Genomic DNA, 48,007 nt, shown 5'->3' with positions numbered 1-48,007 from the left:
CACTCACGCCGCCGGCCACGACACCGGCACGGTCCGTCTCTGGGACCTGTCCACGCGCACGGTCCGCGGCACTCTCGTCGGACGTCAGTCAGGGCGCCCCTCCCTCATGTCCTCTACTGGTTGCCGGGGTCGAGCGGGTCGTCGGGCGTGACGGGGTCCGTCGGCGGCGGGGTCGTCGGCGGCTCGGTCGTGGGCTTCGTGGGCGGCGGGCTCGTCGGCGGCACGGTCGGCTTGTGCGTGTGCTTCGGGTGCGGCGAGTGCGACGGCTTGGGCGCCTTGCTGGTCGGCGTGTGCGACGGCGTGCCGGAGGGCGTCTGGGAGTGCGTCGGCGGCACGGTCGGCTGGATCGCCGCGCCCTGGGTGGTGTTCAGGTCGAACTTGGTGACGCCGTCCATCGCCTCGAAGGTGTAGGCGGCCCAGATCTTCGCCGGAATGCTGCCGCCGTTGATGCGGGCGGGGCTGCCGGAGAGGTCGAGCAGGCCGGTCGCGCCCGTCAGCGGCACCTGCGCGTGGGTCTTGGAGTCCTCGCCGAACAGGCCGACGGAGGTGACGAGGCCGGGCGTGTAGCCGGTGAACCAGGCCGACTTGTTCTTGTCGGACGTACCGGTCTTGCCGGCGACCTGCTGGCCGTCGCGCGCCGGGTTGGCCGCCACCGACGTACTGGCCGTACCGTCGTCGACCACGCCGGTGAGCACGGAGGTGACCGTGTCGGCGGCCTCTTCGGGGATCACCTGGTCGCCGATCGGGTCCGGGATGTCGACGGTGCGGTCCTTGTGGTCGGCCGACTTGATGATCGCCGGGGTGACCTTCTTGCCGTGGTTGTCGAGGGTGGCGTAGATGCCGGCCATCTCCAGGGGGCTCGCGCCCATGGAGCCCAGCGTCTGCGCGGGCACCGCCTCCATGCCCTTGGTGTCCATACCGAGCTTGCCGGCGACGTCCATCACCTTCTGCATGCCCACGTCGACGCCCATCTGCGCGAAGACGGAGTTGACGGACTGGTTCATGGCCGTCTGGACGGTGATGGGGCCGTAGTCCTTGTGGTCCTCGTTCGGCGGGCCGAAGCCGACGTTGCGGCCGTGGTCCACGGCCTGGCGGCCGCTGGTGCCGTCGTAGATCGTGCTCGCCGTGATGGGCTGGCCGTCCTGCGTCGTGGCGCCCTCGGCCAGCGCGGCGGCCAGAATCACCGGCTTGAAGGTGGAGGCGGGCTGGTAGTCGGTGCGCGTCGCGTTGTTGCGGTAGTGCTTGAAGTAGTCCGCGCCGCCGTACATGGCGAGGACCCTGCCCGTCTTCGGGTCGACGGACACGGCACCGGGCTGGACGTTGCCGTCGACCGGGCGCTTCTTGGCGTTCAGCCGGCTGGTCAGCTGGTCCTTGACGGCCTGTTCCAGCTGGTGCTGCTTCTTCCTGTCGACGTTGAGCGTGATGGTCCAGCCGCCCTTTCTCACCAGCGCCTCGGCGTCACCGAGGGTGGCGGCCTGGCCCTGGGCGACCAGCTGCTTCTCCAGTGCCGCGTTGGCCGCGTCCACCAGGTAGCCGGTCTGTCCCTTCATTCCGGGCGCCGCCTTGGGTGCCTTCGGCGTCGGGAACCGCATGCCCTGGCGCTTGCCCGCGTCCAGCCAGTCCTGCTTGACCATGTTGTCCAGGACGTAGTTCCAGCGGGCCTTCGCCAGCTTCTTGCCGGTGTCGGTGGCGAGCGCCCAGTCGTACTGGTTCGGCGCCTGGAGCAGCGCGGCGAGGTAGGCGCCCTCCTCCACCTTGAGGTCCTTGGCGTCCTTGCCGTAGTACGCCTGCGCCGCGGCCTGGATGCCGTAGGCGCCGCGGCCGTAGTAGCTGGTGTTGATGTACCCGGCGAGGATGTAGTCCTTGGACTTCTGGCGGTCCAGCTTCAGCGAGATGACCAGTTCCTTCAGCTTGCGCGAGACGGTCTGGTTCTGGTCCAGGTAGTAGTTCTTGACGTACTGCTGGGTGATCGTCGAACCGCCCTGGGTGCCGCGCCCCATGACGGTGTTGAGCACACCGCGGGCGGTGCCCCTCAGATCGACGCCGGAGTCGTGGTAGAAGCTCTTGTTCTCGGCCGCGACGAAGGTGTGCTGGACGTCCTTGGGGACTTCGGAGAGGTCGACGCTCTCACGGTTGAGGTAGCCGGTGCGGGCGAGCATCGAGCCGTCGCTGTACTTGTAGATGTTGCTCTGCAGCTGGGCGTCGGCGTTGCCCTTCGGGATGTCCACGTACATGTACAGACCGATGAAGGCCGCGATCACCAGCAGGCTGAGTGTGAAGAACGTGCCGAGCACCTTCTTCCAGGTGAACAGCCGGCGTATTCGGCCCTTGGGCGGTTTGCCGCCTGCCGGAGCGGCCGCCGTGGGCGCGGAGGGGCGGCGCTGGGGCGCCGCGCGGCGGCCACCGCGCTGTCGCGCTCGTCTCTCTTCCGCTCGTCCCATGGGTCCCTACGCTCGCTTCCGTCTCGGGGTCAGCTCCGAAAGCTAACACTCGCCTATATGACAAAGGGCGTCCGATCCGTTCTTTTACGGACGTGAGAATCAGCACCTGCCCCGAGGGAACCGACGGTTCTGGCGGCCCCAGGGTTGCTTCGACCGCGAAAAGTGATATCACTTAGCTAGAAGCAAGCTAGACCTGCCGCGGCAGGCCTCATGAGAAACGGGGACCACCATGTCCGCACACGACCCGGCCGCCACCGCTGACGTACCCGAGATGCCCGCGCCCCACGTGCGGGAGTTCGCGGCCCACAGCATCGGCGGCGGGCTCGCCCTGCTGTTCGGCCTGCTCGGGCTCGGCGCCGCCTTCGCCCTGATCGGCAGCGGCTCGGCGGCCCACGGCTCCGCCCTCCAGGGCGGGCTGATCGTCGGCGGTGTCCTCGTCTTCCTCTCCGCCGTCATCGCGCTGCGCGGCCTCAACACGGTCGCGCCCGGAGAGGCCCGGGTCGTCCAGCTCTTCGGGCGGTACCGGGGCACGATCCGGCAGGACGGCCTGCGCTGGGTGAACCCCTTCACCTCGCGGACCCGGATCTCCACCCGGGTGCGCAACCACGAGACGGCTGTGCTGAAGGTCAACGACGCCTACGGCAACCCGATCGAGCTGGCCGCGGTCGTGGTCTGGAAGGTCCAGGACACCGCGCAGGCCACCTTCGAGGTGGACGACTTCACCGAGTTCGTGGCCACGCAGACCGAGACGGCCGTACGGCACATCGCGATCGAGTACCCCTACGACGCCCACGACGAGGACGGCCTGTCGCTGCGCGGCAACGCCGAGGAGATCACCGAGAAGCTCGCCGTCGAGCTGCAGGTTCGCGTGGAGGCGGCCGGAGTTGAGATCATCGAGTCCCGCTTCACGCATCTCGCATACGCTCCCGAGATCGCCTCGGCGATGCTCCAGCGGCAGCAGGCGGGCGCGGTCGTGGCCGCACGGCGTCAGATCGTCGACGGGGCGGTCGGCATGGTCGAGGCGGCACTCGGCCGGATCGCCGAGGCGGACATCGTGGAACTGGACGAGGAACGGAAGGCGGCGATGGTGTCCAACCTGATGGTCGTGCTGTGCGGGGACCGGGCCCCGCAACCGGTCCTCAACACCGGGACCCTCTACCAGTGACGGACCCTTCCCAGGCTCCGAAGCGACGGCCGCAGCAGCGCAAGCAGGTGCTGCTGCGGCTGGACCCGTCGGTCTACGAGGCGCTGGCCCGCTGGGCCGGCGACGAGCTGCGGTCGGCCAACGCGCAGATCGAGTTCCTCCTCAGGAAGGCACTGGCGGAGGCGGGACGGCTGCCGAAGGACACCGGCCCGCTGCCGCGCAGGGGCAGGCCGCCTGTGTCATAACCGTGACAATAGGCCCCCACCTGCACCGCCGTACTGCCCGCCATGGTCTCCCCACTCCGCGTATACATGCGGCGTATACACCATGTGTAGAGTGCTCTGCATGTCCATCGGTCACACCCTCCTAGGGCTCCTGGAGTCCGGTCCGCGACACGGTTACGACCTCAAGCGGGCCTTCGACGAGAAGTTCGGTCACGACCGGCCGCTGCACTACGGCCAGGTCTACTCCACGATGTCCCGGCTGCTGAAGCACGGCCTCGTGGAAGTCGACGGGATCGAGGCGGGCGGCGGGCCCGAACGGAAGCGGTACGCCATCACCGACGCGGGCATCACCGACGTCGACCGGTGGCTCGGCACCCCGGAGAAGCCCGAGGAGTACCTGCAGTCGACCCTGTACACCAAGGTCGTCCTCGCCCTCCTCACCCACCGCGACGCCTCCCTCATCCTCGACAGCCAGCGCGCCGAGCACCTGCGCAGCATGCGGATCCTGACCGACCGCAAGCGCAAGGGCGACCTCGCGGACCAGCTGATCTGCGACCACGCGCTGTTCCACCTGGAGGCCGACCTGCGCTGGCTGGAACTGACCGCGGCCCGCCTGGACAAGCTGCGTGCGGCGGTGGCCGCATGACCCCTCCCCCCGGCTCCCTGCTCGCCGCCGAGAACCTGCGCAAGGCCTACGGCCCGACGGTCGCGCTCGACGGCGCCGAGTTCTCCATCCACCCCGGCGAGGTCGTCGCCGTGATGGGCCCCTCCGGCTCCGGCAAGTCGACCCTGCTGCACTGCCTCGCCGGCATCGTGCCGCCCGACTCCGGGTCCATCACCTACGACGGCCGGGAACTGTCCGGCATGAGCGACACCGAACGCAGCGCGCTGCGGCGCAGCGAGTTCGGGTTCGTCTTCCAGTTCGGCCAGCTCGTCCCGGAGCTGACCTGCGTGGAGAACGTGGCGCTGCCGCTGCGGCTGAACGGCATCTCCCGCAAGCAGGCCGAGAAGACGGCGCTCACCTGGATGGATCGGCTGGAGGTGGACGACCTCAAGGCCAAGCGGCCCGGCGAGGTCTCCGGCGGCCAGGGGCAGCGCGTCGCGGTGGCGCGGGCGCTGGTCACCGGGCCCCGGGTGCTGTTCGCCGACGAGCCGACCGGTGCCCTCGACTCCCTCAACGGCGAACGCGTGATGGAACTGCTGACCGACGCGGCCCGCACCACCAACGCGGCCGTCGTCCTGGTCACGCACGAGGCTCGGGTGGCCGCCTACTCCGACCGCGAGATCGTCGTGCGCGACGGCAAGTCCCGGGACATGGAGCGCGCGATATGAATGCCCGCCAGTGGTCCAGGGACCTCGGCATGGGGGTGAGGTTCGCGTTCACCGGCGGGCGCGAGGGCTGGGTCCGGGTGCTGCTGACGGCGGTCGGTGTCGGCCTCGGCGTGGCGCTGCTGCTGCTGACGACCGCGATCCCCAACGCGCTCGCGGTCCGGGACCAGCGCAACGACGCCCGCCAGGACTACACCTACGGCCCGTACCGGCCGAAGGCCGCGAACACCTTGGTGATCACCGACACCGACACGACCTACCGCGGCAGCGACGTCCGTGGCCGGCTGGTGGAACCGGAGGGGCCGCGGGCACCGCTCGCACCGGGCCTGGCGAAGTACCCGGCGCCGGGCGAGATGATCGTCTCCCCCGCGCTGAAGGACCTCCTCGACTCGGATGCCGGCAGGCTGCTGCGCGAGCGGCTGCCGTACCGGATCGTCGGGACGATCGGCGAGTCCGGGCTCATCGGTTCGCACGATCTCGCCTACTACGCCGGGGGGAAGGACCTGGCCCTGCACATCAACGGCTGGCGGACGGCCCGGATCACCCACTTCGGGCCGCCGGAGGTGACCCCGCCCGACAAGACGGACCCGGTCCTGCTGCTGCTCGTCCTGGTCGTCTTCGTGGTGCTGCTGACGCCGGTCGCCGTGTTCATCGCCACGGCCGTACGGTTCGGTGGCGAGCGGCGCGACCGCAGGCTGGCCGCGCTGCGGCTGGTGGGCTCCGACAGCCGGATGACCCGGCGGATCGCGGCGGGCGAGGCGCTCGCCGGCTCCCTGGTCGGACTGGTCTTCGGCACCGTCTTCTTCCTGCTCGGCCGGCAGCTCGCGGGCTCGGTCGAGGTCGTGGGCATCAGCGTGTTCCCCAGCTATCTCGACCCCTCCCCGGCACTGGCCGCCCTGGTCGCGGTCGCCGTGCCGGCGGCGGCGGTGCTGGTCACGCTGTTCGCGCTGCGCGGGGTGGTCATCGAACCGCTGGGCGTGGTCCGTACGGCCAGGCCCAGGCGCCGCCGGCTGTGGTGGCGGCTGCTGCTGCCGCTGGGCGGACTGGCGTGCCTCGCGCCGATGATCGGACAGGGTCGCCAAGGCGACTTCAACCGCTACCTGGTGATCGGCGGCGTCCTGCTGCTGCTCCTCGGCCTGACCGCGCTGCTGCCGTGGGCCGTCGAGGCGGCGGTGGCCCGGCTCGGGCGCGGCGGGGTGGCCTGGCAACTGGCGGTACGGCGGCTGCAGTTGAGCAGCGGTTCGGCGGCCCGCATGGTGAACGGCATCGCGGTCGCGGTGGCCGGGGCGATCGCGCTGCAGATGCTGTTCGCGGGCGTCCAGGACGACTTCACCAAGTCCACCGGGCAGGACACCGACCGGGTGCAGATGCAGGTCAACCTTTCGCGGGGCCTCCCCTTCCTCCCGGCCGTCGAGAAGTTCGCCACGACCAAGGGCGTGCGGAAGGCCACCGCGCTGGGCAGCACCGAACTCGGCGACCGGCGCTTCCGCTCCGACGAGGGGCCGGAGAACTCCGTCGGCCTCATCGTCGGCACCTGCACCGCGCTGCGCGAGGTGGCCGACCTGCCGAGCTGCCACGACGGGGACGTCTTCGCGGCGACCGGCGGGGACCGCGACGCCGCCCTGGCGAAGCTCGCCCGTCCGGGCCGCGCCCTCCACGCCAACACGAGCGACGGCCTGCACGACGGCCACGACATCGTGTGGACCGTGCCGAGCGGACTGAAGCAGGCCCGCGCGATCACCAGCCCGAACGGGATCAAGGAGAGCGGTGTGCTGATGACACCGGCCGCCGTACCCGGCCGGTTGAGCAGCGCGCTGACCGGAGCCATGTACCTCTCGCTCGACGAGTCGGTGCCGGACGTGCACGACTACGTCCGCAACACGGCGGCGCGGCTCGATCCAATGGCGGACGCGATGGTGTACTCCAGCATCGACCGGTCGGCTCAGTTCACCTCCATCCGCACCGGAACGTTCGCCGGCGCCGTCTGTGTGCTCGCCCTGATCGGTGTCAGCCTGCTGGTCTCCCAGCTGGAGCAGCTGCGCGAGCGCAGGAAGCTGCTGTCGGCGCTGGTCGCCTTCGGCACCCGCCGGCGCACCCTGGGCATGTCGGTGCTCTGGCAGACGGCGATCCCGATCGCCCTCGGCCTGCTGCTCGCCATGGCCATGGGGCTGACGCTGGGCGCGGTGCTGCTGCAGATGGTGGGCACGGCGGTGGGCGTGGACTGGCCGAGCGTGCTGTCGATGACCGGCGCGGGTGCGGGCATCATCCTGGCCGTGACCTTGCTGAGTCTGCCGCCGCTGCTGCGGTTGATGCGGCCGGAGGGGCTGCGGACGGAGTAGCGGCGCGCGGCAGGAGCGCGGTGCGCCGTGGGCCCCTCCCGCCCGGGGGCCCACGGCGGCATCCTCACAGGCTGTGTTCCCGCACCACCCTCCGCGCCTGCGCGAACAGCATGCCGACGTTCACCGACTTACGGCAGACGACGACGGCGACGACGTCCTGCTGCTCGTTCATCCGCAGGAACAGGTGGGTGAGGTTGTCGCTGTTGACGAGGATCTCCTGGAAGAAGTGGGTGTCGTCGCTGACGCCGCGGCGCTCCTTGAAGACGTCCTCGATCATCACGACCGTACGCCCCTGGAACAGGTCGAGGGTCGCGCCCGCCAGCAGGTCCAGGACCTCCGGCGGGTGGTTGTCGATGGTCTCGTACGACAGCAGCATCCCGGTGGACATGTCGACCACACCGGCCGCGACACAGTCGGGCGTCTCGCCCCGCAGTGACTTGACCAGACTCATCACCTGGTCGGAGAAACCCGTCATACGCTTCGTGGCCATCCGTCACACCCCCTCAGGTGTCTTCTCGGTGAGGATCGATCCGATGCGGTCGAGGGCCGGGTGGGTCGCCCGGTGCAGGCGGTTCACGTCCATCCCCTCGTCCCCGAGGACCACCATCAGCGCGGTGTCGCCGACGGCGTAGAAGGCGACGCAGCCATGGCTGCCGTACGTCACCGTCTGGCGCAGCGCTCCGCGCGACGTGGCGGTGGCGGTGCGGCGCGCCAGGCCCAGGCCGGCCGCCGCGAGCGCGGCGAGCCCCTCCGGGTCGATCGACTCCGCGGTGTCGGCCGCGATGAGCATGCCGTCGGCCGCCGCGAGGGCCGTGTCGGTGATCCCGGTCACCTGCTCACGCAGTCCGCGCATCTCCCGCGCGAGGGCTTCGTGGTCCATGTACTCAACTCCCTTGTTCTGTTGCCGGATCCGACCGCTGCGGCGGTCAACGGGCCTGTGTCATTCGGCGGTTCCGTGCCGCAGCCGGAAGAACCCTTTCCAGCCCGCCCCGCTCGTCGGCGGGACGAGGACTTCGGTGATGCCGCTGGCACCGGGTGCGCGGCGCGGCAGTTCGCAAGGCGCCTCCGGCTCCGGCGCGGACGGCCCGGGGTGCCGGGCGACCGGCGCCTCGGGCGCCATCAGGAGCGGGGGCTCGGCGAGCGGGCCGGCGCATTCCAGCAGCCCCTCGCCGAGCATCCGCGCGACCTCCACGGTGACCGTGTAGACCCCGCGGCCGGTGCAAAAGGCGAGGTCACGGGCGGTGCGACGGCCGTCGGCGTGCGCGAGCAGCTCCCGTTGCAGCGGGGTGCGCGCGTGTTCCGGCGCGGCCATGGGCAGGGGTCGTTCGCGGTCGGGGCGTACGGGGTACGGCAGCGTGGCCACGGCGACCGCCTTGCGCACCGCGTCCTCGAGCAGCCGGGCGGGCCGCTCGCCGACGGCGACCGGGGCGTGCGGCTCGGTGCCGGTGACCCGTTCGAAGGCGTCCACCCGGCCGGCGACGACGGCGAAGGCCGCGTCCTGCAGCGCCAGCAGGCACACCACCCGGAGCTGGGCGGCCCCCGCGTAGCCGTGCGCGATCAGTCCGGCGACCGGCCAGCGCTCCCCGGTCGCGCGCACCAGGTCCGCCCACTGCTCCCCGTCGATGCGCTCGGAGCGCAGGAGCAGGGTCTCGGCACCGGGGGCGCCGGGGCTCTCGGCCGCCACGACGAGTCCGTTCCGCAGATGGAAGGCACCGCCGGGGCTGCCCGGCACCCGCAGCTCCCCCGTGAATCCGTCACGCCCGCACGCGGTCAGCGCGTGCGCGAGCCCGCCGTGATCCATCAGTCCCCTTGCATTTCGCACAGACGCCTGACGCGTCGCACCGAGGGGGTATGTGTATCAGCGGAGCGGCCTGTTTCGGCCGGAGATTTCCCACCTGATCCGGACTGACGGAAGTTGGAGTTTCCAGCCGTTGCACATCGCTTTGTTCGACACTCATTTGATCGATTGACGGGCTCAGGCGTCCGAGTCGAGCACCCGCACCGGCAGCGACCGCAGCGCCCCGCGCAGGGCCGCCGCCAGTTCCTCGTACTCGGCGGACCGGGCCGCTCCCGCCCGCATGGCGAAGGCGACCCGGCGGCTCGGGGCCGGGTCGGCGAAGTAGCCGGTGAGGAGCTGGCTGCTGCGGGTGGTCTCCAGCTTCAGCGCGGTACGCGGCAGCAGCGTGCAGCCGAGGCCGCCCGCGACCAGCTGGACCAGGGTCGACAGCCCGGCGGCCGTGGTCGTCACCGGCGCGTCCTCACGCCCTGCCTCCCGGCAGATGTCCAGGGCCTGGTCGCGCAGGCAGTGACCCTCGTCCAGGAGCAGCAGGTTCAGTTCCTTCAGTGCCTCGCGCGGAATGCCCTCGCGGCCTCCGAGCCAGTGGTCGAGCGGGGTGACCAGGACGAAGTCCTCGTCGAACAGGGGGAGTTCGACGACTCCGGGGACGCCGAGCGGGACCGCCAGCAACAGCAGGTCGAGACGGCCGGAGCCCAGGCCGTCGATCAGGCTGGCCGTCTGCTCCTCGTGGACCTGGAGGTCGAGGTGCGGATAGCGGTCGTGGACGAGCCGCAGCACCGCCGGCAGCAGATACGGCGCGACCGTGGGGATCACGCCGAGGCGCAGGACCCCGGTGAAGGGCGCCCGGACCGCCTCGGCCTCCTCCAGCAGCACCCCGACCGCGTCCAGCACCGCCTTCGCCCGTACGGCGAGCCGCTCGCCGGCGGGCGAGAGCAGCACCTTGCGCGTCGTACGCTCGAGGAGGGTCACGCCCAGGGTCTCCTCCAGCGCCGCGACCGCGCCCGACAGGGCGGGCTGGCTCATCCCGATGGCGGCCGCCGCGTCCCGGAAGTGCAGATGCTCGGCCACGGCGGCGAAGGCACGCAGCTGTGCGAGGCTCGGCTGTCTCCGTTTGCCGTTACCCATGGTCACTGATAACTACCTCCGATCAACCTGACCGAGTGTAGCTATTTCCCTAATCAATGCAGCCTATGTCAACATCGACACAGTCCAACCCATGGGAAACATCCTCAAAAGGGGTGTTTCCTCGCTGCAAGGAGAGCATGTGCTCACTGTCGGTGACAAGTTCCCCGAGTTCGAACTGACCGCCTGCGTCTCGCTGGAGAAGGGCAAGGAGTTCGAGCAGATCCACCACAAGTCCTACGAGGGCAAGTGGCTGGTCGTGTTCGCGTGGCCGAAGGACTTCACCTTCGTCTGCCCGACCGAGATCGCCGCGTTCGGGAAGCTGAACGACGAGTTCGCCGACCGCGACGCCCAGATCCTCGGCTTCTCCGGTGACTCCGAGTTCGTCCACCACGCCTGGCGCAAGGACCACCCGGACCTGACCGACCTGCCGTTCCCGATGATGGCCGACTCCAAGCACGAGCTGATGCGCGACCTGGGCATCGAGGGCGAGGACGGCTTCGCCCAGCGCGCCGTCTTCGTCGTCGACCCGAACCGCGAGATCCAGTTCACCATGGTCACCGCCGGTTCCGTGGGCCGTAACCCCAAGGAGGTCCTGCGGGTCCTGGACGCCCTGCAGACCGACGAGCTGTGCCCGTGCAACTGGAGCAAGGGCGACGACACCCTGGACCCGGTCGCGCTGCTGGCTGGTGAGTGACCCATGTCGCTCGACTCGCTGAAGTCCCGCGTCCCGGACTACGCCAAGGACCTCAAGCTCAACCTGGGCTCGGTCATCGGCAACTCCGACCTGCCGGCGCAGCAGCTGTGGGGCACGGTGCTGGCGACCGCCATCGCCTCACGCTCCCCGATCGTGCTGCGTGAGCTGGAGCCGGAGGCCAAGGCGAACCTCTCGCCGGAGGCGTACACGGCCGCCAAGTCGGCCGCCGCGATCATGGCGATGAACAACGTCTTCTACCGGACGCGTCATCTGCTGTCCGACCACGAGTACGGCACCCTGCGCGCCGGTCTGCGGATGAACGTCATCGGCAACCCGGGCGTGGAGAAGGTCGACTTCGAGCTGTGGTCGTTCGCGGTCTCCGCGATCAACGGCTGCGGCCTGTGCCTGGACTCGCACGAGCAGGTGCTGCGCAAGGCCGGCGTGGAGCGCGAGGTCGTGCAAGAGGCGTTCAAGATCGCCTCGGTGATCCAGGCGGTCGGCGTCACCCTCGACGCGGAAGCGGTGCTGGCCGAGTAGGGCCCGCGGCTTCACAGGCCCCGCTCACCGCACGTGAGCGGGGCCTTCCGCGTTCTCCCCGGCGGTCTCGCCCGCGAGCTCCGCGGCGGCCTTGCGCTCCTGCAACTCCTCCGAGTACTGCCGCAGATACCCCACCACCGTGTTCGCCACCGCCACCAGCGGCACGGCCACCACCGCGCCGCCGATGCCGGCCACCATGCCGCCGGCCGCGACCGTGAGGACGACCGCCAGCGGGTGGACGCGGACCGCGCGGCCGAGGATGAACGGCTGCAGGACGTGCCCCTCGATCTGCTGTACCGCGAGGACGACCACCAGGGTCATGACGGCCGTGAAGACGCCCTGGGTCACCAGCGCCACGATCACCGCGAGCGCACCGGAGGCGACCGCGCCGACCAGCGGGATGAAGGAGAACAGGAAGATGAAGACGGCCAGCGGGACGGCCATCGGCACGTCCAGGAAGTAGATGCCGATGCCGATGAAGATGGCGTCGATCAGGGCGACCAGGACCGTGCCGCGGACGTAGGCGGTCAGGGTGCGCCAGGCGCGCGGGCCGGCGCCCGCCACGCCCGGGCGGGCCGCGGCGGGCACCAGCTTCAGGAACCACTCCCAGATGCGCTTGCCGTCGTAGAGCAGGAACAGCGTCGAGAAGAACACCAGCAGGATGCTGGTGAGGGTCTCGATGATGACCTGAACGCCCTCCAGGCCCGCGGACGTTATCTGGTCGGCGTTGGCGCCGATCGCCTCGCGGAGGTTCTTGGCGATCTGGTTGATCTGCTTGTCGGTGACGTGGAAGGGGCTCTTCAGCAGCCAGTCGCGCAGGTCGTCGATGCCGGACTGGATCTGGGTGGAGAGCGTGTCGATGTTCTCCATGACCTGCCAGGTCACGAACCAGCCCATCAGCCCGATGACGACGAACCCGCTGATCGCGGTGAGCGCGGTGGCGAGGCCGCGCGGGACCCCCCGGCGGGTGAGCCGGGCGACCGTCGGCTGCAGCAGCGCGGTGACGAGCAGGGCGATGACGAAGGCGAACACCACCAGCTGGACGGCGCTGATGACGCGCATCAGGACCCAGACGGTGCCGGCGAGGACCAGCAGCCGCCAGCCTGCCTCGGCCGCCACCCGTACCCCCCAGGGCACGGCCTCGGCGGGGTCGGGGCGGGCGCCGCCGGCCGGGGGTGCGGGCCGGCGCGCGGGGGGCGGTGTCTCGGCGACGGCCGGGGCGGGAGGCGGGGACTCGGCGAGCGGATCGCTGTCCTGCTCCACCTCCGCGCGGCGCTCGTCCAGGCGCTCGCTCATCTCGGTGAGACCGGCGCCCAGCCGGCCGAGCCACCCTGGCACTCGCGACATGATCCGTCCTCTTCCCCCGCGTCCCCGCGTGTTCGCCACCTCTCCTCCCCCTGGAGGTATGCCGGGTACGACCGTACAGTGCGAAAGCCCCTCCCCTGGGGACGGGGAGGGGCTGCGCGAGGTTGAGCGGGGCCGACCGGGCCTAGTACCAGTGGTTGGCCGACCAGAACGACCAGGCCTGGCAGGGGCTGCCGTACCGGCTGTTCATGTAGTTGAGGCCCCACTTGATCTGGGTGGCCGGGTTGGTCTGCCAGTCGGCACCGGCGGAGGAGTACTTACCGGCGGGCAGGGCCTGGAAGAGACCGTAGGCACCGGAGGAGGCGTTGACCGCCTGGTAGTTCCAGCTGGACTCGTGGTCCACGATGTTGCTGAAGCACTGGAACTGGTCGCCCGCGACCATCTGACGCGCCATCGCCTGGATCTGCGCGACGGTGTAGCTGCTCTGGACCGGGAAGCTGGAGGAGTCGCGTGCGGCGGAGCGGCTGGCCGCTTCCTTCTTGGCCTCGGCGCGTTCCTTGGCCTCCTTGGCCGCCTGCTCGGCCGCCGCCTTCTTGGCGACCGCGGTCTCGGCGGCTGCCTTGCGGGCCGCCTCCTCGGCGTCCTTCTTGGCGCTCGAGTCCGCGGCGATGGCCTGGGCGTCGGCCTGCTGCGTCAGGGACGCGGACTGCACCTGGGCCTGCTGGCCCGCGGGTATGTCCGCGAGGAGCGTGGTGTCGGCTGCCGTCGCCTCGGCGTCGTTGTTGTTCTGCTGCGCGACGCTGCCCGAGGCAACTCCGACGACGCTTCCGACGGCGGTGACCGCGGTGGCCGAGGCCACTGCGAATCCCCGGACCGAAATCCGGCTCACACGGTTTCCTTCCAGCATCGCCCGCTTCGGTGACCCTGGCGGACGCAATCGTGCCCCTGACACTGGCCTCCCAACTGCGGGGTCACGGGAGGCACGGGCCCGGTGGGCAACTCCCGCTCGGGGAGCGCCGCGTGGTGCTCGGGCGGCATACGACGAACTCTATGGAGTTGGTGGTGCTTCTGTGGTGCTGTACCGCTGGGGGTACAGGTGTGTCGTATGCGGGGCCTGACAGGACTGAGACTCTGCCGCAACCGGACGCCGGGTGGCAATTCTGCGTTGAGTGTGAAAGGTCACATCCCGTTTGCCCCTCGGGATTTTCGGAAAGCTCCACACGCCGAGGCGCCGCCCGACTAGGCTCTGTTGCCTTTGCCGGACGGCGCCAACTGCTGTGTGGAACGGGTCAGATGTGGCCGTCCTCCAGCATTTCGGTCACAAGCGCCGCAATCTGGGACCTCTCGGACCGGGTCAGTGTGACGTGCGCGAAGAGCGGGTGTCCCTTCAGCTTCTCCACGACGGCGACCACACCGTCGTAGCGGCCGACGCGCAGATTGTCCCGCTGCGCCACGTCATGGGTGAGAACCACCCGTGAGTTCGCGCCGATTCGGGACAGAACGGTGAGAAGGACGTTCCGTTCGAGCGACTGCGCCTCGTCCACGATCACGAACGCGTCATGCAGCGAGCGGCCGCGGATGTGGGTGAGCGGGAGCACCTCCAGCATCCCGCGCGCGGTGACCTCCTCGATGACCTCGCGGCTGGTGACCGCGGACAGCGTGTCGAAGACGGCCTGCGCCCACGGGCTCATCTTCTCCGCCTCGCTGCCCGGCAGATAGCCCAGTTCCTGCCCGCCGACCGCGTACAGCGGCCGGAAGACCATCACCTTCTGGTGCTGGCGGCGCTCCAGGACCGCCTCCAGCCCGGCGCACAGCGCCAGCGCCGACTTGCCGGTGCCGGCCCGGCCGCCCATCGAGACGATCCCGACGTCCGGGTCGAGCAGCAGATCGAGCGCGATGCGCTGCTCGGCGCTGCGGCCCTTGATGCCGAACGCCTCCCGGTCGCCGCGCACCAGACGGACGTTGCCCTCGGCGGTGATGCGGCCGAGCGCCTTGCCGCGCTCGGACTGGATGGTCAGGCCGGTGTGCACGGGGAGGCCGGAGGCCTCCGGGACATACACATGGCCTTCCTCGAAGAGGATGTCCACCTGTTCGCCGGGCAGCGTCAGTTCGGACATTCCGGTCCAGCCGGAGTTCTCCGTGATGGCGAGTTCGGCCCGGTACTCCTCGGCGAGCAGTCCGACGGAGGACGCCTTGATCCTCAGGGGCAGGTCCTTCGACACGACCGTGACGTCGTACCCCTCGGCCTGCAGGTTGCGGGCCACCGCGAGGATGCGGGAGTCGTTGTCCCCCAGGCGGTAGCCGGTGGGCAACACGCTGGGGTCCGAGTGGTTGAGCTCGACACGGACGGTCCCGCCCAGCTCCCCGATCGGGATGGGGGCGTCGAGGCGACCGTTCTTCACCCGGTAGTCGTCCAGCAGGCGCAGGGCCTGGCGGGCGAAGTAGCCGAGTTCCGGATGGTGCCGCTTGGCCTCCAGTTCCGTGACCACCACGATGGGGAGCACGACCTCGTGCTCGTCGAAGCGGGTCAGGGCGTTCGGGTCGGCCAGCAGGACGCTGGTGTCGAGAACATAGGTGCGCCGATCTGGCTTGTGGCGCTTTGTGCTGGTCACCACGGAAGGACGTACCCCCTCGGATGAGGTCGGGGAGCGACGAGGCTGAGCTGGACCGGTGTCTGGCCCCCGCGTACGGCGGGCCGTGAACCGGCCCTCCGCGGCTGCTTCCGTGCAGTGACCGCACGATCGGGCTGGTGCAAAGGGCCTCCCGGGCGGACGGCCCCGAGCCGCCCGCTGAGATCCGACACCCGTGGTTCGGGTGTCGACCTGTCTGCCTTATGCCCTCGAACATGCGCCGCCATGCAAAAGCGGCCATCGGCGTGCCGGTGAACTCCTTGTTAAGTCCACCGGAACCGGGGTGAACGGAACGCCCCGCTGCCGTGGCGGTCAGCGGGGCGTCCGGTGCGTCTCAGCCGCCGTAACGGCGGTGACGTGCGGCGTAGTCGCGCAGGGCACGCAGGAAGTCGACCTTGCGGAAGGCGGGCCAGAAGACCTCGCAGAAGTAGTACTCGGAGTGCGCGGTCTGCCACAGCATGAATCCGGACAGCCGCTGTTCGCCGCTGGTGCGGATGACGAGGTCCGGGTCGGGCTGGTCGCCGGTGTAGAGGTGACGGCCGATCATGTCGATGTCGACGGACTCGGCGAGGTCCTCCATCGCGACGCCCTTGTCCCGGGCGTCGAGGAGCATGGAGCGCACGGCGTCGGCGATCTCCTGCCGGCCGCCGTAGCCGATGGCCACGTTGACGACTATGCCGTCGACGGGGGCGGTGGCCTCCTCGGCCTCCTTGAGGGTGCGCTGCATCCCGGCCGGCAGCAGGTCCTTCGTGCCGACGTGGTGGACGCGCCAGCGGCCGTCGGCGGCGAGGGTGCGGACGACGTCCTCGATGATGCCGAGCAGCGGGACGAGTTCCTCCTGGGGCCGGTCGAAGTTGTCCGTGGACAGCAGCCACAGGGTGACGACCTCGACGTCGGTCTCGGTGCACCAGCCGAGGAACTCCTCGATCTTCTCGGCCCCGGCCCGGTGGCCGTGGACGGCGGTGGAGCCGGACGCCTTCGCCCAGCGGCGGTTGCCGTCCATGATGACGCCGATGTGCTTGGGCACCTGGTCGTGGTCCAGGTGGCCCTCCACCCGGCGCGCGTAGAGCCTGACGAGCAGGCTGCGCAGGTTGTCGCGCAGGTTCACGTGGCCCTCCGGGGTCTGGCGTGGGGGTTCGGTGCGGACGGTTGCCCGAGCAGTTGAGCCTACCCCCGCCGGGGGCCTGGTCCCGGCCCGGGGTTTGGGGATCGGGGTCCGGTGTGCCGCGACCTCGCCGTCATCTGCGGGCCCGCTGCGGCCGGTCGCGGTGGAGTCGTGTACCGGGAACAGTCACGCGCTCCTGTGATGGGGACGCTCGTCGCACGCCGAGGGGTTCCCGGAGCTCCCGGCGAAGGACCCGCCGTCCGCCGGGGAAGAAAAAACGGGCCGGTCCGTGGGGGGGAGACGGACCGGCCCGAGGGGGGGTTTCCACCATAACCCTTCGTAAGGGATGGTGGGTGCATCGGCGAGCGACAACTACTCTCCGAAGTCATCCGGCAACGCCCCGATGGGCGCGGAAGGGTGGATTCAGGGGCGTTTCCTGGCCGGTTCACAGCGGAATCACAGGGAAAACCGGCTGGATGCAGCATGATCCATAGGGATTCCGGAAGGTTTGCGCCATCTTGAGGAGGATCGGCGGGTTGCGGGCGGGGTCCCCCCGACGGGCTACCCGGTCGGCGAATGCCGACTTGACGGTTCCGCTACGGGGCGCGGGGAGGATCACCCGGCTTCACGGCACCGCGCAGCCCCCTCCACTGCGCGGTGCCGCCCGCGCAGCTTTGCTGGCGCGAATAACCTTGGTCTGAACTTACGTGACGGGCGGGGCGGATGTGAACCGAGGCCGATAACAATGTGGAAACCTCAGGGGGCCTCCAGATGAACGGCGACGGTTTTCAGCTGTTTCCTCCGGATCGCCCGGTGCCTCAGCGGACCGGCTTGCGGGCGTCGAAGAGGTGCCGGGAGCTGTGCGCCACGAAGGGGCCCTCCCGCTCGATCCGCTCGTGCAGTGCGCGCAGTTGAGGCTCGTACGCCTCCACCGTGAAGCCCGGGACCATCCACACCACCTTGCGCAGGAAATGGACAACGGCGGCGATGTCGTGGAACTCCATCCGCAGCCGCTCCGCGCGCAGCCCCGCCACCTCCAGCCCGGCCGCCTCGGCGTCGGCCCGCTCCCGCTCGGGGTCCCGGCCGGCCCGCACCTCCTGCGGCTGCGGCCCGAGGAAGTACTCGACCAGCTCGAAGACGCTGGCCGGTCCGACATGCTGGGCGAAGTACGAGCCGCCGGGCCGCAGCACCCGGGCGATCTCGTCCCAGTGCGGGCGCACCGGATGCCGGCTGAGCACCAGGTCGAACGCCTCGTCGGCGAACGGCAGCGGGGCCTCGTCCGGGGCGGCGACGACCACCACACCCCGTGGCCGCAGCAGAGCGGTGGCCTTGGCCACGTTCGGCGGCCAGCCCTCCGTAGCGGCGGCCAGCAGCGGCCGGGCCGGGGCCGCGGCGGCGAGGGCGAAGTCCAGCACCTCGCCGCCGCCGGTCTGGATGTCCAGCACGGCTTCGGCCCCGGACAGCCGCTCCCCCGCCGACACGGCGTACCCCCACGAGGGCCGCTCCTCGCTGGCCCGCCCCTCGAACCAGGAGAAGTCCCACCCCTCGGTCGGAACGGCGACGCCCTCGGCGACGAGATCTTCGAAGGAACGCGGCACTGCCATGCCCTCCATGATCGCCGGACACCGTCGGTGCGGCCTGCTGATTTTCCGCCGCCCTGACGACGTGCACCGCCGCGGAGAAGCAGACGCCGCGCGCGAGCCTCGACCGGCGACCGTCCTCCGGCCGCCGGTTCCGGCTCCGGCGCCGGCGCCGGCTGACCGCGTCATGAGCGGGGCGCCGCAGCGGGCGGGCGGGTGGAGCGGGCCGTTCAGCGCTCCTTCGCGGCGGGGTGCAGGACCAGCAGGATGTGCTCGTCCTCCCCGTGCCGGACGGTGCCCGCCCGCTCGAAGCCGTGTCTCTCCAGCAGGCGCACGGAGGCGGTGTTGCCGCCGAACGGATCGGCGTACAACGGCCGGACCGGCTCCAGCCGCAGGAAGAGGCCGAGCGCGCGGCTGCCGACGCCCCGCGCCCAGTACGGCCGCCCCAGCCAGTACCCCACGTACCGCCGACCGTCCTCGTGCGTCCAGGAGACGACGCTCCCGGCGACCTCACCGCCCACGGTGACCGTCCGCACGAGGCAGTCGGGATCTCCCAGCACGCGTTCCCGCCAGTGCCGCAGGAAAGCGTCCCGGGGCCGGGGTGTGAACCTCGACCTCCGGACGGCTTCCGGGTCGTGCTCATAGGCGAGGAAGAGGAACAGGTCGTCGTCCGTGACGCCCCGCAGGCCCACCTCGCCGTACTGCTCGTCGCGCTCGTCGGTCATGCCGGGCAGTGTGGCAGCCGCCCCTGACAACGCCTGGCGACCTGCGGTTACGGCACCGGCGGCTACGGCACCAGCGGCCGGACCTCCTCGGCGGCGAACCGCACGAAGCCCTCCGGGTCGGGTTCGTCCCCGGTCGGCTGCAGGACGACCGTGTCGGCACCGGCCTCGGCGAGCCGCCGTACAGCCGCGGCGACGGCGACCGCGTCCCCCGCGACACCCACGCCCGGCTCCGACTCCAGCCCCTCCGCGGCGAGTTCGGCCCGCAGCCGGGCTTCGGCGTCGGGCCCTGTGGCGGCCAGCAGATAGACGACGACCTTGTGCGGCTCGCCGCGCCCCACCTCCCGCTGCCCCTCCTCGATGAGCCGCCGGGCCCGTCGTACGCCGTCCGGGGAGGTGGAGGCGGTGAGGAGCGTACCGTCGGCCTTGGCACCGCAGAGGCGGAGCGTGCGTGGCCCGGTGGCGCCGGCGAAGACCGGCACGGCGCGCTCCGGCGGCCAGTCGAGGCCGACGTCGTCGAGGGAGACGTACCGTCCCCGCACGGTGAGCCGTTTCCCCGTCAACAGGGCGCGCAGGGCGTCGAGGTGCTCGCCGAGGAGGGTGAGCGGCGAGGCGGCCCGTGCCCCCACCTGCCCCATCCAGTCCTGCACACCGTGCCCGACGACGACGGTCGCGCGACCGGGGAACATCCGGTGCAGCGACGCGGTCTCCATCGCGGTCACGGCGACGTTCCTGAGGGGCACGGGCAGCAGCCCGACGCCCACGCGCACGCGCTCCGTCCACGCGAGCGCCGCGGCGGCCGTCGAGATCCCGCCCTCGAGGAAACAGTCCTCCCACAACCACAGTTCCTCGAGCCCCACGTCGTCCGCGGCACGGGCGACGGCCCGCAGGCGCTCGGGCGGAAGCTGGGGGCGGAACACGACACCGAGTGCAGTCATGTGCCTCTTCCTAGTGGGGAGGAAAGGGGAGGGCAACTGGGTTTCAGGGAACGCACATCGGCAGCGCCGAGGGACCACGGAGGGAAGACATCATGGGCAGACGCTGGCCGGACGGCCGGGGAGAACTGATCGTGCCGGGGAGTGAGGGAGAGCGGGACCCGGTGGTCCTTCCGCTGGAGATCGCGACCTCTTACCGGGCGCGGACGCGGGGACTCCTCGGCCGGGACTCGATCGTCGGGGCGATGCTGCTGTCCCCGGCGAGCGGGGTGCACACCTTCGGCATGCGCATCCCGATCGACGTCGCCTACCTGGACCGTCACCTGACCATCCGCTCCGTGCGCACCATGCCCCCGGGCCGTCTGGGCCTGCCCCGCATGCGGGCCCGGCACGTGCTGGAGGCGGAGGCGGGGGCGATGGCGGGATGGGGTGTGCGGGCGGGGGTGCGGGTCCGGGTGCAGGTGGGGGCGGACGCGGCGTAGGTCCGGTCCGCGACGGTGGCCAAGGGCCTGGAGCAGCCCCTGGGCGAAGAAAACCGGCGTGGGCCGGAGAGCCTTGACCCGCGCTTCGGTCATGGGCACGTAAACTGATTGCCAAGATCACCAACGGGGGTTCGTGACTGATGGCCTGGGACGAATGGGAGCAGCTCAAGAGCCGGGCTGCCGACAAGCGATCGACGCGTCTGCAACTGAACAGCGCAGCCGACACCGCCGGCGGAACGGGGGGTGCGGACCTCGTCGTCCACACGGACGACCTCGGCGCCGTCGGCCACGAGGCCTTCCAGCTTCACTCGCGTCTGCACGATCAGGTCGACATCGCGGGAGCGGGGGCGGACGAGCACGGTGCCGGCACGACGATGCAGGCCGCCGCCGCGCTGAAGAACCACCACTTCGCGATGGGATCGGGGCTCGAGACGACCGTTTCCGTCTGGACCTCCCAGGTCAAGGCGGTGCTGCAGGCGTTCGCCCACATCTCGAACCATCTGGACTACTCGAAGAAACTGCACGCCCAGGATGACGAGACGATCGCTGCCGAGCTGCGCGGCAGAAACGGATCCGCGGTCTCCGTGTCCGTTCTGAACAGCTACTTCAAGTAACCGGGGGGCACCGTGGACTACCGCGATCTGCTGGACGTGGACCTGGGCCTGCTCGGTGCCGCCGTGGGCACGTGGAAACAGGCGGTCGAACACCTTGAGGCGCTGGCCAAGGACGCGAGTGACGGGCTGAAGGCGAAGGCCGACAAAGCCCGTTGGGCCGGTGTCAACGCGACCGTGACCCGTGAGTTCGTGGACAAGACGGCTAAAGAGTGTGCCGATCTGCACAGCGAGGCCAAGAGCATCTGGAGCGTCCTGGACGACGCCCACCAGGAACTCGTAGGTCTGCAACGCAGGGCGAAGAGCCTGGAGGGGGAGGCGCGGGAACACGGCTATCTGATCGTCGCCGGCGAGAACGGTTCGGTGAAGGTCATGCCCGCCATGTGCACGGTAGACGGCAAGGAAGAGGGGGAGAAGTCCAAGGAACTGATGCAGTGGTACGCCAACACCCTGGCCGACCTCGTGCGTCATGCCACAGAGATCGACGCCGCTGTCGTGCGCGCACTCGCCCGCACCCACGGCAACGACCCCTACAACGCGGGCCACGCCACGTACACCTCCCTCGACGAGGACATGCTCCCGCGAGCCCGGAAGCTCGCGGAGCTCGGTGATGACGCCGACCCGCGGCAGAGAGCGGAACTGCGACGGCTGTGGGAGTCCCTGAGCCCCGCAGCGCGCGCCGAACTGTGGTCCCAGCACAAGGACGACCTGAGGTCCGCCGGCATCCTCGGCGTCACGGTCAAGCAGATATCCCCCGACGACGGGTCCGGTCCGTACGACGTCGAAGACCCGAGTGCGCACGACTACTGGATCCTGGCGCAGGCCAAGGGCATGTCGAACATGGGCGACTTCATCAGCTACACCGACGCCGCCCGGAACATGGACCACTACCTCCGGGGCACCGGGACGACTCTCGACCTCGACGTGGACAGGATGATGCAGGACGACGCCGCGCTGCGTACCGCGGCCAAGGCCTCCGTCACCGACAACCAGGACCACTGGCGGCAAGAGGCCCTGGACGCCTACCGGAAGGCCGGCGGCAAGCCCGTGGCGATCCCGGTGGAGAGCTCCGGCACCGGATACACGCACACCGATCGCAACTGGTATCTGGCGATCGGCAGCGCCCGGACGAACACCACCGGTGTGGTCACCGTGGTACCGGGAGCCGACGGAAAGCCGAAGATCGGCCTCGACTACCAGGTCAACGTCTGGGACCGCTACAACTGGGATCCCGGAAAATCGACCCCGATCGGCCCGACGACCGTGACCGACGCGGACATGGCCCGTCTGCACAGGACGGGCCTGGCCAAGGAGTACGACATGAGAGGCAGTGGGTCGGTGCAGCACTACGACCTGGGAAGCGGTTCGGGCTCCCTGCCCGCCCCGGTCGACCCGGGACGGGACGGGACGCGCACGGACATCGGACGCAACGGAGACGCCCGGTGAGGAACGCGTCCACGTCCCCTCGCCCGAGGCGCTCCGCGCGCCGACGCCGGGCACTCCTCGGCGTGCTGTGTGCCGTCCTGGCCTGTTCACTGGCCGCCTGTTCCTCGTCCCCTGCGCCAAGGACATCGGTGCGCGAGGGGGCCGAAGACGGACGGCGCATCCCGTACTGGGTCGAAGGCACGACCCCCGCGCAGGTCGCGAAGCGCATGCACGTGACGGTCCCGGCGCGGGCCACCGATCTCAGAGCCGCTTACCAGAGAGGGTTCCAGGACGACGGCGTACTGCTCGCCTTCAAGCTGCCCGAGGCCGACACCAAGGCGTTCGTCCGGAAGCTGGGTCCCGACAGCCCCCTGTTGCATCGTGACGCCCCTCTCACCTCGGGGAAGGGGAAGTCACCGACCACTCCCTTCGCCCACCTCGGCTTGAAGGAGCCGGAGACACTCGCCGACGTCACCGAGGGGCCGGTGTGCACCGTCTGTGAGGGGGACTTGAACTGGCTGAACATCGCCGTGCACCCCGTCGACGCCCAGCACGACCAGGTGTATCTGAGCGGGGCCGTCTAGCCCGGACACGAGAGGGGCGCCGGCCGGGCTCCGGGTACGGGTCAGCCGGCCGAACGGGGGAAGGACACCTCGACCCGCCGGTTCTTCCTCCGCCCCTCCTCCGTGGAGTTGTCGGCGATCGGGTACTGCTCGCCGTAGCCGCGGACCTCGAAGGTGATGTTCGGGTCGTTCAGGTCCTGGTCCAGGACGGCCTGTACGGCGTTGGCGCGCTGCCTGGACAGGATGTCGCCGTGGGCGGATGAACCGAGGTTGTCGGTGAAGCCGAAGACGCGGACCTGGATCGCGTTCTGCTTTTTGATCTCCTCGGCGATCGTGGCGATCCGGGCCCTCGCCTCGTCGCCGAGCTTGGCACTGTCCTTGCCGAAGAGGACTTCGGCCTGGAGGGCGAAGGTGACGTCGGCGTTGGTGTCCTCGCGGCGCTCGTCCCCGCTCTGGTCCTCGACGACCGACTTGATGTCCAGCACCTTGGGCGCGGCGAGGGTGGCCCCCTCGGGCAGCTTGAGATCGGGATCGGTGGGGTCGATTCTGACGGGGGCGGTGGCGGAGGGTGCGGTGCCGGGGGGCTGACTCGGGCCCGTGCCGGCGGCGTGGGCGGGGGTGGCGGTGAGGAGGAGGGTGGCGGCGAGGGCGAAGGTGACGGGGAGGCGGGTGGTGGTCACTTTGGCCTCACCCGGAGATCTTGATGGTGGAACTGGAGAGGGTAGGTAGTTGAAGGGTCACTTCAGTGGTGTCCCCGGGTGGTGAAGGGAACTGCATGAAGACCGGCAGCGACTGGCCCCCTTTGAGCGTGCCCAGACCCGTGGTGGTGAGCGGACGGCCTTCTGTGTCGCGCAGGACGTAGTAGCGCTTTTTCCCCTTCGAGTCGACGAGGGTGGCTCCGCCCAGGGACGGGCCGTTCTTGGTGATCTCGGTTTCGTTGCCGCTGAGAGCAGCGGGGATGAGGAGATCCTTTGCGCCGTCGTTCTTCAGGGTGCCGTTCACCGTGACGAAGCCACCGGAGTCCCGTTGCGCGGAGCTGACCTGGAGGAGCAGGCCGCCCGAGCCCTTCAGTTCGGCGAGCGGCTGGTCCGACTGACCCTCCTGGGTGCTCGGGTCGGAGCCAGATGTCCGGGAGGCGGACGCTGAGCTCTCCGGCTTCTTGTCGTCGCCACCACCTCCACCGCAACCGGCCACACCCGCGGCCAGACCAGCCGCAACGGTCAATGCGACCATCCCCCTGCGGGCTTTCGCAGTGAACCGAATGCTCATCGCTCCGCTTCCTTCGTCATTGATCGTTCGCTGGTGAGTCGGCCAGGTGGACGTCGAAGAGGTCTTCGGGCTTCGGGAGCCCTGTGCTGTCGTCCGGCTTCAGGTGCCAGACCTTGTCGTCCTTGCAGGTGAGATCGGGCAGCTCATCACCCTTGGCGCCTTCATCGGGGAGCGTGAACTTGCAGAGGGGTTGGACCTCGGCGATGGCGAAAGCTGTGGACTTGTAGTTCTCACTGCCGGGTACGACAGATCGGCCGACGCTCTCGTTCGCCTGCACGTCGACCCGGTACTTCAGCAAGCCCGACGGAGAGCAGTTGTTCAGCGAGGCGTCATTCTGTACAGCGAGTTGGCCGGCCCGTAGGCACGGACTGTCGATCGGCACCCTGCCGTGGAAGACGTTCCACCACTTCGCAGGGTCGCGCAGTACCTTGACCCACTGGTCCGTGAGTTGGTCACGCTCGTCCTGGGCCGCCGCGAGCGCTGCCGCATCCGCCGCCGTCTGAGCCCCGCTCCGGTTCACCGCCGCCTGTCCGACGGCGAGGTAGGCCAATGCAAGAAGGAGCAGGCCTGCCACCACCGTGATGTAGATGGGGAAGGCCTGCCCCGCGTCGCGATGTGGAGAAATCAGCCGCCGGTGACCTCGCTGATCTTGTTCCTGATCGCGTCGAAGATCGTCTGCCCGATGCTCGTCCCCGTGATCGCCAACACGATCGCCACCACCACAGCGATGATGCCGAGGTACTCCACCGCGGTCTGGCCCCTGTCGCTGCGAGCAACACGGGCCTGCAGGTATGCGACGGTGGTGTTGAACCAGTTGCTCATGGTGGTCCCCTCCGGGTTCGCCTCCGATCCGGAAAACGTATGTCTGGCGCCGGTGCCCGTCAGAGGGCCCCAGGGCCCAACCCCGGACCCATTCACGGCCCTTGCCGCTCGCTCGCGCCCCCACCTCAGACCACCCCCAGCCACTTCGCTGCCGCCTGTGACCGGGTGGCGGTCTGGAGTTTGGCGAAGATGCGGTTGATGTGGTTCTTGACCGTCTTCTCGGAGATGAAGCAGGCGGCGGCGATCTGCTGGTTGGTCATGCCGGACGCGATGAGGTCCATGATCTCCGCCTCCCTCGCACTCAGCCGGAAACGTGAACGGAACGACTCTCCCACAGCGGATTGCAATTGCGAAAGAGATTGGCTCCAGTTTTCCCCTAAAACGTCCGGTACTTGAGGTTCGGCGTGTGCAGGTGCACTCACCCGCAGGTCGGCCAGCAACGCCTTCGCCGCCCCCGGTGTCACATGGGGCCGGCCCTCCCTGACATCCCGCACCGCCCGCGCCAACTGCTCCGTCGTGAACTCGCCGTGCACCAGGTATCCCCCCGCCCCCAGCCGCAACGCCTCCCGCACGGTCTCCGTCTCGTGGCTGTAGGTGAGCATCATGACCGGCGCCAGCCGTACCAGGTGCGGCAATGCCGAGATTCCGTCGACTCCGGGCATCCGGACGTCGAGGAGGATCACGTCGGGGCGGTGCCGCAGCGCCGCCTCGTAGGCCTCGCGGCCGTCCGCGGCCTCCGCCACCACCGTGGTGTCCTCGCGACCCGACAGCAGGGCCGTCAGGCCCGCCCGGACCACGGGGTTGTCGTCGGCCACCAGCAGCCGCAACGGCGGGGGCGGCGGCGCGGGGGGCTCCGGCCAGGGGTGACCGTGCTGCATGGTCCGCCTCCTCTCAGGGGTTTCGGGGGGATGGGCCGGGGTTGCGCGGGGCCGGCAGCGGGAGTTCCACACGGACCTCCGTGCCCCGTTCGTGGCCGCCTCGGCCGATACGGATCCGGGCACCCGCCTGCGCGGCGCGTTCCACCATGCCGAGCAGGCCGAAGTGGCCGCGGTCGCGGAGCCGTTCGAGTGTCGTGCCGGGCGGGAGGCCCCGGCCGTCGTCGCGGATCGTGAGGCGCAGCACGTCGTCGTACACCCCCGCGTGGACGTCGACGCGGGTCGCGCCCGCGTGACGCTGGGCGTTCTCCAGCGCTTCCGTGGCGATGGAGAGGAGGTCGCGGGCCACGGGCGCGGGCAACGAGGCCAGCGTGGAATCCGGGACGTCCGGAGTCCGTGGCCGGGAACAGGTGACCCGCAGGCCCGTACGCTGGGCGAAGTCGCTGACGGATGTGGTCAGTTCGGACCAGAAGGACGTCTCCCCCGGTGCGTCCGGACGCTCTCGGCGCAGGTCCGTCAGCAGTGCCCTCGACTCCGCCGCCGCCCTGCGGGCCGAGCGGGAGACCAGTTCCGCCTGTTCCCTGATGCGGGCCGGGTCGGGGGCCTCGGCGGAGGCCGTCGTCGCCAGGCCGTCCGCCGCGAGGGCCACGCCGTAGAGGGTCTTGGCGACGGAGTCGTGCATCTCGCGGGCCAGCCGGGCGCGTTCCGCGCTCACCGCCTCCGCCGCCGCCAGACGCGCCTGGACCGTCGTCAGGGCCTGGGTCGCCGCACCGAAGCGGAGCATCAGGTTGCGCAGGGTCGAACCCATGGCACCGGCGATGACGCACAGGCCTGGCAGGAGCAACGCCTCGGCGACCGGCGCGTGGCGGTCGGCCTTCAGGGTGGCGTGGACCAGGAGCAGGATCAGGGACTGCAGGGAGGCGAAGCAGGCCGCGCCGCGCCAGCTGTAGACCAGGCCTGCCAGGAGCGGGGTGCAGACGCTGACGTAGGCCAGGGTGGTGTCCGGGCCCGCCGAGATCAGGAGGAGCGAGCCGAAGAGGGTGTCGGCGGCCAGGAGGCCGGGGTGGCGCAGGAGGAGGGGGCCGAAGCGTTCCCAGTCGCGGAAGAGGACGTAGGACACCATGAAGGTGACGACCACGGCCGCGCCGACCAGGCGGACGCCCAGGCCGGGGGCCGCGTTGAGCAGGGCGGCGGGGGCGGCCACGGCGATCATGGCCAGGCGGAAGCCGAAGACCTGCCGGCACATCGCCTGCAGTGCGCTGACCTGGATCTTCTCCGAGGGTTCAGGGGTGGCGGTGGCGGGATGCGCGGTACCGGCGGTCGGCCTCCGACGCCGTGGGAACCAGGTCCCGACCCCCTTCAGCCGGCTCAGGCGGCCCTCGAGGACCGAGGTTCGCCCACGCCCCGTCCACCCCGTCACCGTCATGTCCGCCTCACTTCCCCGTGAGGGAGCCGAAGTCCACTCCGGAGCCGAGGATCAGGCCCGCGCCCAGCAGGAGCATGGTGGCCGGGACCATGAACGTGGTGATCATCAGCGTTGCCTTGGGCACCGCGCGGGCGGCCTTACGGCGGGCGTTCTGCGCGTCGGTGCGGCGCATGTCCTTCGCCAGGGAGACCAGCGTGTCCACGATGGGCGCGCCCAGCTCCTCCCCCTGCTGCAGTGCCGTCACGAACATCGCCACCTGTTCCGAGTCGTTGCGCCGCCTCAGTTCCGCGAAGGCCTGGCGGCGGCTCATGCCGAGGTCCATCTGGCGGAGGGTGATGCGCAGTTCGTCCGCCCAGGGGCCCTCGTAGCGGGAGGCCACCCGGTCCAGGGCCTGGCGGAAGCCGAGCCCCGCGCTGACCACCACCGCCAGCACGTCCAGGAAGTCCGGCAGGGTGCGCTCGATGACGTCCTTGCGGACCCGGATCGCCGACCAGATGCCGACCTCCGTCCAGAACGCCCCGAACAGGAGCAGGAGGACGGCCACGAACCACTGGCCGCGCAGCAGGAAGACGAGGAAGCCCACGGCCCCCAGCGCGCCGTAGACCGCGCGGCGGGCCGCGTAGCGGTCGATGGTCAGGCCTCCGGGGTTGCCGGCGAGGTCGATCCTGCGGCGGTACTTCGCGACCAGGCGCGGACCCATCAGGCGCAGCACGGCGGGGGCGTAGCGCATGCCCATCCGGTCGATGACCGAGCCCACCGCGCCGGTGCGGGTGGCGCCGACCTCGAGGGCCACCGCCAGGTCACCGGGGAGTTTCGCGTCCGCGCGGTACATGCGGATGCCCGCGAAGGCGCCCCAGACGCCGAGGCCCGTCAGCAGGGCGAGCAGGAATGCGAGCACCGGGCCACCTCCCTCACACGTCGATCCGGCTCAGGCGGCGGATGAGGACGAATCCGACCGCGTACATCGCGAAGGCGATGAGCACGCAGGCCTGGCCGGCCGGTGAGCCGGTCATGCGGGCCAGCGCGCCGTCCTTCACGCCGTTCATCAGGAACAGCGCGCCCACCCCCAGGACGGGGACGGCGTACGACGTCATCGTCACCTGACTCAGCTGGGTGCGGATCTCGCGCCGGGTCTCCTTGCGTTCCTCCAGGGTCTCGGTCAGGTTCCGCAGGGCGGACACGACCTGGCCGCCGGCGCGGTTCGAGAGGACCAAGGTGGTGACCAGGACGACCAGCTCGCGGGACGGCAGGCGGTCGGCTAGTTCGCCGAGCGCGTCGTCGAGGGAGTGGCCGATGGCCAGCTGGTCGGCCACCTTGCCCAGTTCCTCGCCCGCCGGGGCCTCCAGTTCCTCCGCCGCCATGCCGATCGCGGTGCGCAGGGCCAGGCCGGCCTGGGTGGCGTTGGCCAGGATGCGGGCCAGTTCGGGGAGCTGGTTGATGAAGCGCTCGATACGTTTCTGGCGCTGCCAGTTGAGGAACTGGACCGCCGCCCAGATGCCGAGCAGGCCGGCGATCGGGCCGAAGAAGGGGGCCAGGGTGGCCTGGCCGATCAGCCAGAGCGCGGTGACCGTGGCGAGCATGCCGACGAAGAACTCGCCGGGGGTGACGTCCAGACCGGTCGCCGCCAGGCGCAGTTCCAGCCGGCGGCCGGCGCGGGTACGGCGCAGCCGCCGGTCGAGGTCGCGGAAGCGGCGCCGGCGGCCGGCCGCCGGGACCGGGCCGGTGTGGGTGAGCCGGTCCACGAGGGCGGCGCGCTGGGCGCGGCCCGAGGTGTAGGCGTGCGCGCCGGCCACCGCCAGGACGCAGGCCAGCAGCGTCACGCCGGTGGTGAGCTGGACGAGGGTGTGGAGTTCCATGGGGGCCTACCTGGCTTCTCGGGTGGCGAGCTGGTCCGCGGTGTGGGCGACTCCGAAGGCCTGCGGGACGGGCTGGCTCGCCATGTAGAGGCGGTCGGCGGTACGGCGGGGCAGCGGGAAGTACTGGAAGGCGCCGTACACGCGGCCGTCGGGGGTCATGGGCCGGGCGTCGAACCGGGCCGCGGTCGCGAGCCGGTACGGCTCCCCGCCGTGGCTGTCGAGGAGCGCGATCTCGGTGATCCGGCGGGCGCCGTCGGCGAACCGGGTGAGCTGGACGATGACGTCGACCGCGCTGTTGATCTGGTCGTGCAGCGCGACGAAGGGGACCTCGACGTCGGACATGGAGGCGAGGGTCTGGAGCCGGGTGAGCGCGTCCTCCGCGCTGTTCGCGTGGACCGTCGCGAGCGATCCGTCGTGGCCCGTCGACATCGCCTGGAGCATGTCGAGGGACTCGCCGCCGCGGACCTCGCCGACCACGATCCGGTCGGGGCGCATCCGCAGCGAGTTGCGGACCAGGTCGCGGATGGTGACCTGCCCCTTGCCCTCGACGTTCGGCGGCCGGGACTCCAGACGGACCACGTGCGTCTGCTGGAGCTGGAGTTCGGCGGAGTCCTCGATGGTGATGATGCGCTCGTGGGACGGGATGAGCCCGGAGAGGGCGTTGAGCAGGGTCGTCTTCCCGGTGCCCGTGGCCCCCGACACGATGACGTTGAACTTCGCCTGCACCAGCCCCGCCAGCAGGTACACCATGTGCTCGTCCAGCGAGCCGAAGGCGACCAGCTCCTGCAGGGTGAAGGAGCGCGGGAAGCGGCGGATGGTCAGGATCGGGCCGGTCAGCGACAGCGGCGGGATGATGACGTTGACGCGTTCGCCTGAGGGCAGGCGGGCGTCCACCATCGGGTTCGACTCGTCGACCCTGCGGTTCACCGTGGAGACGATCCGCTCGATGGTCTGCATCAGCTGGTCGGCGGAGGCGAACCGGAGCGGCAACTGCTCGACCCGGCCGCCGCGTTCCACGAAGATCGCGTCGGGGCCGTTGACCATGATCTCGGTGATCGAGGCGTCCTCCAGCAGAGGCTCCAGGATGCCGAGGCCCAGTGCCTCGTCCACGACCCGGCGGATCAGCTGCGAGCGCTCGACCGTCGACAGCACCGGTCCCTCACGGCTGATGATGTGCCCGAGCACCCGCTCCAGCCGGGCCCGGCGCTCGGCGGCGGCCAGCGAACTCATCTCCGCGAGGTCGATCTCCTCCAGCAGCTTGGCCCGGTAGGAGGCGACCAGATGCCCGTCCTCGCCCCGGCTGCCGTGCTCCTCCGGAGTGGTGATGCGTGCCCGCAGGCTCATGTCGGCGGCTCCTCGCCTAGTGGTCGAGCGGCATGGTGGCCTTCTTGCGGGCGGGGTCGAAGTGCCAGCCGGGGACGATCTGGGGGATGTCCACGGTGGCGGTGACGGTGACCGAGTCGGCGCCCTTGTCGCCGACGCACGAGACCGTGAGCGGCCCGCTGACGGCTTCCGCGCAGGCCTGTGTGTACGACTGTTCGAGCGACGCCGCCCGCGCCCCCGCCCTGGCCGCCGTACTGGCCTGCTCGGCGGCGTAGGCGATCGCCCCGATCTGGACGCCCGCCATGGCCACGATCAGGAGGACCGGGAGGAATCCCAGGTACTCGATGGCGACTTGGCCCGTGTCCCGCCGTCCCCGCCGTCCCCGCCGGTATGACATCTCAGTCCTTCACCTCTTCGACGGCACCGGCGTGGCCGGTCACGTGGGCCGGGAAGTCGATGAGGCCGGGAAAGAGGACCGGGACCCTGAGCTTCACGTCCACGGTCACATAGCCGGTCCCGTCGCACCCGCTCACCTCGGCTCCCCCTCGCCACGCCTTCGACACATGCTTCAGCGCCGCCTGCTCGCACACCTCGCTGCGCGCCCCCCGCGGCGCCGCCGTCCCCGCACGCACCCCCTCGTCCGCGGCATTCCCGGCCAGCGTGAAGGTGTACCCCACCAGTACGGCCTGCCACACGAGCACCAGGGTCAGAATGATCAGCGGTGTCATGCCCAGGAACTCGATGCTCACCTGTCCCCGGTCCCCGCCCGGCCCTCTCCTCCTCATGGAGCGCTCACTCCTTCCGCCGCCGGAATCCGACCGGGCCCCGTCCGCTGCCGCGATGCGCCCCCTCGGCCGCCTTCACCAGCCCCAGTTCCCCGGCGAGCGCCCACAGCGCCTGCTTCACCGTGCTCCTGCTGTCCAGCTCGTGCAGCCGCCCGGCGTCCACCACTCCCTGCAGCTCCTTGAAGTTGGCGGGGACGGCGGTACGCGCCAGAGCGGTCCCGGTGATGCGCTGCACCAGCGCCGGCTGGATCTCCGTGCCGCGGGTGTGCCGGTTGACGACCGCCGTGGTCTCCTCGGCCTTGCGGATCTGCAGCCGGTCCCACATCCGTACGGTCCGCTTGGCCGCCCGTACGGAGATCACGTCCGGGGTGGTCACCAGCAGTGCGGTGTCGGCCATCTCCACCGCCGCCGCACCCGCACCGCTCAACTGGGCGCCGCAGTCCACGACGACCACGTCGTAGCGGGAGCGCAGCGCGCTGACGATCTGGCGGGCGGCGCGGTCGGTGACCTCCTCGCCGCGTTCGCCCTCGGCGGGGGCGAGGAGCAGGGCGAGCCCGGTGTCGTGGCGGAAGACGGCGTCGGCGAGGACGCGGGGCGAGATGTCGGTGATGGTGGCGAGGTCGACCACGGACCGGCGGAACTGGATGTCCAGGTAGGAGGCGATGTCACCGGTCTGGAGGTCCAGGTCGACCAGGGCGGTCGCCCGCCCGGAGGCCTGCGCGGCGAGGGCCAGCTGGATGGCCGCCAGCGTCGCTCCCACGCCGCCCTTGGCGCCGCTGACCGTGACGACCGTACCGCCGACTCCGCCGAACACGTCCGCGCTGTGGCCGAGGTGGCGGCGTACCCCCGTCGACCACTGGGCGACGGCGTGGACGCGGCTGGCGAGTTCCTCGTACGACAGCGGGAGCGCGACCAGGCCGCGGGCGCCGGAGTCCATCGCGGCGGAGAACAGGCCGGGGCTCGTGTCGGTGGTGACGAGGATGACGCCGACGGCGGGGAAGCGCAGGGCGACCTCGCGGATCAGCTCCAGGGCCGGAACCGGGCCGATCCGCTCGTGGACGACCACGACCTCGGGCAGTTCGTCCACCGAGTCGGCGGCGAGCCGGGCGAGGGCGTCCACCAGCTGGGTGGAGTCGGTCACCGGTGGCTGTGGTTCGGCGTCGGGGAGCTGGCTGAGCAGGGTGGTGAGGGAGCGGACGGCATCCGGGTCCGCGCCGGCCGGGAGGATCCTGGTGGGCATGCGGGCCGCCTCTCACTTGTCCGTCGCGAGTTCGTAGGTGCGGTCCTTGTCGGGAACGCTGGTCTCGCCGCCGGGGGCCACCAGGGCGAGCCGGACGCGCTGGGCGAAGGACTCGGCGTAGGTGATGCGCTGGGCGTCGAGGGTGGACAGCGCGAAGGTGATGGGGACGGCCTCGGTGGGCTGCTGCTGGTTCTTGCCGCTGTCGGGGTCGAGGGCGGTGATCCGGCCGACGTCGAGGACGCGCGCGTTGGTCACGATGATCTTCGACTGGTCGGGGTCGCCGTCCTTCTTCCCCTCGAACGTGGCATAGACATTGACCCGCGCCCCCGGGGTGATCTTCCCGGCCACGCCGGTCGCCGCGTCGATCATGATGGCGACCTCCTGCTGTCCGGGCTGGAGGGCGGGCTGGTCGACGATCATGTCGGTCTGGAGCAGTGAGCCCGCGCGCAGGGTGGTGACGGCGATCTTGCCCTGGATCTGGTGGAGATCGGTGACGGCGTTCCCGGACAGCCAGCGCTTCGGCATCCGGGTCTTCTCGAACTGGCCGGCGTCCAAGGCGGTGTACGGCTTCACGTCGGACCGGACCCGATAGGCCGTGACCTCGGGCCCGACCTTGGAATTCACGTCGTGGACGACGGAGAGCACACCGGCGAACGCGCCGAGAGCGCACAGGACCGACAGGATCAGGAGTATCACGCCGCGGCGCTGACGGGAGTTCATGAACCGTGCAACCTCATTGGGGGAATCGGTCGAGCGGGATGTGAGTCGTGTGCGTGCGGTCAGGCGGACGTGCGCTGTTCCAGGGCGCGGGGCGCGGCGGGTTCACCGGCGGGCGGGGTGGCGGAGCAGAAGACACAGCGGTCTCCGATGACGTCCAGGCCGCACCAGTGGCAGCCGGCCTGCCGCACCGATGTGACGAGTTGATACAGAACGGACAGGTCGGCGAGGTAGCTGCAGAACTCGGTGATCCGGGCCGTCCCCCACCACGCCGTGGACTCGGCGGGCAGGGGGACCTCGCGCAGGCCGTGCACGCTCCACTGCCCGGCGAGGCCGGCGACCCAGTCGCCCTGCGTCTGCTGCCCCTTGGCGACGAGCATCCAGGTGTTGAATTCGGGCCCCTTGAGGGTGACGCCCGGTCCGACCTTGACCAGCTGCGGTTCCGGATGGGCGAGCACGGCGAACTGACTGCCGGGCATCCAGGACTTGGCGTGTGCCTTCAGCCCGACCGGGACCCGGTCCAGCTTGGCGACGGAGCCGAGGACGGCCCCCGCGTGGACGTAGTGGGTGAGCAGCCGCCCGGCGGAGGCGAGGACTCCCGGGCTCAGGTCGCAGGAGGCCAGCTGGCGCAGCTGGCGGGCGAGCACGGCGACGCCGAGGGGCGGCAGTTCGGGCCGGAAGACGGCGATGCGGTCGCTCTCCAGCAGCGAGCGCAGGGTGTGCAGACGCCGTACGACGGGTTCCGGAGTGGCGGCGGAGCAGACGACCACGACATAGCCGTACTGCTCGGTCAGGGTGTGCAGTTCGGTGAGCGCCTGCTCCAGTGGCCGCTGGTCGAGGCCGCCGAGCACGACGGCCGGCATGGTCCGTTCGTCCTGCGCCGGCAGCGCCATGTCGGCACTGGTCACGGCGATGGCAGTTGGCACGCGCAGCTCCCCGCTCTTCACACCCGCCGGCCCACCGGGGTAACTCCCGTGTGCCAGGACGACTTCACTGCGTGACTACCTGAGCACTGTATCCACGCCCGTATGGCCGGAGAACAGCGTTGGTGAAGCTCGCGTGGAACTTCCCGGTCACAACTCCCGCCAAATCCGGACAGCTTGAGCGGATACCCGGAAACAGTTTTGGTCTGAACCTCTTGACACCCAGATTGGTCTGGACCAACTTGTAGCCCAACGGTGGCCACCGCTCTTCTCCCCTCCCCGAGGCTCCCTCGCGCGCCGAACTCGTCGACTTCCCCCACCGGAGGCCCCAGTGGACCGTGCACCAGGCATACCCAGACCCCGTGGACGCCGAATCACCCTGTGGCCGGCGGCCACCGCCCTGGCCCTCGCCGTCGCGGGCCTCACCGCGGCTGCGGGCCCCGCCTCCGCGGCGGACGTCAACAACGTCAGGAACGCGGGCTTCGAGTCGGGCCTGACCCACTGGACCTGTACCGCGGGCAGCGGTACGACGGTCTCCTCGCCGGTCCACTCCGGCTCGTCGGCACTGAAGGCGACCCCGGCGGGCCAGGACGACGCCCAGTGCACCCAGACGGTCCCGGTCAAGCCCGGCTCGACGTACACACTGAGCGGGTGGGTGCAGGGCGGCTACTCCTACCTGGGCGTGACGGGTACGGGCACGACGGACGTGTCCACGTGGACCCCGGACAGCTCCGCCTGGAAACAGCTGTCGACCACGTTCACGACGGGCGCGTCGACGACGTCGGTCACGGTCTACACCCACGGCTGGTACGGCCAGGCGGCCTACTACGCCGACGACGTCTCGGTCTACGGCCCCGACGGCGGCGCGGGAGGCGACCCCGGCCCGACGGTCCCGTCCACGCCGTCCGGACTCTCGGTCTCGGGTACGACGTCGTCCTCGGTCTCCCTGTCCTGGTCCCCGGTGTCCGGCGCGACGGGCTACAACGTCTACCGCGACGGCACGAAGGCGACGGCGGTGTCCGGCACTTCGGCGACGGTGACCGGACTGACCGCCGCCACGTCGTACGCCTTCCAGGTGACGGCGGTGAACGCGGCGGGCGAGTCGGCGAAGTCGACGCCGGTGACGGCCACGACGGCGTCTTCCGGCACGGGCGGGGGCGGAACCGGCGGGGCCCTGCCCAAGCACGCGGTGACGGGCTACTGGCAGAACTTCAACAACGGCGCGACGGTGCAGAAGCTGTCGGGTGTCCCGTCGTCGTACGACATCATCGCGGTGGCCTTCGCGGACGCCACGTCGACGCCGGGTGCCGTGACCTTCAATCTGGACTCGTCCGGCCTGGGCGGCTACACGGTCGACCAGTTCAAGGCGGACATCAAGGCCAAGCAGGCGGCCGGCAAGAAGGTCGTCGTCTCGATCGGCGGCCAGAACGGCACGGTGTCGGTGAGCGACTCGGCATCGGCGACGAACTTCGCGAACTCGGTGTACTCGCTGATGCAGACGTATGGATTCGACGGCGTGGACATCGACCTGGAGAACGGCCTGAACGCCACGTACATGACCCAGGCGCTCCGGTCCCTGTCGTCGAAGGCGGGCCCGTCCCTGATCATCACGATGGCCCCGCAGACGATCGACATGCAGTCGACATCGAACGCCTACTTCCAGACGGCGCTGAACATCAAGGACATCCTCACCGTCGTCAACATGCAGTACTACAACAGCGGTTCGATGCTGGGCTGCGACGGCAAGGTCTACAGCCAGGGGTCGGTCGACTTCCTGACCGCCCTGGCCTGCATCCAGCTGCAAGGCGGCCTCGCCCCGTCCCAGGTCGGCCTCGGTCTTCCGGCCTCGACGAGCGCGGCGGGCAGCGGCTACGTCTCACCGACGGTCGTGAACAACGCCCTGGACTGCCTGACGGCAGGCACCGGCTGCGGCACCTTCAAGCCGTCCAGGACCTACCCCGACCTGCGCGGCGCGATGACCTGGTCCACGAACTGGGACGCGTCGGCGGGGAACGCGTGGTCGAGCGCGGTGGGGGCGCACGTGCACGCGCTGCCGTGAGGTGAGGTCCGGCCGGCCACGACGCCCGGGCTTCCGGCCCGGGCGTCGTCGTTCCGCACCCAGAGTCTGCTGCCGCCCACTCGGCGTCGAACGGCTCCGGATGCGTTACGGCTGGTCCGTGCGGGCCGTCCCCAGTTCTTCGCGCAGCGTTCGCTGGACGTAGGCCATGGCCTCCTGGGCGGCCGGATCGGCGAAGCGGCCGGCCAACTCCTCAGGTGCGACGTCCTCCACCCGTTCGTGCAACCACCACAGGTGTCCCTGGGGGTCGCGGACACGGGCCACCCGCTCACCGAAGGCGAGCAGGGTCGGACGGGTCACCACCCGGGCGCCGGCCGCGCCGGCCTGCTCCACGGCCGCACGGACGTCATCGACATAGACGCGCAGGTGCGCCGGCGTCGACGGCCAGCCCGGCTTGGCGTCGAAGAGCATGAGGACGCTCTCGCCGATCTCGACCTCGACGTGACCGATGTCGCCGTCGGGATCGAGCATCCGGGAGCCCGGGGTCTCGACCGCTCCGAACGCCGACTTCAGGAAGTGCACTTCCGCTTCGGTGTCCCGGCTGATCACCCAGGCGTTGACTCGTGCGTACCGTGGCGGGACCTGAACCCGTGGCTGGGATGTCATGCGCGGGATCATGCCAGCGGCCCTGCTCGCCCGCCAGGGACCGTTCGCCGGTTGCGAGCCGTGGCCGTCCCCACCCCCTGGGCCCCCGTCCGCTCCGGCTCCGGCCGGTGTGCGCCGGACGACCGGAGACGACGGAACGGGCGGGCGGGGCGACGGCGGGTCAGCCGGCGTCCTCGAAGTACGCGTCGAGCACCGCGTCCAGTTGCTCGTCCCACTCCTTGAAGCGGGACTTCGACGTGGCCTCGATCTCGATCGGGTACCAGCGGCGGTCCGGGGTGTGCACGGTGATCGTGTAGCGCTTGCCGAAGCGGGGGGACTCCGTCTCGACCGCCGCGATCTCGTCCCAGCGGAACTCGCAGGACTCCTCGTCCAGGCGGAGGCGGACGCCCTTGCGGTCGGCCACGATCTTCGCGCGGCGGTCGGACGCCTCGAAGACCGGGCCGCCGGCCGTGGTCGCGTCGTCCGTGGTCTCGTCGGTCTCCGAGGTCTCCTCGGGCGCCTTCGAGTCCTCCGGCTCCGCCGACTCCACCGGCTCCGCCGACGCCTCCGCGGCCTGTGGCTCCGGCTCGTCGGGCTTCGCCGGTGCCGGGGCCGTGATACCGGGGATGAACGCCGGGTCGAAACCGGCGCCCGTCACGGGCTCGGCCTTCAACGGCTCGGCCTTGGACGGCTTGCTGCTCGCTCCTATGCGCTGCTCCACGGCGGCAGTATGGACGACTTCCCTGTGCCGGAACCAGTCAGCCCGCCCATCCCCGGGTTCCCTCACGTCACACTCACACGAACACACTCACCGCCGCCGCCACCGCGAATCCCGCCACCGACAGCACCGATTCCAGGACCGTCCACGTCCGCAGGGTGTCGCGTTCGCTGATGCCGAAGTACTTGGCCACCATCCAGAAGCCGCCGTCGTTGACGTGCGAGGCGAAGATCGAGCCTGCGGACACGGCCATGATGACCAGGGCCACGAAGGGCTGGGAGTGGTGGCCCTCCGCCAGCAGGGGGGCCACGATGCCCGCCGTCGTCACGATCGCGACCGTCGCCGAGCCCTGGGCCACCCGCAGGACCAGCGAGATCAGGTACGACAGCGCGATCACCGGCAGACCCACGCCGTGGAAGGTGTCCGACAGCGCTTGCGCCACCCCGCTCGCCTTCAGCACGGCGCCGAAGATCCCGCCCGCGCCGACCACCAGCAGGATGTTGCCGACGGGCTTGAGCGAGGACGTCGAGACCGTCCCCAGGGACTCGCGGGACCAGCCCCGGCGGATTCCCAGGAGGTAGGAGGCGAGGAGGAGGGCCAGGGTCAGGGCCACGAACGGGTTGCCGAAGAACTCCAGGACCGAGCGGGCGGGGGACGGGTCCAGGGCGATCGAGGAGAAGGTGGCCGCGAGGATGAGGATCAGGGGTGTGCCGATGACGGCCAGGACCGTGGCGAGCGGTACCGGGTGCTCCCGGGGTGCCACACCCTGGGCCCGCTGCTCCGCCACGACCGCCCGCCTCGCCTCCTCCGCCGCGTCGGCCATGTCCTGCGGTACGGCGACGAAGATCCGCCGTCCGATCCAGGCGGAGAACGCCCAGGCGGCCAGTACGGCCGGGACGCCGCAGACGATGCCCATCAGGACGACCCAGCCGAGCTGGACGTGCAGCAGGCCCGCGGCGGCGACCGGGCCGGGGTGCGGGGGCAGGAAGGCGTGGGTCATGGAGAGGCCGGCGAGCAGCGGGAGGCAGTGGAGGAGGATCGACTTGCCGTCGCGCCTGGCGGCCGCGTAGACGAGCGGCGCCAGGACGAAGATGCCCACGTCGAAGAAGACCGGGATGCCGAAGATCAGGCCGGTCAAGCCCATGGCGAGGGGGGCGCGCCGCTCGCCGAACAGGCCGAGGAGGCGGGCGGCCAGTACCTCGGCTCCGCCGCTGACCTCCAGGATCGCGCCGAGCATCGTACCGAGGCCGATGATGATCGCGACGTGGCCGAGGATGCCGCCCATGCCCGACTCGATGGTGGAGACGGCGTCGGAGCGCTGGACGGTGCCGAAGAGTTCGGTGACCGGCAGTCCGGCGAGCAGGCCCACGGCCGTGGAGACGGCGAGGAGCGCCACGAAGGGCTGCAGCCGGACCTTGGTGATCAGGAACAGCAACAGGGCTATGCCGAGGGCCGCGACCGCGAGCAGACCGGGGGTGCCGGGCACGAGGAGGAGCAGGCCTCCGGTGTGGGGTGGCGGGGCGGTGGGGGCGGTCGCGGCGAGCTGGGCGGGAGGAAAGGACATACGGGGGTCCTCTACGTAGGTTCATGGTGCTTTCGGGCAGGGGGGATCGCGGTACGGCGGCCCGGGGGTGGGGGTCGCCGTACCGTCGGCGGAGGGGCGGGGGTGCGGGAGGTGAGGGCTCGTCAGTGGCTCAGCCGAGGACGGCGAGCGCGTCGACCTCGATGAGGAGGCCGGCCGGGAGGCCGACGTAGACCGTGGTGCGGGCGGCGGGCGGCTGGGTGAGGCCCTGCTCCTCGAAGTAGGTGTTGTAGATGTCGTTCATCTCGGCGAAGTGGTCCACGTCCGTCAGATAGACGCGGATCATCATCACGTCGTCCCAGCTCGCGCCGCCCTCTTCGAGGATCGCCTTGACGTTGGCGAGGGTCTGGAGGGTCTGCTCGCGCAGGGAGGGGCCGGCGGGCGTCGGGGGCCGGCCGTCCTCGGCGGGCAGGAAGCCGACCTGACCGGCGACCTGGAGGATGTTGCCCTTCTTCACGCCGTGCGAGAACCTCGCAGGCGGCGTGGTGTGCGTCTTCGGGGTGAGCGCGGTCTTCTCGGTCATGCGGAGTCCTTTGCGGGTCCTACGCGGGATCCTTCGGGGGGTCCGGCACGGGCGTTCGTCCGGAGTACTCGCCGCTGATCGCGTCCGCGGTACGGCGGACCTGCGGGAGCAGGGTGAGGAGTTCCTCGGCGGTGACGACCACGTTCGGCGCGGACACCGACATGGCGGCGACCACCCGGCCGTCGGCGCCGCGGATCGGGGCGGCGACGCAGTTGATGGACTCCTCGTGGCCACCGAGGTCGGTGGCCCAGCCCTGTTCGCGCACGGTGGCCAGCTCCTTGAGGAAGGCCTCGGCGTTCGGGGTCGAACGGGGCGTGTACAGGGGGTAGTCGAGCCGGTCCGCGACGGCGCGGCGCTCGGCCTCGGGAAGGTCGGCGAGGAGGAGTTTCGCGACGGCCGCGACCGTGATGGCGACGGGCCTGCCGATCCGCGAGTACATGCGGACGGGGTAGCGGCTCTCCACCTTGTCGATGTAGAGCACCTCGCCCTCCTCGTACACGGCGAGGTGCACGGTGTGACCGCAGGTCTCGTTGAGCCGTGCGAGGTGGGGGTGGGCGATCTCGCGGATGTCGAGGTTCTCCATCGCCTCCTGGGCGAGGGCGAAGAGGCGGGCGCCGAGGCGGTAGCGCTGGTCGGACTGGCGGTAGACCAGGCCGTGTTCGTGCAGGGTGCGCAGGAGGCGCAGTGCCGTGGACTTGTGCACGCCGAGGCGGTCGGCGACCTGGCCGAGGTCGGCGGGGCCTTCCGCGAGCAGGGGCAGGATGCTCAGGGCGCGGTCGACGGTCTGGCTCATGGGGTGTTCGCCTCCTCCTCGTCCCACTCGGCCTGCGTCCAGCCGGGGGCGAGTCGCAGTCTCCCCCATGCGGTGTCGTCCAGGGCGGTCAGGCGGTCGGCGTGGTCCCGGGTGGGTGGGGTGGCCAGGTCGGCGGGGGTGGTGAGGGTCGCGGCGGCGAAGAGGTGGCCGTACCTCAGCCGCGTCTTGAGGGGCAGGCAGCGCAGGGTTCCGGAGAGGAAGCCCGCGGCGAAGGCGTCGCCCGCGCCGACGTGGGCGACGACGTCGACCTTCGGGGCGCGGGCGAACGTCGCGGTGCCGTCGGCGTCCTCCATGCCGCCGCCGTTCTTGTCGAAGGCGGTTGCTCCGCCCCCGCCCTGCTTGACGACGACGGTCGCCGGTCCGGGCAGCGCTCCCAGGATGGACCGTCCGCCGTGCAGTCCCCAGGCGTCCCGTGCCTCGTCGTCCCCCACGAAGACGATGTCCGCGCGGCGCGCGAGTTCGAGCAGTACGCGCGGTCCCTCGGCGTCGCGCCACAACGCGGGCCGGTAGTTGACGTCGAAGGAGACCAACGGGCGGCACGGGCCCGGCGCGGTCAGTTCGTACATCAGCCGGAGGCACTCCTGCGACAGCGCGGCCGTGATGCCGGACAGGTGCAGGACCCGGCCGGCGCGTACCGCCGTCCGGTCCACGTTGTCCACGGACATCGCCGAGGCCGCCGAACCCGCCCGGTAGTACGCGACCTCGTGTGCGCCCGTGCCCCGGTCACCGGCCGTGCGGAAGTACACACCGGTCGGGCGGGCCGGGTCCCGGCGCACGGACGAGACGTCGACGCCGTACCCGGCGATCCGCTCCACCAGGTGGTCACCGAAGCCGTCGGTGCCGACCCGGCCGACCCAGCGGGCGCTGTGACCGGCGGCGGCCAGCACGCAGGCCACGTTGGACTCGGCGCCGCCGATCGCCCGGTCGAAGGAGGGCACGTCCGCGAGGCGGCCCGGCCCGCCGGGCAGGAAGGTGACCATGGACTCGCCGAGCGCCACGACGTCCACGGTCTCCACAAGACCCACGCGGTCGTGCGCAACGGACGAGACGTAAGCAGCGTCGTTGATGATGACTCCTGTCCGATGGCCGGGTAGCGCCTCCGTTGACCCGGTGTCGGCGAGATGCTAGACACCAGTTGGCAACACATGCAATGACCGTTGCAGAGAGTGCAACGGTCGAGAGAGGGGCTCCATGAGCACCGAAGCGCTCGCCCGGTTGGCCGAGGACCGCGTCGACCACCGCTTCAAGGGCCTCCCGCCGGACGCCGACGGCCTCACCGTCGGCGAGCTGGCCGCCCAGCGCCGCAACCTCTTCACGGACGGCTTCCCCACCCCCGTCCTCGTCCTCTCCGCCGAGCGGCTCGCGCACAACCTGGAGCTCATGCAGACGTACACCGCCCGGCACGGCCTCGCCTTCGCCCCGCACGGCAAGACCTCCATGGCCCCGCAGCTCTTCCACCGCCAGATCGAGCACGGCGCCTGGGGCATCACGCTCGCGATGCCCCATCAGGTCCGCGTCGCCCGGGAGTTCGGCATCCAGCGGGTCTTCCTCGCCAACGAGCTGGTGGACGCCCCGGCTCTTCGGTGGATCGCCGCGGAACTCGCCGCCGACCCCGGCTTCCGGTTCGTCTGCTACGTCGACTCCGTGCGCGGCGTCGAGCTGATGGACACCGCCCTGCGCGACCACGGCGGCGCCCGCCCCGTGGACGTCGTGGTCGAGCTGGGCGCGGGCGACGGGGCCCGGACCGGTGTGCGCGCGGAGGCGGAGGCACGGGCCGTCGCCGCCGCGGTGGCCGGGACCCGGACGCTGCGGCTCGTGGGCGTCGCGGGGTACGAGGGCGAGGTGCCGCGGGCGGACACCGAGCGCGTGCGGGCGTATCTGCGGCGGCTGGTGGCGCTCGCCGTGGAGCTCGACAAGGGCGGACGGTTCGGGACGGCCGAGGAGATCATCGTCAGCGCGGGCGGCAGCGCCTGGTTCGACGCGGTGTCCGACGTCCTCGCCGAGCTCCCCGAGCTGTCCGCGCCGGTGCTGAAGCTGCTGCGTTCGGGGGCGTACGTCTCGCACGACGACGGGCACTACCGCAGGCTCACCCCCTTCACCCGCGTGCCCGGGGAAGGCGCCCTGGAGCCCGCCTTCCGGCTGTGGGCGCAGGTCGTCTCCCGGCCCGCCCCCGAGCAGGCCTTCGCCAACGCGGGCAAGCGCGACGCCGCCCACGACCTGGACCTGGCCACCGCGCAGGTGGTGCGCCGGAACGGTGTCGAGCGACCGGCCGCCGGCATCGCCGTGACCGGCCTGTCCGACCAGCACACCTGGCTGCGCACGGAACCGGGCGCGGACATCGAGGTCGGCGACTGGATCGGCCTCGGTCTGTCCCACCCGTGCACGTCCTTCGACAAGTGGCAGCTGATCCCGGTGGCCGAGGCGGACGGGACGGTCGTCGACTACGTCCGTACGTTCTTCTAGGAGACGTTCTTCTAGGAGATGCTCTTCTGGGAGCCGGTGAGAGGCGGGACATGGAGGACCTGGTCATCCGGGACGCCGACGTCGTCGACGGCAGCGGCGAGGCGTCGTACCGGGCCGATGTGGTGATCGACGGCGGCCGGATCGTCTCGATCGTCAAGGAGGCCGCCGCGGCCGGCTGCCAGCGCCCGCGCGCCATGCGGGAGCTGGACGCGGAGGGCCTGGTCCTCTCCCCCGGCTTCATCGACATGCACGCCCACTCCGACCTCGACCTGCTGCGCGACCCCGACCACGGCGCGAAGGCGGCGCAGGGGGTCACGCTGGAGGTCATCGGCCAGGACGGGCTGTCGTACGCGCCGGTGGACGACCGCACCCTGGAGGAGGTGCGGCGGGCGATCACCGGGTGGAACGGGTACGGCGAGGACCTCGACTTCGACTGGCGGTCGGTGGGTGAGTACCTCGACCGGCTGGATCGCGGAATCGCCGTGAACGCCGCCTATCTCGTCCCCCAGGGCACCGTCCGCGCCCTCGTCGTCGGCTGGGAGGACCGCGCGGCCACCCCCGAAGAGCTGGACCGGATGCGGCAGCTGGTCGCGGAGGGGATGGAGCAGGGCGCGGTCGGGCTGTCGTCCGGGCTGACGTACACGCCCGGCATGTACGCCCCGGACACCGAACTCACCGAACTGTGCCGGGTGGTGGCGTCGTACGGCGGCTACTACTGCCCGCACCACCGCTCCTACGGCGCCGGCGCCCTGGAGGCGTACGCCGAGATGGTCGCCCTCGCCCGGGAGGCCGGCTGTCCGCTGCACCTGGCCCACGCCACGATGAACTTCGGCGTGAACGAGGGCCGGGCGCCCCAGCTGCTGGCCCTGCTGGACCGGGCCCTGGAGGCGGGCGCGGACATCACCCTCGACACCTACCCCTACACGCCCGGCTGCACCACCCTGGCCGCGCTGCTGCCGAGCTGGGCGGGCGAGGGCGGCCCGGAGGACGTCATGGCGCGGCTCAGCGACCCGGCGACGGCCGCGCGGATCCGGCACGACCTGGAGGTGACCGGCTCGGACGGCTGCCACGGCGTGCCCGTGGAGTGGGAGACCGTCGAGATCTCCGGGGTCACCGATCCGGCGCTCGGCGACCTCGTGGGCCGTACCGTCCGGGAGGCGGCCGAGCTGCGCGGCGAAGCCCCGTGGGACACGGCCCGCCGCCTCCTGCTCGGGGACCGGCTCGGTACGACGATCCTCCAGCACGTCGGCCACGAGGAGAACGTCCGCGCGATCATGCGGCACCGCACGCACACGGGCGGCTCCGACGGCATCCTGCGCGGCGACAAGCCGCACCCGCGCGCCTACGGCACCTTCCCGCGCTATCTCGGCCACTACGTACGGGAGTTGGGGATCCTCTCCCCGGAGGAGTGCGTCGCCCACCTCACGTCCCGGCCCGCGGCCCGGCTGCGACTGCCGGACCGGGGGCTGGTGCGCGAGGGGTACCGGGCCGACCTGGTGCTGTTCGACCCGGAGACGGTGGCGCCCGGAGCGACCTTCGCCGAGCCCCGCACGCCTCCCACGGGGATCCCGCACGTCCTGGTCGACGGCCGGTTCGCCATCGAGGACGGGAAGCGGACGGACGTGCTCGCGGGCCGGTCCGTCCGCCGTACCGCGGTGTGACGGCCCCTACGGCTTGGGCAGGGTGCAGCCGGCCGCGCTGAGGTCGAGCTTGTTCCCGGTGGTGAAGCAGGCCGGGATGTTGTACGTCTCCTCGGCGTAGTTGATGCCCTGGCGGACGGTGACGTTGCCGCTCTCGTCGACCTCGCAGGGGTTGTTCTCGGTGCAGCGCTCACCGTCCTCGTTGCCGGTGTTGTTGACCGCGACGACCTTGCCGGTGGCGGTGTCGATCACCGGGGAGCCCGAGGTGCCGCCGATGGTGTTGCAGGAGGAGGTGTAACGGAGCGAGTCCTTCCAGGTCCAGTCGCCCTCCTTCAGCCGGTACACGAACCCGTCGACGTTGCAGCTGTAGGTGCGCTTCCAGTAGCCGGAGACGACCTTGATGGCGGTACCGGCGGTGGGGTGCGTGTCCTGCAGGGTGAGCGGGGAGATGCCGTAGGAGTTCTTGATCGCCGCGTACGTCGTGGTGGTGCGGTAGATCGTGACGTCCGTGTCCGTCATGGTCGAGTAGACGACCTGGTTGGCGCGGAGGGTGGCGACCTTGCTGCCGTTGGCGTTGAGCAGGCCGAAGGAACGGCTGGAGGACTGGCCGGTGATGACCTCACCGGGCTCGGGGAAGCCGGTCTCCAGGCAGTGGCCGTTGGTCAGCACGAGCGCCGGGTCGGTGTCCGCGGAGTTGGGGAAGCGGACGACCGAGCCGGAGCAGTTGCTGAGCGAGACGGTGCCGGCGAAGTTGACGGTCACCGCGGGCTTGGCGGTGGTGTGCGGGGCGGCGACCGCGGGGGCGGCGCCCAGCCCGGCCAGGGCCACGGAGGAGAGTGCGGCAAGGAGAGGCTTGTTCATGTGGGGGTCCCCTCTGACGACTTGGGCGGCCGGACATCTTCCGGCCGCCCTTCATTTGTCATGCGCATTCTCAGTGCTGGGGAGGGGCGCGAACAAGGAGCCGCGTCAGGTCATAGGGGTTTCCCTGTGCCGCTCACTCCGCCCAACTCCGTTGTTCCGCGCGGGTTTGGTGACAACCGCCCCAAACAGGGCGAGGCCCTTGACGACGACGCGCGGGGCGCCGGGTCTGCCGGGCTTGCGGGCGCCGCGCCTGCGGAAGACGCCGAACAGGCCGAGGCCCCTGACCTCGACGTCGACGTCGTCCCGGAACGACCCACTCGCCGTCACGGTGGAATCCGCCGAACACACCCAGCGCGAAACGGGAGGTGGGTGCCCGGTCCACCACCAGGGAGTCCCTGGGACCCGGTTCGGGCAGACCGCGCGCGGCGACCGCCAGCTCGCCGAGCGTCCGGGCGCTGTGCACCTGACCCAGCCGGTCGTCCAACTCGCCCAACGGCAGTCGGCCGTCGGCCACCGCGGCCCGCACCCGCTCGACGGCACGCTCGCGGTCCTCGTCGGAGGCGAGCGTGTCGGAAGCCGACGGCACTTGTCCTGCGCGAGAAGGGTGCTCGGTCATGCGGACAACTCTCGCATGCGGGCCCGCCGTACACCCGGCGGCGGGCCGAGTGGCCTGCCGGCAAGCAGGGTTGACGCAGAACCGACGCCCACCGGTCAACGGGGGCGCGTCATGACGCCGCGACGGCGCCCCCTCGGCAAACCCGACCCGAAACCGCTGCGAACGGACGGCCGCAGCGCAGACCGAAGCGGCCAGGCCACCACAAGCACGGCACGCACAGAAGCGGCCCCCACCGGTCAACGGGGGCGTTTCGTGGCGCCGTGACCGTGGCCCCGGCCGCTGGGCGAGCTGGACGTGGAGACGGTCGGGGCGGCCGTCGTCGCGGGGGGCGTGGGGGTGGGTGGGGCGGTGGACGCTGCGGTCGTGGCGTTGCCCGGGCCGCCGGTCGACTCGGACGCGCGGACGGCCGGGGAGGCCCTCGAGCCGGACGGCGCGACCGAGGGGGACCCCGCGGCGGCCGTCGAGGCGGCCGGGGCAGGGGAGCCGTTGTCCGTGCGGCGGCTCGCGGTGGCCGAGTCACCGACGGCGACGCGCCCGCCACCGGCCGGCCGGGACCCGTCCGGGGGCGCGGAATCCGAGCCGCCCGCGACAGCCGCGATCACCGCGACCACGCCGGCCACGCCCAGTACCCCGGCGACGGCCGCCGCCACCCGCCGACGGCCGCCCGTGCGCCGCCCGGCGCGCCGCCGCGCGGCCCTGCCCTCACCCGGCCGGGCGGGCTCGGCCGGCCCGTACGGCTCGTACGGCTCGGCCGGCCCGGTCAGCGGGGGCAGCTCGCGTGTCTCGTCGTAGGCGCTCTGCCAGCCGTGCGCGGCGGCCGGGTCGGCGTACTCCTCGTACGCCGGCGCCGGGGCCGGCCGGAGGTACACGCTCGGCGGCGCCGGAGGCGACGGCTGTGCGAGGGGCGTGTCCGGCCGCTCCCGATGCTCACCGCCCGGGCCCTGCGCGCCGTACGCCCCCGCCTGGTGCTCCCGTTCGGTGGACATGTCAGCGGATTGTAGGGACGCAAGTGACTGCTGAGACAGCCCTCGGCGATATCAGGGCAAACCTCCGGTCTCACGTGGTGGAAAACACGACCCACGAGGCGTTACCGGGCCGTAAGCTCACGGCATGCAGGTGATCCAGTCGACCAAGCTCGCCAACGTCTGTTACGAGATCCGGGGCCCGGTTCTCGAGGAGGCCATGCGGCTCGAGGCGGCGGGGCACCGCATTCTCAAGCTCAACACGGGCAACCCGGCCGCCTTCGGCTTCGAGTGCCCGCCGGAGATCCTCGAGGACATCCTCCGCAACGTCTCCAGCGCGCACGGCTACGGCGACGCCAAGGGCCTGCTGGCCGCCCGCCGCGCGGTCGTCATGCACAACCAGACCCTCGGCATCGAGACGGACGTCGAGCACGTCTTCATCGGCAACGGCGTCTCCGAGCTGATCGTGATGGCCATGCAGGGCCTCCTCGACGACGGCGACGAGGTCCTCGTACCGGCCCCGGACTACCCCCTGTGGACGGCGGCCGTCTCCCTCTCCGGCGGTACGGCGGTGCACTACCGCTGTGACGAGCAGTCCGACTGGATGCCCGATCTCGCCGACGTCGAACGCAAGGTCACCGACCGCACCAAGGCGATCGTGATCATCAACCCCAACAATCCGACGGGGGCCGTGTACGACGAGGCGATGCTCAGGGGGCTCACCGACATCGCCCGCCGGCACAACCTGCTGGTGTGCTCCGACGAGATCTACGACAAGATCCTCTACGACGGCGCCACCCACACCCCGACCGCCAAGGTCGCCCCCGACCTGCTCACCCTCACCTTCAACGGCATGTCGAAGGCGTACCGGGTGGCCGGCTACCGGGTCGGCTGGATGTCGGTCTCCGGCCCGCGCGCCCACGCCGACTCCTACATCGAGG

At 70.8% G+C, this 48,007-nt stretch carries 50 protein-coding genes and 1 pseudogene (1 of these 51 cut by a window edge); 15 read left to right on the top strand and 36 right to left on the bottom strand.

Features of this window, described 5'->3' with window-relative positions; all coding sequences use genetic code 11:
- Positions 1-113: 113 nt before the first annotated feature.
- Positions 114-2,441: a transglycosylase domain-containing protein gene (locus tag ACWC94_RS25085; protein ID WP_450799167.1), complete on the bottom strand. Its 2,328-nt coding sequence runs from the start codon at positions 2,439-2,441 to the stop codon at positions 114-116.
- Positions 2,442-2,670: 229 nt separating this feature from the next.
- On the opposite strand from ACWC94_RS25085, the gene ACWC94_RS25080 reads away from it, so the two are divergent.
- The 5 genes from ACWC94_RS25080 to ACWC94_RS25060 all read left to right on the top strand — a co-directional run bounded on the left by ACWC94_RS25080 (position 2,671) and on the right by ACWC94_RS25060 (position 7,477).
- Positions 2,671-3,606 (top strand): SPFH domain-containing protein, encoded by a 936-nt coding sequence (locus ACWC94_RS25080; RefSeq protein WP_450799165.1) that lies wholly within the window; start codon positions 2,671-2,673, stop codon positions 3,604-3,606.
- Positions 3,552-3,830, top strand: a complete 279-nt coding sequence (locus tag ACWC94_RS25075) for a hypothetical protein (protein WP_450799163.1) — start codon at positions 3,552-3,554, stop codon at positions 3,828-3,830. Before ACWC94_RS25080 ends, ACWC94_RS25075 begins: the two co-directional genes overlap by 55 nt.
- 100 nt (positions 3,831-3,930) lie before the next feature.
- On the top strand, positions 3,931-4,455 hold the full coding sequence (locus ACWC94_RS25070; protein ID WP_450799161.1) for a PadR family transcriptional regulator: 525 nt from the start codon (positions 3,931-3,933) through the stop codon (positions 4,453-4,455).
- Positions 4,452-5,141, top strand: coding sequence for an ABC transporter ATP-binding protein (locus ACWC94_RS25065; RefSeq protein ID WP_450799159.1), 690 nt, complete (start codon positions 4,452-4,454; stop codon positions 5,139-5,141). The genes ACWC94_RS25070 and ACWC94_RS25065 overlap by 4 nt, the downstream gene beginning before the upstream one ends.
- Positions 5,138-7,477: an ABC transporter permease gene (locus ACWC94_RS25060; protein ID WP_450799157.1), complete on the top strand. Its 2,340-nt coding sequence runs from the start codon at positions 5,138-5,140 to the stop codon at positions 7,475-7,477. Before ACWC94_RS25065 ends, ACWC94_RS25060 begins: the two co-directional genes overlap by 4 nt.
- Before the next feature lie 64 nt (positions 7,478-7,541).
- On the opposite strand, the gene ACWC94_RS25055 is transcribed toward ACWC94_RS25060, so the two are convergent.
- The 4 genes from ACWC94_RS25055 to ACWC94_RS25040 all read right to left on the bottom strand — a co-directional run bounded on the left by ACWC94_RS25055 (position 7,542) and on the right by ACWC94_RS25040 (position 10,400).
- Entirely contained in the window at positions 7,542-7,967 is a 426-nt protein-coding gene (locus tag ACWC94_RS25055) for a hypothetical protein (protein WP_450799155.1), read from the bottom strand.
- A 3-nt stretch (positions 7,968-7,970) separates the two neighbouring features.
- Entirely contained in the window at positions 7,971-8,357 is a 387-nt protein-coding gene (locus tag ACWC94_RS25050) for a roadblock/LC7 domain-containing protein (RefSeq protein ID WP_069778973.1), read from the bottom strand.
- A 60-nt stretch (positions 8,358-8,417) separates the two neighbouring features.
- Entirely contained in the window at positions 8,418-9,278 is an 861-nt protein-coding gene (locus tag ACWC94_RS25045; protein ID WP_450799153.1) for a MarR family transcriptional regulator, read from the bottom strand.
- Between the two features lie 174 nt (positions 9,279-9,452).
- Positions 9,453-10,400 (bottom strand): LysR substrate-binding domain-containing protein, encoded by a 948-nt coding sequence (locus ACWC94_RS25040; RefSeq protein WP_450799185.1) that lies wholly within the window; start codon positions 10,398-10,400, stop codon positions 9,453-9,455.
- Positions 10,401-10,539: 139 nt separating this feature from the next.
- On the opposite strand from ACWC94_RS25040, the gene ACWC94_RS25035 reads away from it, so the two are divergent.
- Both ACWC94_RS25035 and ACWC94_RS25030 read left to right on the top strand, forming a co-directional pair.
- Positions 10,540-11,094, top strand: a complete 555-nt coding sequence (locus ACWC94_RS25035) for a peroxiredoxin (RefSeq protein WP_225098658.1) — start codon at positions 10,540-10,542, stop codon at positions 11,092-11,094.
- Positions 11,095-11,097: 3 nt separating this feature from the next.
- Positions 11,098-11,631 (top strand): alkyl hydroperoxide reductase, encoded by a 534-nt coding sequence (locus tag ACWC94_RS25030; protein WP_450799152.1) that lies wholly within the window; start codon positions 11,098-11,100, stop codon positions 11,629-11,631.
- 24 nt (positions 11,632-11,655) lie between these two features.
- Here the strand turns inward: ACWC94_RS25030 and ACWC94_RS25025 are convergent, their stop codons facing one another.
- The 7 genes from ACWC94_RS25025 to ACWC94_RS24995 all read right to left on the bottom strand — a co-directional run bounded on the left by ACWC94_RS25025 (position 11,656) and on the right by ACWC94_RS24995 (position 19,911).
- On the bottom strand, positions 11,656-12,978 hold the full coding sequence (locus ACWC94_RS25025; protein WP_450799151.1) for an AI-2E family transporter: 1,323 nt from the start codon (positions 12,976-12,978) through the stop codon (positions 11,656-11,658).
- Positions 12,979-13,120: 142 nt separating this feature from the next.
- The gene (locus ACWC94_RS25020; protein WP_450799150.1) at positions 13,121-13,825 is read right to left on the bottom strand and encodes an aggregation-promoting factor C-terminal-like domain-containing protein; all 705 of its coding nucleotides are present in this window, start codon (positions 13,823-13,825) and stop codon (positions 13,121-13,123) included.
- 400 nt (positions 13,826-14,225) lie between these two features.
- The gene (locus ACWC94_RS25015; RefSeq protein ID WP_450799149.1) at positions 14,226-15,551 is read right to left on the bottom strand and encodes a PhoH family protein; all 1,326 of its coding nucleotides are present in this window, start codon (positions 15,549-15,551) and stop codon (positions 14,226-14,228) included.
- A 349-nt stretch (positions 15,552-15,900) separates the two neighbouring features.
- Positions 15,901-16,674, bottom strand: a complete 774-nt coding sequence (locus ACWC94_RS25010) for an isoprenyl transferase (protein WP_450799148.1) — start codon at positions 16,672-16,674, stop codon at positions 15,901-15,903.
- A gap of 815 nt (positions 16,675-17,489) precedes the next feature.
- A complete protein-coding gene (locus tag ACWC94_RS25005) occupies positions 17,490-18,275 on the bottom strand; it encodes a methyltransferase domain-containing protein (protein ID WP_450799147.1) in 786 nt (261 codons plus the stop codon).
- Between the two features lie 206 nt (positions 18,276-18,481).
- A complete protein-coding gene (locus ACWC94_RS25000) occupies positions 18,482-18,976 on the bottom strand; it encodes a GNAT family N-acetyltransferase (protein ID WP_450799146.1) in 495 nt (164 codons plus the stop codon).
- A 62-nt stretch (positions 18,977-19,038) separates the two neighbouring features.
- Positions 19,039-19,911 carry an LLM class flavin-dependent oxidoreductase gene (locus ACWC94_RS24995; RefSeq protein ID WP_450799145.1) on the bottom strand — a complete coding sequence of 291 codons (873 nt, stop codon included), beginning with the start codon at positions 19,909-19,911 and terminating at the stop codon, positions 19,039-19,041.
- 92 nt (positions 19,912-20,003) lie between these two features.
- Here ACWC94_RS24995 and ACWC94_RS24990 point away from each other — a divergent pair, with 92 nt between their 5' ends.
- From ACWC94_RS24990 to ACWC94_RS24975, 4 genes are all read left to right on the top strand, one after another.
- On the top strand, positions 20,004-20,390 hold the full coding sequence (locus ACWC94_RS24990; protein ID WP_450799144.1) for a DUF192 domain-containing protein: 387 nt from the start codon (positions 20,004-20,006) through the stop codon (positions 20,388-20,390).
- A 140-nt stretch (positions 20,391-20,530) separates the two neighbouring features.
- Positions 20,531-21,004 carry a hypothetical protein gene (locus ACWC94_RS24985; RefSeq protein WP_450799143.1) on the top strand — a complete coding sequence of 158 codons (474 nt, stop codon included), beginning with the start codon at positions 20,531-20,533 and terminating at the stop codon, positions 21,002-21,004.
- 12 nt (positions 21,005-21,016) lie between these two features.
- Positions 21,017-22,447: a hypothetical protein gene (locus ACWC94_RS24980; protein WP_450799142.1), complete on the top strand. Its 1,431-nt coding sequence runs from the start codon at positions 21,017-21,019 to the stop codon at positions 22,445-22,447.
- A 128-nt stretch (positions 22,448-22,575) separates the two neighbouring features.
- Complete coding sequence (locus tag ACWC94_RS24975) at positions 22,576-23,010, top strand: hypothetical protein (RefSeq protein WP_450799141.1); 435 nt, start codon at positions 22,576-22,578, stop codon at positions 23,008-23,010.
- Between the two features lie 41 nt (positions 23,011-23,051).
- Here the strand turns inward: ACWC94_RS24975 and ACWC94_RS24970 are convergent, their stop codons facing one another.
- The 14 genes from ACWC94_RS24970 to ACWC94_RS24905 all read right to left on the bottom strand — a co-directional run bounded on the left by ACWC94_RS24970 (position 23,052) and on the right by ACWC94_RS24905 (position 34,249).
- Complete coding sequence (locus tag ACWC94_RS24970) at positions 23,052-23,669, bottom strand: OmpA family protein (protein WP_450799140.1); 618 nt, start codon at positions 23,667-23,669, stop codon at positions 23,052-23,054.
- A 7-nt stretch (positions 23,670-23,676) separates the two neighbouring features.
- Positions 23,677-24,258, bottom strand: coding sequence for a hypothetical protein (locus ACWC94_RS24965; RefSeq protein WP_450799139.1), 582 nt, complete (start codon positions 24,256-24,258; stop codon positions 23,677-23,679).
- Between the two features lie 16 nt (positions 24,259-24,274).
- Entirely contained in the window at positions 24,275-24,883 is a 609-nt protein-coding gene (locus ACWC94_RS24960) for a pilus assembly protein TadG-related protein (RefSeq protein WP_450799183.1), read from the bottom strand.
- Positions 24,883-25,080, bottom strand: coding sequence for a Flp family type IVb pilin (locus tag ACWC94_RS24955; RefSeq protein WP_363217471.1), 198 nt, complete (start codon positions 25,078-25,080; stop codon positions 24,883-24,885). Before ACWC94_RS24955 ends, ACWC94_RS24960 begins: the two co-directional genes overlap by 1 nt.
- 125 nt (positions 25,081-25,205) lie before the next feature.
- Positions 25,206-25,958 carry a response regulator gene (locus ACWC94_RS24950; RefSeq protein WP_450799138.1) on the bottom strand — a complete coding sequence of 251 codons (753 nt, stop codon included), beginning with the start codon at positions 25,956-25,958 and terminating at the stop codon, positions 25,206-25,208.
- 13 nt (positions 25,959-25,971) lie between these two features.
- On the bottom strand, positions 25,972-27,381 hold the full coding sequence (locus ACWC94_RS24945; RefSeq protein WP_450799137.1) for a sensor histidine kinase: 1,410 nt from the start codon (positions 27,379-27,381) through the stop codon (positions 25,972-25,974).
- 7 nt (positions 27,382-27,388) lie between these two features.
- A complete protein-coding gene (locus tag ACWC94_RS24940) occupies positions 27,389-28,279 on the bottom strand; it encodes a DUF5936 domain-containing protein (protein WP_450799136.1) in 891 nt (296 codons plus the stop codon).
- Positions 28,280-28,292: 13 nt separating this feature from the next.
- Entirely contained in the window at positions 28,293-29,237 is a 945-nt protein-coding gene (locus ACWC94_RS24935) for a type II secretion system F family protein (protein ID WP_450799134.1), read from the bottom strand.
- Positions 29,238-29,243: 6 nt separating this feature from the next.
- Positions 29,244-30,581, bottom strand: a complete 1,338-nt coding sequence (locus ACWC94_RS24930; RefSeq protein ID WP_450799133.1) for a CpaF family protein — start codon at positions 30,579-30,581, stop codon at positions 29,244-29,246.
- A gap of 16 nt (positions 30,582-30,597) precedes the next feature.
- Positions 30,598-30,957, bottom strand: coding sequence for a TadE/TadG family type IV pilus assembly protein (locus tag ACWC94_RS24925; RefSeq protein WP_450799132.1), 360 nt, complete (start codon positions 30,955-30,957; stop codon positions 30,598-30,600).
- Position 30,958: 1 nt separating this feature from the next.
- Positions 30,959-31,345, bottom strand: a complete 387-nt coding sequence (locus ACWC94_RS24920; protein ID WP_450799131.1) for a TadE/TadG family type IV pilus assembly protein — start codon at positions 31,343-31,345, stop codon at positions 30,959-30,961.
- Between the two features lie 7 nt (positions 31,346-31,352).
- A complete protein-coding gene (locus tag ACWC94_RS24915; RefSeq protein ID WP_450799130.1) occupies positions 31,353-32,585 on the bottom strand; it encodes an AAA family ATPase in 1,233 nt (410 codons plus the stop codon).
- Between the two features lie 12 nt (positions 32,586-32,597).
- On the bottom strand, positions 32,598-33,305 hold the full coding sequence (gene cpaB, locus ACWC94_RS24910; RefSeq protein ID WP_450799129.1) for a Flp pilus assembly protein CpaB: 708 nt from the start codon (positions 33,303-33,305) through the stop codon (positions 32,598-32,600).
- Positions 33,306-33,364: 59 nt separating this feature from the next.
- Entirely contained in the window at positions 33,365-34,249 is an 885-nt protein-coding gene (locus ACWC94_RS24905) for a hypothetical protein (RefSeq protein WP_450799128.1), read from the bottom strand.
- Between the two features lie 307 nt (positions 34,250-34,556).
- On the opposite strand from ACWC94_RS24905, the gene ACWC94_RS24900 reads away from it, so the two are divergent.
- On the top strand, positions 34,557-36,284 hold the full coding sequence (locus tag ACWC94_RS24900) for a chitinase (RefSeq protein ID WP_450799127.1): 1,728 nt from the start codon (positions 34,557-34,559) through the stop codon (positions 36,282-36,284).
- A 105-nt stretch (positions 36,285-36,389) separates the two neighbouring features.
- On the opposite strand, the gene ACWC94_RS24895 is transcribed toward ACWC94_RS24900, so the two are convergent.
- From ACWC94_RS24895 to ACWC94_RS24870, 6 genes are all read right to left on the bottom strand, one after another.
- Entirely contained in the window at positions 36,390-36,908 is a 519-nt protein-coding gene (locus tag ACWC94_RS24895; RefSeq protein WP_450799126.1) for a VOC family protein, read from the bottom strand.
- A 160-nt stretch (positions 36,909-37,068) separates the two neighbouring features.
- Entirely contained in the window at positions 37,069-37,608 is a 540-nt protein-coding gene (locus ACWC94_RS24890; RefSeq protein ID WP_450799125.1) for a hypothetical protein, read from the bottom strand.
- 73 nt (positions 37,609-37,681) lie between these two features.
- A complete protein-coding gene (locus tag ACWC94_RS24885) occupies positions 37,682-39,169 on the bottom strand; it encodes a GntP family permease (protein WP_450799124.1) in 1,488 nt (495 codons plus the stop codon).
- 130 nt (positions 39,170-39,299) lie between these two features.
- Positions 39,300-39,710, bottom strand: a complete 411-nt coding sequence (locus ACWC94_RS24880) for a RidA family protein (RefSeq protein ID WP_450799123.1) — start codon at positions 39,708-39,710, stop codon at positions 39,300-39,302.
- A 19-nt stretch (positions 39,711-39,729) separates the two neighbouring features.
- Positions 39,730-40,503 (bottom strand): IclR family transcriptional regulator, encoded by a 774-nt coding sequence (locus ACWC94_RS24875; RefSeq protein ID WP_450799122.1) that lies wholly within the window; start codon positions 40,501-40,503, stop codon positions 39,730-39,732.
- Complete coding sequence (locus ACWC94_RS24870; RefSeq protein ID WP_450799121.1) at positions 40,500-41,549, bottom strand: sugar kinase; 1,050 nt, start codon at positions 41,547-41,549, stop codon at positions 40,500-40,502. Before ACWC94_RS24870 ends, ACWC94_RS24875 begins: the two co-directional genes overlap by 4 nt.
- Positions 41,550-41,715: 166 nt before the next feature.
- Between ACWC94_RS24870 and ACWC94_RS24865 the strand changes: the two genes are divergently transcribed.
- A complete protein-coding gene (locus ACWC94_RS24865; protein ID WP_450799120.1) occupies positions 41,716-42,987 on the top strand; it encodes an amino acid deaminase in 1,272 nt (423 codons plus the stop codon).
- Between the two features lie 50 nt (positions 42,988-43,037).
- Positions 43,038-44,648 (top strand): N-acyl-D-amino-acid deacylase family protein, encoded by a 1,611-nt coding sequence (locus tag ACWC94_RS24860; RefSeq protein ID WP_450799119.1) that lies wholly within the window; start codon positions 43,038-43,040, stop codon positions 44,646-44,648.
- 6 nt (positions 44,649-44,654) lie between these two features.
- Here ACWC94_RS24860 and ACWC94_RS24855 read toward each other — a convergent pair whose 3' ends face one another.
- From ACWC94_RS24855 to ACWC94_RS24840, 4 genes and pseudogenes are all read right to left on the bottom strand, one after another.
- A complete protein-coding gene (locus ACWC94_RS24855) occupies positions 44,655-45,488 on the bottom strand; it encodes a S1 family peptidase (RefSeq protein ID WP_450799118.1) in 834 nt (277 codons plus the stop codon).
- Positions 45,489-45,593: 105 nt separating this feature from the next.
- On the bottom strand, positions 45,594-45,815 hold the full coding sequence (locus tag ACWC94_RS24850) for a hypothetical protein (protein ID WP_450799187.1): 222 nt from the start codon (positions 45,813-45,815) through the stop codon (positions 45,594-45,596).
- A gap of 142 nt (positions 45,816-45,957) precedes the next feature.
- Positions 45,958-46,104 (bottom strand): annotated as a pseudogene (locus ACWC94_RS24845) (DUF1707 domain-containing protein); the annotation flags it as partial.
- Between the two features lie 236 nt (positions 46,105-46,340).
- Positions 46,341-47,090 carry a hypothetical protein gene (locus ACWC94_RS24840; RefSeq protein ID WP_450799117.1) on the bottom strand — a complete coding sequence of 250 codons (750 nt, stop codon included), beginning with the start codon at positions 47,088-47,090 and terminating at the stop codon, positions 46,341-46,343.
- 124 nt (positions 47,091-47,214) lie between these two features.
- Between ACWC94_RS24840 and ACWC94_RS24835 the strand changes: the two genes are divergently transcribed.
- On the top strand, positions 47,215-48,007 hold the 5' portion of the coding sequence (locus tag ACWC94_RS24835) for a pyridoxal phosphate-dependent aminotransferase (protein ID WP_450799116.1). 419 nt of this gene lie beyond the right edge of the window; 793 of the gene's 1,212 nt are visible here — the first part of the coding sequence; its start codon is at positions 47,215-47,217; its stop codon lies off the right edge, out of view.

The organism is Streptomyces sp. NPDC001135 (genome assembly GCF_053598395.1).
This window is presented reverse-complemented; position numbering and strand designations above follow the sequence as displayed.

Excerpts from the sequence above, each read along its gene's own strand:
- ACWC94_RS24880 (WP_450799123.1), bottom strand. The coding sequence starts at position 39,710 with ATGACCGAGAAGACCGCGCTCACCCCGAAGACGCACACCACGCCGCCT.
- ACWC94_RS25050 (WP_069778973.1), bottom strand. The coding sequence starts at position 8,357 with ATGGACCACGAAGCCCTCGCGCGGGAGATGCGCGGACTGCGTGAGCAG.
- ACWC94_RS24935 (WP_450799134.1), bottom strand. The coding sequence starts at position 29,237 with ATGGAACTCCACACCCTCGTCCAGCTCACCACCGGCGTGACGCTGCTG.
- ACWC94_RS24895 (WP_450799126.1), bottom strand. The coding sequence starts at position 36,908 with ATGACATCCCAGCCACGGGTTCAGGTCCCGCCACGGTACGCACGAGTC.
- ACWC94_RS24920 (WP_450799131.1), bottom strand. The coding sequence starts at position 31,345 with ATGAGGAGGAGAGGGCCGGGCGGGGACCGGGGACAGGTGAGCATCGAG.
- cpaB (WP_450799129.1), bottom strand. The coding sequence starts at position 33,305 with ATGAACTCCCGTCAGCGCCGCGGCGTGATACTCCTGATCCTGTCGGTC.
- ACWC94_RS24985 (WP_450799143.1), top strand. The coding sequence starts at position 20,531 with ATGGCCTGGGACGAATGGGAGCAGCTCAAGAGCCGGGCTGCCGACAAG.
- ACWC94_RS24995 (WP_450799145.1), bottom strand. The coding sequence starts at position 19,911 with ATGACTGCACTCGGTGTCGTGTTCCGCCCCCAGCTTCCGCCCGAGCGC.
- ACWC94_RS25025 (WP_450799151.1), bottom strand. The coding sequence starts at position 12,978 with ATGTCGCGAGTGCCAGGGTGGCTCGGCCGGCTGGGCGCCGGTCTCACC.
- ACWC94_RS24925 (WP_450799132.1), bottom strand. The coding sequence starts at position 30,957 with ATGTCATACCGGCGGGGACGGCGGGGACGGCGGGACACGGGCCAAGTC.
- ACWC94_RS24860 (WP_450799119.1), top strand. The coding sequence starts at position 43,038 with ATGGAGGACCTGGTCATCCGGGACGCCGACGTCGTCGACGGCAGCGGC.
- ACWC94_RS24915 (WP_450799130.1), bottom strand. The coding sequence starts at position 32,585 with ATGCCCACCAGGATCCTCCCGGCCGGCGCGGACCCGGATGCCGTCCGC.
- ACWC94_RS24950 (WP_450799138.1), bottom strand. The coding sequence starts at position 25,958 with ATGCAGCACGGTCACCCCTGGCCGGAGCCCCCCGCGCCGCCGCCCCCG.
- ACWC94_RS25005 (WP_450799147.1), bottom strand. The coding sequence starts at position 18,275 with ATGGCAGTGCCGCGTTCCTTCGAAGATCTCGTCGCCGAGGGCGTCGCC.
- ACWC94_RS24865 (WP_450799120.1), top strand. The coding sequence starts at position 41,716 with ATGAGCACCGAAGCGCTCGCCCGGTTGGCCGAGGACCGCGTCGACCAC.
- ACWC94_RS25055 (WP_450799155.1), bottom strand. The coding sequence starts at position 7,967 with ATGGCCACGAAGCGTATGACGGGTTTCTCCGACCAGGTGATGAGTCTG.
- ACWC94_RS24930 (WP_450799133.1), bottom strand. The coding sequence starts at position 30,581 with ATGAGCCTGCGGGCACGCATCACCACTCCGGAGGAGCACGGCAGCCGG.
- ACWC94_RS25060 (WP_450799157.1), top strand. The coding sequence starts at position 5,138 with ATGAATGCCCGCCAGTGGTCCAGGGACCTCGGCATGGGGGTGAGGTTC.
- ACWC94_RS25045 (WP_450799153.1), bottom strand. The coding sequence starts at position 9,278 with ATGGATCACGGCGGGCTCGCGCACGCGCTGACCGCGTGCGGGCGTGAC.
- ACWC94_RS24990 (WP_450799144.1), top strand. The coding sequence starts at position 20,004 with ATGGGCAGACGCTGGCCGGACGGCCGGGGAGAACTGATCGTGCCGGGG.
- ACWC94_RS25030 (WP_450799152.1), top strand. The coding sequence starts at position 11,098 with ATGTCGCTCGACTCGCTGAAGTCCCGCGTCCCGGACTACGCCAAGGAC.
- ACWC94_RS24885 (WP_450799124.1), bottom strand. The coding sequence starts at position 39,169 with ATGTCCTTTCCTCCCGCCCAGCTCGCCGCGACCGCCCCCACCGCCCCG.
- ACWC94_RS25000 (WP_450799146.1), bottom strand. The coding sequence starts at position 18,976 with ATGACCGACGAGCGCGACGAGCAGTACGGCGAGGTGGGCCTGCGGGGC.
- ACWC94_RS24840 (WP_450799117.1), bottom strand. The coding sequence starts at position 47,090 with ATGTCCACCGAACGGGAGCACCAGGCGGGGGCGTACGGCGCGCAGGGC.
- ACWC94_RS24945 (WP_450799137.1), bottom strand. The coding sequence starts at position 27,381 with ATGACGGTGACGGGGTGGACGGGGCGTGGGCGAACCTCGGTCCTCGAG.
- ACWC94_RS24965 (WP_450799139.1), bottom strand. The coding sequence starts at position 24,258 with ATGAGCATTCGGTTCACTGCGAAAGCCCGCAGGGGGATGGTCGCATTG.
- ACWC94_RS25040 (WP_450799185.1), bottom strand. The coding sequence starts at position 10,400 with ATGGGTAACGGCAAACGGAGACAGCCGAGCCTCGCACAGCTGCGTGCC.
- ACWC94_RS25065 (WP_450799159.1), top strand. The coding sequence starts at position 4,452 with ATGACCCCTCCCCCCGGCTCCCTGCTCGCCGCCGAGAACCTGCGCAAG.
- ACWC94_RS25080 (WP_450799165.1), top strand. The coding sequence starts at position 2,671 with ATGTCCGCACACGACCCGGCCGCCACCGCTGACGTACCCGAGATGCCC.
- ACWC94_RS25070 (WP_450799161.1), top strand. The coding sequence starts at position 3,931 with ATGTCCATCGGTCACACCCTCCTAGGGCTCCTGGAGTCCGGTCCGCGA.
- ACWC94_RS24955 (WP_363217471.1), bottom strand. The coding sequence starts at position 25,080 with ATGAGCAACTGGTTCAACACCACCGTCGCATACCTGCAGGCCCGTGTT.
- ACWC94_RS24875 (WP_450799122.1), bottom strand. The coding sequence starts at position 40,503 with ATGAGCCAGACCGTCGACCGCGCCCTGAGCATCCTGCCCCTGCTCGCG.
- ACWC94_RS24855 (WP_450799118.1), bottom strand. The coding sequence starts at position 45,488 with ATGAACAAGCCTCTCCTTGCCGCACTCTCCTCCGTGGCCCTGGCCGGG.
- ACWC94_RS25085 (WP_450799167.1), bottom strand. The coding sequence starts at position 2,441 with ATGGGACGAGCGGAAGAGAGACGAGCGCGACAGCGCGGTGGCCGCCGC.